This window comes from Algoriphagus algorifonticola (genome assembly GCF_007655305.1).
Lineage (GTDB): Bacteria > Bacteroidota > Bacteroidia > Cytophagales > Cyclobacteriaceae > Algoriphagus > Algoriphagus algorifonticola.
The window spans coordinates 1-46191 of record NZ_VLOG01000019.1 but is presented as its reverse complement, the minus strand read 5'-3'; the positions used below and the strand labels follow the sequence as shown (position 1 = coordinate 46191).

Below are 46191 nucleotides of genomic sequence, written 5' to 3'. Positions count from 1 at the left end.
GCAAAGCGATTGATTTTGAAGCGGTTTGGACTCGTAATAAGAAGTCTACTGCATATTTCGGGTCTAAAATTAGGATTTAGAACCCATTAACATCACTTCACTGACCACCACCTCTGTGATATATCGCTTTACTCCTTCTTTGTCTTTATAATTCCTGCTACTGAGTTTTCCCTCAATGCCGATCTCTGAACCTTTATCAGTATATTTTTCCACGATTTCCACCTGTTTTCCCCAGATGACTAAATTGTGCCAGGTAGTCTCTTCGACCTTTTCTCCCTGTTGATTTCTATAGGTTTCATTGGTTGCCAATCGAACTTTTCCCAGCTTCTTGCCGGACTCCAAAGTCTTTACTTCAATTTTGTCTGCCATTCTTCCGATGAGTTGAACTCTGTTTCTTAGTGCGTTCATAATAGTTATAGTTTTAGTGTGAAATAATTTTTCGCCAGAGGCAAATTGATGAGTCAAAGGTGTAGGGCCGTTGAGAAATTAGTCGGGAGGCAGTCGATAGTATCCGATAGCAGTCGTTTGCTGTCGGATAATTGGGCTTTGGGAGACCAAATTCAAAAAATTCAAAAAAAAGTTTAGTGAATTTTTGTACTTACTTGTAGGATAGGTCTTTTATTACTTGGCTGAACCTAGCTAAGGACTTATTTGATTAATAAGGGAAAGGTTGACAAAGAATAAATTTCAGTTCAATTATTTACTGTATCATTACCAATAAGTTGGTCATAAATGCATTTTTATAAATAATCTGATTATCCGCAATCATACTAGTTGACAAATAGTCTTAATTAGTAGTTCTTGGTAAGAAAGCGGAAATCCATATTAAATAAGTTGAAATTGAAAAAGTCAGTTTTCTTATCTTTACTTATATCAAAATTGATTTGAAATATGAGTTTGAACCTAGCATATTACAGAAAATCAGACTGGAGCAAATTGATAGAGATGATTGATGATCCTGAAAAAATGCATGATACTTGGGAAGAGTCGTACCAAGACTTTTTGAAGGTCGAAAAACAATTGAAGTCCTCCGGTTTTTTGCCCAATCGAATTGTAATTGATTTGGATGAATTAAAAGCATTTTGTGTCCAAAAAGGATTGAAAATTGACGGAAAAGCAAGGTCATTATATGTTAGTTCTTTTCAATAAACTTTAATTCTTTTTTCCCCTGACATAAAATCAAAAATAATTTGGAAGACCTAAATGGGAGATATTAGATTATTGGTAATTTATATTCATGCTTGTTCAACTAGATTCAACCATCACTTGCCCAAATTGTGGATTTCAAAAAAGAGAGCATATGCCTGAAGATGCCTGTGTTTTCTTTTATGAATGTGAGCAATGTAAAACTATACTCAAACCTCTTCCAGGTGACTGTTGCGTTTTTTGCAGCTATGGAACAGGGAAATGTCCACCGATTCAAAAAGGCAATTCTTGTTGTTGATTTAGTCACTACTTAATAAAATTAAATTCTATGCTCACAGCCATACACCCCAAGCTTCCCATGAGGGACAAGACCCTAACTCAAAAATATTATTGTGATCAATTAGGTTTTGAGGTGCTGGGGAAGGCAGACTATGAGGATTACCTCATGTTAAAAAAAGATCATATTGAGATTCATTTTTTTAGGTTTAAGGATTTGGACCCTAAAGAGAACTATGGACAGGTTTATATCCGTGTCACGGGTATCGAAAAATACTATCAAACCTTAATTGAGAAAAGAGTAGCTATTCATCCCAATGGACCGCTCCAACTCAAGCCTTGGGGTCAAAAGGAATTTGCTTTGCTCGATCCGGATAATAACCTCTTGACTTTTGGTGAGTCTATCTGAAAAGCTATTTGAAATTTTACTTCGATCTTTTTAGACTGAGTAGAAGCCCTTATTTTTCCAGAATGAAAGCAATTTTGCTACTATTTCTTCTTCTATCACCACTCGCTCTTCTTGGCCAAACAGGCTATAAAGATGAAATGGGAAGGGATGTAAGCAGAGAGTATTTTGAAAATCAAATTTTGGAAGGGCCCTATTTTGGTATTCCTGATGGAGAAGGAGGAAAAATATTGGTTCATAGGATGCCGTTTGGAAAGGTGGATCCCCAAGCATTTTTTGAGAAAACAGGAAATCTGGATGCGCTGAATCAAGAAAAATCACTGATTGTGATTTTTTATCCAGGCCAAGATGAATGTAATTCCACTGGTTCGGGAGATCGGACCAAATCCTTTGAGAAGGAGCACAAAACTTTAATTAAATGGGCGGAAAAAGCTAATGCAGCTCCACCGATTTATCTTTATTCCAATCCTTCTGGTTTGGAAAGATTTCAGGATGTAGTTACCTGGAAACCTGATCCGGATGGAGTATTTTCCCAAACATTTTTTCGATATCCCTATCCTTGCGGAAGTTTTGTAGTGATACATCCATCGGGAGAGTTTCGAGGAATCTTAGGGGGATACCCTCTCAACCAAATTCAAGTTGCACTTAAAAAACTTCAGCGTGCCAACCGATAAGATCGATCTCACTATCACTCCCCTAAAGAAGGAGGAGTTGCCTAAGCTGGTGAATGTGGCTCGGGAGGCGTTTTTACAGGCTTTCACAGAAGGGAATAAACCTGAGAATGTAAGTGCATACTTAGATGAAGCATTTGCGTATTCCCAAATTGCCAAAGAATTTCAAGAAGCTGCCTCTCATTTTTATGTTGGCAAATTAGAGGATACCATCATAGGCTATACCAAGCTGAATGAAGTACCTGCCCAAACTGATATCCATGATCCAGTGAGTTTGGAAATAGCTCGCCTGTATGTTTTGGAAGAATATCTGGGGAAAGGAGTAGGAAAGAAACTATTGGATTTTGGGATCGATTTCGCCAAGGAAAAAGGTAAAAAATACCTTTGGTTGGGTGTTTGGGAGCATAATGCCAGAGCTATCCGGTTTTATGAAAAAAATGGATTGAGAATTTTTGATTCACATCCCTTTCCTTTTGGAGATGAGATACAGACAGATTATTTGATGCGGATTGATTTCTGAATAGTTTAACGGGTCTTCTTTTCCTCGTAAATTCTTCTGTGCTTTTAGTGATTTATTCTCAAGATGATTGCTAAATCTTAATTTTTTAATATGTTCATATTTTCTCAGTAGAGAATGGAAAACGAAGAGTTAAAAATACCCAAGCTGTATTCATATTTAGGAATTTGCTTAGCCACATTTTTAGGAGGACCTTTAGCAGGAGGAATAGTGATTTATAAGAACCTCCAAGTTTTGGAAAAACGAAGAAAAGGACTAACGATTGTTATATCATTTTTCATCTTTCAGACCCTATTGTTTTGCTCAATAATCTTCATTCCCAAATATTTTGTCAATCAGATTCCTAACTTTCTAATTCCATTTATAACTGCTCTGATTGTCTACCATACTTCAAAAAAACTATTTGGTGAGGAATTAAAGTTTAGAGAAATAAATCATATAAAATCCAAAAATAACCTGAAGGCTGTAGGAATCGGATTGTTGGTTTTACTGATTTCCAGTTCAGTTTTTTTATCATTTGCCATTCCAATGAGACTTTTAAGTGAGCCTGAAGAGTTTGAAGAATTCAAGAGCGAGTTTGCCCTTAATGAAGCTAAAACATCAGATTTTAATGAACATTTCTTTAATCTTTCAGACTCAGAACTGGCCTCTTATTTTCAAAAAGATTATTTGCCAATTTGGTATGAAAACAAAGAATTGATTCAGGAAATAAAAGAATCAGACGTCTATTTGAATTGGGATATGGAAAAGAAGCTAGAACTTTTAGAAGAATACACTGATAAAAGAATTTTAATTGGGGAAGTGTTTTTGAAAGATTATAAAAATAGACATGCTACCTATATAGAAGATATAAATCTAATAATTGGCGATATACAGGACATTCTAAGGGAGCTTGAGGAGCTTTCTTAAAATGTTTTTTATAAAATCTAAGCCTTCAAACTCTTACTGCAATAGAAGTTGATACGCATATTTTTTATTGAGGAACCTGGTACTCAAATCCCAGTTTATTCAATCCAGCCTGAATCTCAGGAGCATTCATAAATAGTTTCCAACCTAATCCAGTACGGTAATTTTCTATCATGGTCACCATTGGACCTTGATCTATGGCCAAATAGCGCTGTGGGAAAAAGTTATGATGAGGACTCATGGCATCGTAAAATCCATAAGGCCCAAGTACTTGGTCTCCGTAATTTTCATATAAATTTCTAATCACTTTCATGGACTCTTCCGGAGTATATACTATGGAAGAAACAGCTGCAGTCGGAGAAATGACTCCTGTGTCATTTCCTGGCCGATGTGCATCGTAAAAGTTGATAGAATAAGAAGCGGTAAGTCCCCAAAGATTTTCTCCATACCCGGAAAATTTATTTGGGTTTGCAATACACCATGCTCGATTAATCAGTGTTTGGTTGGTGTTTTCCTGCCCATAATCTGCATAAGCATCTTTTAGCCCAAAAGGATGTAAGCCCAAATAGGAGTAATGTGCCCAAAATAGCGGTCCTCCCAACTCTTCCGCTCCATTATGGCGAAGCTGAAGCGGGAAGCCGTATCCTCCGGCGGAAGGAGCTTTAATATCTCCTGATCTGGCCCATCCCTGATGGTAAACCTCAGAGTTGATGCTATGTGTAGGAGAGGAGGCTGCTAGGATGTAAGTGATTAATACCTCATTGTAGCCCTCCAAGGCAAAATTCATATCCCATCCAAAATTAGGAGACCAGTGCCAGTATAAAACATTCTGTCCTCCTCTTGTAAACCAGCTCCAATCCATTTCCCTCCAGAGTTGATCTATTCTTTCAGCAATATTTCTTTCTAATTCATTGCCATTTTTATAGTATTCCCGCACAGCCAACAGGCCCTGCATCAAAAAAGCGGATTCTACCAAATCGGCTCCATCATCCTTTGGAGAGAAAGGAACAGTTTTTCCGGTTTTTCCATCCAACCAATGTGGCCAAACTCCGTGGTAACGGTCTGCTTTTTCCAGAAAGTTTAAGATTTTCTCAAATCTCCCTGCAGCCTGAACTCTGCTGATCCAACCTCTTTCAATTGCTCCAAGAATTCCTATTAAACCCATGCCTGTTCCTCCAGTAGTGATCACATGGGAATCATTGGCGGGATAAACGCCATCCATGTGAATTCTTTCAGGTGCCATTCCAGAGTTAGGTTCAGCCCCATCCCAGAAATATTGAAAAGTGTAATATTGAATTGTGTCTAATAGTTCTTCATCACTGAGTTTCGTGACATTCTCATCCGGTGCCTGGTCCACAGGGTCAGTTTTTGGCGAATCGCATGCAAACAACAATAGGAAGGGTATAATATAAATGGTTCTCATAGGAGTTTCTTAGCTGGGAAATAAGTTAAGGAATAGATAGGTAAAAACTTATTCAGACCATATTTTTGATAAAAAATAAATTTATGAGGCTATTACTCTTAGGTTTTGTCATCGGTCTTTCAACTATTTTGAAAGCTTTTTCCCAGGATAAAGAAGATCAATATGTGATTTTGATTTCTCTGGATGGGTTTCGATACGATTATGTTAATCGATTTAAGCCAGAAAACCTAAGTAATTTCATAGCAAATGGAACAGCAGCGCAGGGTCTGATCCCTTCTTTTCCCAGCAAGACATTTCCCAATCATTATACCATTGCTACTGGTTTAAAGCCTGAACATCATGGCTTGGTTGATAATAGCTTTTATGATCCCAAAAAGGATAAGCAATACTCCATTTCCAACCGGGAGGTGGTGACTGACGGCTATTGGTATGGGGGAACTCCGCTCTGGGTTCTAGCTGAGCAAAATGGGCTGACAGCTGCGAGTTACTTTTTTGTAGGAAGTGAGGCGGCTATTCAGGGAGTCAGACCTAGTTATTATTATGATTACGATGGTAAGGTCCCTAACCTGACTAGAATCTCAAAAGTTTTTGAATGGCTACAACTTCCCGAAAATGAAAGACCTCGGCTGATTACGCTTTATTTTTCTGATATGGATGATACGGGGCATGCATTTGGTCCATCTAATGATGCAGCACTGAAGCAGACACTCACACGTTTGGATAGGGAGTTAGGAGCTTTGTTTGAAGGTTTGAAAAGTTTGGATCTTCCCATCAATGTAATTTTGGTATCTGACCATGGAATGGTGGAGGTGCCTAGGGAAAATTTGATTAATTATGAACCCTTGGTGGATGGGGTAGAAGCACGAATTGTAAACTCGGGGGCTTTGTTGCATATGCACCTAAAAAATCCAGATGAAAAGGCTGAGATTAAAGCCTTGATAGAATCCAGAGGTAAGCATATTCATGTCATTGATATAGCCGATCGTGAGTACTATCAGGATTTAAGTCTGCATGAGGATTTGATGGGAGACCTTTTGATTATACCTGATTTGGGATATTATCTAACAGATGATCGCGGGATGTTCCGATATCAAAATCGTGCTGCCATGTCCAAAACTGAAGTCTTCGGAGAGCATGGATTTAGTCCTGATTATCAGGAAATGCAGGGGATATTTTATGCGAATGGTCCTGCTTTCAAAGAAGGACTTGTAATTGAGCCCTTTGAAAACATTCATATTTATCCGATTATCTGTGAAATATTAGGCTTACCTAGTCCTGATTCTATAGATGGTCAGCTAGAAGTTTTAAAGCCAATTCTCAAAGAAAACTGATGGATAGGGCTCTGATATCAAGTAGAAAGGAAGTCGATTTTTTAGTTCGCCGCTTTTATGATCAGGTTCGAAAGCATGAAGTTTTGGGACCGGTTTTCAATCATGTGGTTAAGGATTGGGAGCATCACTTGGTGCATTTGAGTGACTTTTGGGAAATGATCTTACTCCAAACAGGGCCGGGAAGGGGGAAATTTAATCCTACAAAGGTGCATAGAGAGGTAGATGCTCAGGTCAATCATCAAATTGAGCAGGCGCATTTTGGACATTGGCTAGAACTGTGGTTTGCAACCATCAATCGATATTTTGAGGGGGAAGTGGCTGATTATGCTAAAGAGCATGCCCGTCGTATGGGACATATGCTTTTTATGAGAATTTGGGAGGCTAGGAATAATTCCTAATCCTTTGAATATCTGGCCTTTTTTATTAGCTTGATTGGACTATTTCAGGATTTTTTAATGCCTGACTCAATGGGCTGAATCTTGAATATTTTTACCTAATCAATGACTTATGAAACTCAGATTTGCACTCATTCAGCTTTGTTTATTTTTCTTTTTTTCAGTTCCACTTTTAGCTCAGGGAGACTTATTTACCAATCAGGAAACCTTGGAATTGAAGATGAAATTTTCCATCAAGGATATGAAGAAAAACACCAATGATTCTACCTATGTAGATCAAGTGATTTGGTATAAAAATGAAGCAGGTGAATGGGAGGAATTGGAAGTTGAAATGAGGACTAGGGGGAATTTCAGGCTCAATAACTGCTATTATCCACCTATGCGTTTGAAGGTTAAAAAGAAGCAGCGAAAAGGAACTCCATTTGAAAACAATAAAAGTCTAAAACTTGTCATGCCTTGTAATCGGGCGAGCAATGCGGATTCCTATGTGATCAAGGAATTGATATGTTACAAGCTTTTTGATGAAGTTAGCGAGTATACTTTTTCCACCCGAATGGTCAGACTCTATTTCGAAAATGAGGATGATAAAAAAGGCGAACAGGAACTAATAGGCTTCTTGATTGAAGATGATGATGATGTGGCTGATCGTTTTAATGCAAAAATTGTAGATGATAAAAAGATCTTGGGGACTTTATTGGAAGATTCAGCGGCTTTGAGGCATGATTTGTTTCAATTGATGATTGGGAACACCGACTTTTCAGGATTGTATAAGCATAATCAAAAAGTCATGCAATTGGACGAACGCACAGTGGTGCCCTTGGCATATGATTTTGATATGACTGGTCTTGTGAATCCTCCTTATGCACAAGTGAGTAATCTCGTCAATATTGAAAAGGTGACAGATAGATTATATCGTGGATTTTGTAGAGATGAGGCAATCACCCAAACGATTCGAAATGAATTTATTGCCAAAGAACAAAGTATCTACTCTGTAGTTAATCGATATAGTGATTGGTTAAGTACAGGAGAGAAAAAAGAAATTGACAGATTTCTGAGAGATTTTTTTGAAATCCTAAACAATGATCGGTCTTTTGAAAAGTTCGTAGTCAACGCATGTAGAAGCTATTAAACTTTTAGCTTAAAGCTTATCTTTATTGAATAAATAATTCTTTATGATCTGGAAAAAGGAGAAAAGTCCTGAACAGCAGGAAAAGGAGCGTCAAAGAGAAATAGATAAGGAAATTCATAATTCTGCTGAAGAAAAAAAAGATGGGACCAAGACTCACGGAGAGGTATTGCGTGACCAGATTACCGATGCCCTTAAAACCTACGATAAGAATTCCAGTAGTATTTTACTCAGCTCTTTGACCGCTGGAATGGAGATTGGCTTTAGCTATTTACTTCTAGCTACACTTTTTTATTTTCTTGAGGGTAAAATGGCTGAAGATTCCATTTTTAAAATGATCGCCTTGGTCTATCCGATGGGATTTATTTTGGTAGTACTGGGTCAGTCCATCTTATTTACTGAGCAAACAGCCTTGCTTACCCTTCCAGTTTTAAATAAAAAAAGAACCCCGCTGAGTATGCTAAAATTGTGGGGTTTGGTAATCAGCGGTAACCTGGTTGGGGGATATTTTATTGGACTGCTGCTGGTTTGGTTAGGGCCCAGGTTAGAGATATTTGATTTGCATGTAATTGAAACTATTGCCCTCCATGTATTAAAGGCAGAAATCCATGTGATCTTTGTCAGTGCTATGGTTGCAGGTTGGCTAATGGGATTGTTATCCTGGTTATTAGCTTCGGTGAGAGATACTGTCAGTCAGATAGTAATCATTTTCTTGATCACCTCCGTATTGTCTTTTGCAAGTTTGCATCACAGCATTATCGGAAATATTGAAGTATTTACAGGGATGATTAGTTCGGAACAAATCCACCTGATGGATTATCTCTCTTTTCAATCTACAGCTTTGGTCGGGAATGCATTCGGTGGAGCAATTTTCGTAGCCTTGCTTAAATACAGAGCCTTTGTGTTTAATATCGGGAAATAAAAAATCTGATCATTATCAACTATACCTTTGCCATATTTTCTTTGCTTGATCGATTGGATATTTCGAATTCGCTCAGTACTGGCGACCGAAGACCCTGCCACGGCAGACGAAGCATCCGGATTCTGATTCTTTAGGCTTATAAAAAGCCGTATTTTCCTTCTCTACTTGGAGTAAAGCGGATACATATAATAAGTTTATCTGGAAAGAATGGGGCTTTCAAATTACCCTTGCTTTTTGGGACGGAAGACTAAAATGTCAGAAACCGATCCTGAAGAATATTTTAGACAAAAAACTTTATCATTTCAATTGCTTAAACTCCAATCATCTTTCAAGAATTATTTTGGACTTTTTATGAAACCAATAGCCAACTTTCTAATCATAGGGTTTCTCATAACTCTCCTATCATCCTGCAATAATGCTAAAGAATCAACTATCTCTGAAGGGGCGAATTTTGAAGTGGTAGTGGTTGATTCTCTGGAAATAGATTACTTGGGCAATCTTTGGTTGATTAATTATGATGCTAGTAGTGAACAATTTTTAGCCTATGGAAATGGGAATCAAGAATTGGTCATATTGGATAAAAATGGAGTTGTTTTAGAGCAATTTGAGGTGCCTCGGGATGGACCAAATTCAGTTTCCATGATCAATGCGATAGGGATGACTGATGGCCAAATCCGAATCCTTGAATTTGGGAAAGGGCTGGTCAAGCTCGATCAAAGGGGCAAGAAAATCTGGAATCTCCGCTTTCCCTATTTTGCTTTTTACCTGAATGGAATTGCTGGACAGCCATTTTTCGACATGGGAAGGGAGATTGCCTTTATCAGACCTGAAAAAGGAGATTCTCAAGAGATTGATTGGGATGAAGATCTAAAAGGTATTTTTGAATCGGTTTATCATGCGCCCATTTTGGAAATCATGGATACCATCAGCCTTGAAAATCGTGAGACTATGCCTTTTCCACCAGGGTCTTCTTATCAGGATGGAAATTTTTATGGATGGACTTTTCCCGCAGTGTTGAGGAAGGAAAAGGATTGGTTTCTTTTTCTCAGAGGAGAAATGAATTTTTACCATTACCAGGAAAATGCCGGTGAGATAGATTTTGTGAAAGAAGTTTCTCTTCAGGTAAACGATGCAGTTCCTCTAATTGGAGTTCCTTTCGAGAAACAAGATGATTTTTGGGATCTTGTAGAGTTTAATTTTTCAGGAAGAATAAACCAAGTTTTGCATGGTGAAAAATATATGTATGTGATTTATGAAAAAGGGTTGCCGGAAGAGTTTATGCAGACTTTGGATCAAGATCGTGTAAAAAGGCAATTCCAACTCCTGCAAAAGAGACAGCACTATTTAGCAGTTTTTGATCAAAATTTAACTCTTTTAGAAAACGAGATTTCACTTCCAAAGGGGCTGATTTATACCAATATTGTCACTGATGAAAACGAGATTTTGGGGCTGAAAAATCAGGATTATTTTGAAGAGGAAAAGGATCAAGTCGTTTACTATAAATTAAAATTGGAAGGTCTAGGGGATTAATTCAGTAGATGATTGATTGAAATTTAAACCTTTCAATTCAATAAAATCTCGTCTATAAATACCCATCCTTTCGCTCCGGCTCCGGGATGCCAGTTAGGGAGTGAGGAAATTGGATTGAGCTTGACTTTTATTTTTTGAGGGCTTTTGCCTTGAATTTGGTATTGAAGAAGTTCTGATCTGATTTCACCAATTTTTTCAGACTGTTTGGGTTGATCCCGAAGGATACTTTTCCATCTGCCATCTTCCCAACTAAATATTTCCACCTGCGTAGGAGGGAAGATATAGGCACTTTCATGATATAATAAGCTCAAACCCAAACTTTCTACCCGCTGATTTTCAGGGATCTCAAACTCAGCCTCAAAGGCTTGTTCACTGTAGCCCAGCCATTCCCCGGAAGTATGATTGTTTTTTCCCTTGATTTGATCAAAAAGGGTACTGGCTCCCTGAGCTTGATATCTTGGATTTGGAGCATTTAGAAGTTTTGAATCAGAAGGACTCAGGCCTGACTTCATATATACTGAGGATACGGCTGGTGAACTTTTCCATTCAGGAGCAAAGACTTTGGTTAGTATTTTTCCGGATTGATCGACCCAAATAGGTCCCGAATAGATGGGGCTATTGAGGCTGTCAGGCTCAGTCCCGTCTAAAGTGTATCTAATCTCAGCCAATGGAATCGGATGACTGAGCACTAATTCCAAACTGTCTTTAAAAAGTGTTTTTGCTTGTGAAATTTTAGGAGGATTTAATTCATAAATTATCCCTTTCCCGTCAAATCCAAAATCAATTCTTGTGGTTGGAAGGTTTTTTTTCAACTCATTTTTTTGAGAATCCGAAAGCCCCGTTTGCCACAAAAAAAGCTTTTTCAAATGATTCATTTGAGACAGAATTTTGACACTTTCCCGCTGTAGGTTATTTCCTGAAAGCGCTAATTCTTGAAGGGATGATAATTTTTCCAGTTGGGCGATTTGTTGTGTGGATAGGCCGGAAAAATTCAGTGAAAGCTTTTCCAAGTTGTTGAAATCTTCCAAAAAGCTTAAATCCAGATTTTCCAATGGCATTTTGTTGAGACTTAGTTCTACCACTTGTGTTTTTACCTTCTTCAAATCTTTGAGGGAGGAAGGGTTAAAAGCAGCTATCCCAAAATAAGAAACAGCCAAAGCGGGTGATTCAGGGAAAAGTGGCTTGACCGTTCTATAAAAACTGTTGAGTTCCTCTACAGTTTCAGGTGAAGCAGCCTCAAACTGATAGGAGGTTTCTGGCTGAAAACGCAAGCTTGCAAATTGATATAATTTACTTTCCTTTTCCAACTCTTCCATTTTCTGGTCAAATTTCGCCCCATTCGCCACCCATTCCTTTAAAATACTCAATTCTTCTTCAGAGAGTTGAGCCTTGTTTTTAGGAGGCATATGTTCCTTTGCATCTATCGGGAGGCTAATGCGCTGAACCATCATGGAGTTTTCCAAATCTCCGGCCAATGCGAAAGGCCCTGTTTTACCTCCCTTTTGAATTCCTTCTAAATGATCCAGCCTTAATTCGCCTTTAATTTTGCCCTCTCTATGGCAAGACACACATTTAGCCTCTAAAATAGGCTGAACAATATCACTGAACACCTCTGCTTCCGCCAAGGTAGGAACTTGACTTTTTTCTGTGTTTAATGGGGCTAATAAAAAGTCTTCCCCATGCGTAAGATTAGCTCCCCAATGCCCTGTTAAAATAACTCCTAAGGCTAAAATTATGGCAGAAAAGCCTATGGTTTTGGAGCTGATATTTCTGAAAAAATAGATGAAAATAGAAAAAGCGAATACCAGAAATCCAGCCCATTGATGCCAATTTAGAGCCTCTCCCTCGTAGTCTTCTTTTGCCAAAATTAAACCTGCGATTACGGTAATTCCTGCAAAATTAGCTCCTGCAAGAAAGATCAGCTCACCGATATTTTTGACCTCATTGTTGTTGCGAAGACTGGGTACCAAGAAAAATATGATGCCTGCAAGGAGTAGGACTATAGGAAAATGCAAGAGTAGGGGATGGGATCTGCCTACAACTTGAAAGAAGGACGGAAACTCCGTGCTTTCTGGAGCAAGACTGAGTACAATACTGAGCCCTAGCCAAACAAAAAGACAATTTTCAAGCAGGTTACGGAGCGTTGATTTTTCTCTCATAAATTAAGCGATCAGATCTTTCACTACTTTGCCGGATACGTCAGTCAGTCTATATCTTCTGCCTAGATGTTTGTATGTCAACTTCTCATGATCTATGCCCAAAAGGTGTAAAACAGTGGCTTGAAAATCATGGACATGTACTGGGTTTTCAGCGATGTTGTAACCGAAATCATCTGTTTCACCATACACCATTCCGGATTTTACTCCTCCTCCTGCCATCCAAATGGAGAAAGCCCTAGGATGATGATCTCTCCCGTAGTTTTCCACTTGGATTTTGCCTTGACAATAATTGGTTCGGCCAAACTCTCCACCCCATATCACCAAAGTTTCGTCTAATAAACCTCTTTGCTTCAAGTCTGTGATCAAAGCCGCAGAAGCTTGATCCACATCTTTGGCTTGCATAGCCATTTGATTGGGTAAGTTATCGTGTTGATCCCAACCCTGATGGTATAATTGAACAAATCGAACTCCGCTCTCGGAAAGTTTTCTGGCCAAAAGACAATTGGCAGCATATGTTCCTGGAACCAAACAGTCTGGTCCGTATAATTTGATTATCGAGTCGGGTTCTTTAGATACGTCTGTGATTTCAGGAACAGCAGTCTGCATTCTATAGGCCATTTCATATTGCTGAACCTTTGCAGTGATGGCAGGATCATTAAACTCGCGGAAACTCAAATCATTCATTGCAGCAATCTGATCCAGCATTTTTCTGCGCTCATCCCGGCTCATGGATTTAGGGTCTTTCAGATATAAGACCGGGTCTTCGGAATTTGAAAATTGTACACCCTGATGAGTTGCATCTAAAAATCCATTGCTCCAAAGCTTAGAATAAACTCCCTGTCCATTTCCTTTTCCTCTGCTTAGTAGTACACAAAATGCCGGTAAGTTGCTATTCTCACTTCCCAGGCCATAACTTAACCAAGAGCCCATACTAGGACGATTACCAACTTGAGCACCAGTTTGGAAAAATGTCAAGGCAGGATCATGATTGATTGCCTCTGTATGCATAGACTTAACTATGCATATATCATCCACTATGCTGGCTGTATGAGGAAAAATAGACGAAATCCATGCTCTGCTTTCCCCGTATTGTTGAAAATCAAAATAGGATCCCACCAAAGGGAATTTTTCCTGTCCTGCGGTCATTCCCGTCAATCTCTGCCCCATGCGAATGGACTCTGGGAGATCCTGTCCATAGTTTTTTTGCAGAAGAGGCTTGTAATCGAAAGATTCTAATTGGGATGGGGCACCATTTTGAAAAAGATAGATGACCCGCTTTGCTTTAGGTGCAAAGTGAGGAAGAGCTGCCATAAGTGCATCCTCGGACTCGCTTCTGCCGGAAAAAAGATCAGGAACCAACAAAGAACCCAAAGCTGCACTCCCAAGTCCAAGACTTAATCTGGAAAGAAATTTTCTTCTATTGAGATTTAATCCCTGTTCTAAGATTTCTTTTTCCATGTTAGATTTTGGTTATTGTTTCTTCCAGATTGTAGAGGCTCACAATTACCTGCATCAAAGCAGCAGTCTCGGCATTGATATGTTTTTCTTCCAGAGGATATTCTCCTACCTCTAAGCTTTCTTTTATCTGGCTTGGATTGGACTGAAACCTTTCTAGCTGATCATCATAATAACTCAGCAAAAGCCTCGATTCTTTTGAGCTCATTGGCCGGCATAGAATTCTTAGAAATGCCTCTTCTATTGCAGTTTTGGATTCAGTTTCCTGAGTCATTAATCTGGAAGCTAATACTCTAGAAGCTTCGAGAATTAAAGGATCATTAAGCATGACCAAAGCTTGCAACGGAGTATTGGTTCTCCCTCTTCCTACCTCGCATCTATCTCTATTACTTGAATCAAATATGATGGCTTTGGGTGGAGGAACAGTGAGTTTGATGAAATTGTAAAGTCCTCGTCGATAAAGGCTTTTTCCATGATCCTGAACGTAGGTGGCCAAAACTCCACGACCTGAAGATGCAGCTTCCCAGGTGCCTTCTGGCTGATAGGGTTTAACGCTAGGTCCACCCACCTGATTAACCAATAACCCACTACTGGCCAGAACCAGATCTTGAATGTTTTCAGGATCTTTATTCAGGTGTTGATTAGTGATTTTGGCGGATTGCTGATAGGTAGCAGAGCTGACAATCTGTTTCATTAAACGCTTGATATCCCAGCCATTTTCCATGAAATCTACAGCGAGCCAATCCAGTAATTCCGGGTGGGAGGGAAGGTCTCCCTGCATTCCAAAATCTCCCGCTGATTTGACTATTCCAGTTCCGAATATTTCCTGCCAAATAAGATTAACAAAAACTCGGGCTGTCAATGGATTATCTCTATTGGTAGCCCATTGGGCTAAGCCCAGTCTGTTTTGGGGAAGATTAGTAGAGAATTCAAGGATTGAAGCTGGCGTAGAAGGTTTCACCGGACTAGTGGGAGCATCATACACTCCTCTATCCAAAATGTAGGTTGTTCTGGCTTTCTCACCTTCTAACTCACCCATGACAGAAACAGATAATTTGCTTGTGTCCGGATAATTGATGAAGTCTAAAATTCCGCCCAAGTCTTCCCGTTCTATCCAAAGAATGGGAGTTTTAGCGGGCTTTGAAATACTCACATCTCCCTCGTAGCCTTTTTCCGGGCTATTATTGAAAAAGGCGAAAAATTCATAATATTCTTTCTGAGAGAATGGATCATATTTATGATCGTGGCACTGAGCACATTCCATAGTAATGCCCAATATTCCTTTGCTAAAGGTATTGGTCTTATCCAGCACATATTCTACTCTATATTCTTCATCAATGACACCGCCTTCTTCAGTGTATTTATGGTTTCTATTGAAAGCGGTAGCTAAAATCTGCTCCTTGGTTGGGTTGGGCAATAAATCTCCTGCAATCTGCCAGGTGATGAATTGATCATAGGGAAGATTGGAATTTAATGCATGGATCACCCAATCCCTGTATGGCCACTGGGTGCGAATATTGTCATCCTGGTACCCGTAACTATCTGCATATCTGGAAATATCCATCCATAGAATTGCCAGTTTTTCTCCAAAAGACTTTTCTTCCAATAGATTGTCTATCAGGTTTTCATAATTGCTAGACTCGTCCAGGTCAGAAAATTGCTGTAGAATCGCTGGGCTAGGGGGAAGTCCAGTCAAATCCAGACTCACACGCTTGATCAATTCATAGTATTCTGCTTTTGGATTAGGCTTTAAACCCTTTTCCTTCATCTTTTGAAGGATGAATTGATCTATTTCATTCTTGGTCCATTCGGTTTTTGGAGGGAGTTTGCTCTTTTCTGCTCTTACAAAAGCCCAATGAGGTTCGTATTTTGCGCCTTGTTTTATCCATTTTTTAATCAGTGCAATTTCTCTTTCGCTCAGCTGTAGGTTGGATTCAGGAGGAGGCATCATTTCCGAAGGATCTAGGGAACTGATTCTATGATACACTTCCGATTCTTCAGGTTTTCCTGAGACCAAAGCAAATTTCCCGGGATTTTCTTTCAAGGCTTGAAATGCAGAACTTTCCAAGTCTAATCTAAGATCAGCTTCTCTTTTATTAGCGTCAGGACCATGGCAAGTAAAGCACTTATCAGATAATATGGGTCTAATATGGAAATTATAGCTGACTTGGTCTATGGATTCCAGCGAGTCATATTCTGTACTGTTAGGTTCACACGACCAGAAAAATGGAACTATAAGAATTAAAGCATAAATATTTCGCCTCTTGAAAACCATAAAAGGGATTATTTTGGTATTTCAAGTTATGGAAAAATTTTAAAAAAGTATAAGTCGTTTTTGATTAATTTTTATTTACCAAGGTAATAAAAAAGCCACCTGAGAAGGTGGCTCTAATTATTTTTATTTATTAAATATCAGCTCTTTATCACTGAGAAATCAAATGATTCCAAGAATTTGGTAGTAAAGTTTCCTGCCTTGAATTGCTCATTTTCGAGCAAAGCAATGTGGAAAGGAATAGTGGTTTTAATACCATCAATTACAAACTCTTCCAAGGCTCTTTTCATTCTTACGATCACCTCTTCTCTACTTTGACCACTTACGATCAACTTGGCAATCATGGAGTCATAGTTTGGTGGAATGACATAACCTGCATATACATGGGAGTCGACCCGAACTCCACGTCCTCCTGGAATATGAAGATTTTGAATTTTACCCGGACTTGGTCTGAAACCATTAGCAGGATCTTCTGCATTGATTCTACACTCCATTGCAAAGAGTTTAGGGAAGTAATTTCTTCCTGAGATTTTCTCACCTGCAGCTACCTTGATTTGCTCTTTAATCAGATCAAAATCAGTCACCTCTTCTGTAATTGGATGCTCTACCTGAATTCGGGTATTCATCTCCATGAAGTAGAAGTTTCTGTCTTTGTCCACCAAGAACTCTATGGTACCGGCTCCTTCATAACCAATAGCCTCAGCGCCTTTGATAGCGGCTTTACCCATAGCTTCCCGAAGTTCATCTGTGATGAATGGGGAAGGGGTTTCCTCTACCAGCTTCTGATGTCTTCTCTGAATAGAGCAGTCTCGTTCCGATAAGTGACATGCTTTTCCTCTGCTATCACCGACAATTTGAATTTCAATGTGTCTAGGCTCCTCAACAAATTTTTCAAGATATAATCCATCATTGCCAAAGGCAGCTCCGGATTCCATTTTTGCATCATCCCATGCTTTTTTGAAATCTTTGTCTTCTTTAACAATTCTCATTCCTCGGCCACCGCCACCTGCAGTTGCTTTTAGGATAACCGGATAACCCATTTCATTGGCCAGTTTTAAGCCTTGCTCGATGGAGTCCAAAAGACCTTCTGAACCTGGAATAGTCGGTACACCTGCTGCTTTCATGGTTGCTTTAGCAGTAGCTTTATCACCCATCTGGGCGATCATATCCGGAGATGCTCCAATGAATTTAATTCCGTATTCATCACAAATTCTTGAGAATTCGGCATTCTCAGAAAGGAACCCATAACCCGGATGAATAGCGTCTGCATTGGTGATTTCAGCAGCGGCAATTATTCTGGGAATATTGAGATAAGATTCTCTACTTGGAGCCGGACCAATGCAAACTGCTTCATCTGCAAAGCGAACGTGCAGGGAATCCTTGTCCGCTGTTGAATATACAGCTACAGTTTTGATTCCCATTTCCTTGCAAGTTCGAATTACTCTTAAAGCAATTTCACCTCGGTTGGCTATTAATATTTTTTTAAACACAGCGATTTATTTTTAGTGGAAAAATTAACCTGCTGGATCTACCAAGAACAATGGTTGATCGTATTCAACTGGTGTTGCATTGGATACTAAGATCTTTACAATCTTACCGGAAATTTCGGATTCGATTTCGTTGAAAAGTTTCATCGCTTCGATGATACACACGGTCTGTCCAGCCTTGATGGTGTCACCTACATTTACAAATGCGGGAGAATCTGGGTTAGGAGTAAGATAGAAGGTTCCGATCATCGGGGACTTGATTTCTACCAAATTAGAGCTTGCCGCAGTTGGAGCCTCAGAAGCAGCAGGTTGAGGTGCTGGCGCTGGCGCTGGAGCAGGTGCTGCAGCTTGCTGGGGAGCTGGAGCTGATTCCACCACTCTCACTTGAGCAGACTCTGCATATTTCTTGATAGAAAGTTCGAATTCTTCTGTTTTGATTTTTACTTCAGCCAGACCAGAATTCGAGATATAGTCGATTAATTCCTGAATTTCTTTTGCTTTCATAGGTTTCATGTTTTGGATTGCCTCTCGGCAGGGTTGGGTTTAAAACAATAAAGCTGTGTAATTTACTAAAATCACACAGCTTTTGATTTTATTTTACTCGTTCGGAATAAGAACCATCACGAGTGTCTACCTTGATCATGGTGTCCTGATCTACAAAAAGAGGAACCATCACAGTAGCACCTGTTTCAACAGTTGCCGGCTTCAAGGCATTAGTTGCAGTATCACCTTTGATACCCGGCTCGGTATAGGTGATCATCAATTCAACAAATGGAGGTAATTCCACAGAAAGTGGAGTTTCAGTCTCATCATGGATCAAAATATCCACAAGCTGACCATCTTTCAATAAATCAGAACGCTCGATCAGTTTTTCTTCGATCATGATTTGTTCGAAGGTATTGGTATCCATGAAGTTGTAACCCATATCATCCTTGTATAGGAATTGATGCGGTCTTTTTTCAACTCTCGCAGTGGTTACCTTTTCACCTGCGTTGAAAGTCTTATCCAAAGTTTTGGCAGAGGTAAGACTTTTCAATTTTGTTCTGACGAAAGCAGCTCCTTTTCCTGGCTTTACATGCTGAAATTCTACAATGGTCCAAATATCATTGTTCATTTCCAGGCACAATCCATTTTTAAAATCTGCAGTACTTGCCATATATATTTGAGTTTATTTTTTCCTTATTTCGGGTCGTAAGCCCATTTCACATAAATAGATCCCCAGGTAAATCCACCGCCAAAAGCAGCCAAAATCAAATTGTCTCCTTTTTTGAGTTGACTTTCATAGTCCCAAAGACAAAGTGGAATAGTGGCGGCAGTGGTATTACCATAGCGTTCAATATTCATCATTACTTTTTCTGGACCTACTCCCATTCTGTTGGCTGTGGCATCTATTATTCTCTTATTTGCCTGATGGGGAACAAGCCAAGCTACATCGTCTCCAGTTAATCCATTTCGTTCCATCACTTCAGCACTTACATCTGCCATGTTGGTTACAGCAAATTTAAACACTGTTGAGCCTTCTTGGTAGGCGAAATGCTCTCTTGCTTCAACTGTTTGATGAGTGGCTGGCTTACGGCTTCCTCCTGCTTTCATGTGCAGGTAAGGTTCTCCTGATCCATCAGATCTCAAAATCGCATCTCTGATACCATATTCACTGGTGGTAGCTTCAAGTAGTACTGCTCCTGCACCGTCTCCGAAGAGGATACAGGTTGTTCTATCCTGATAATCTACGATGGATGACATTTTATCAGCACCTACTACCACTACTTTTTTGTGGGTTCCCGCCTGAATAAATTGAGCCCCTAATTGAAGTGCATAAAGAAAACCTGAACATGCAGCAGAAATATCAAAGCTGAAGCTCTTTTTTGCTCCTACTTTGTCTGCTATGATGTTGGCTGTTGCCGGAAATGGCATGTCAGGAGTGACAGTCGCACAGATGATCAATTCCACATCCATTGGGTCGGTACCGGTTTTTTCCAACAGTCCTTTGACTGCTGCTGCACCCATTACCGAGGATCCTTGGTTTTCTCCTTTGAGAATTCTTCTTTCCTTGATTCCTGTTCTCGAGGTGATCCATTCATCATTGGTCTCGACCAGTTTTTCAAGTTCTTTGTTAGTCAGACGGTATTCAGGTACATACCCCTGAATCCCGGTGATCATGGCTCTAAGTTGCTCCATTTGATTTTGTTTTTCCAAAGACAATTCAAAAAGTCTTTGATTTTCTTAGGTTGATAGGTTTTGCTAAGGAAGGTCAAAAATATTACAATTGCTTCTTACCACCAAAATTAATCCGTTTATGACAGCTAAGTCATTGGTTAAATGAGTCTTGGAATTAGCTGAAAAACAAAAATCCATCCCGTTTCGGGGATGGATTTCAATTTTATGAGTTAAATATTGGATTAAGCCAATACTTCTTTTTCGATGATCACCTGACCTTTGTAATACAACTTACCGTCCAACCAGAAAGCTCTGTGAGGAAGGTGCATTTCGCCAGTTGTAGGACATTTAGCCATACCAGGAGCCTCTAACTTGTAATGAGTTCTTCTTTTATCTCTTCTGGTTTTCGAAATTTTGCGTTTAGGATGTGCCATTTTATGCGTGGTTTATGATTTCTCGTTCTTTATTTTTTTAATTTTTTCAGCATCTCCCAACGGGGATCTACCGGTGTGTCTTCATTTTCTTCTGAGTTTTCCTCTTCTTCCTCCCAGTCTGACTGATCATCAATATAAATGTATTGTCCATCTATATCGGAATCGTCTTCCTCATCCAATTCATTGCGGTGATCAGGGTGGATTTTCTTGGCTGGAATAGCCAATAAGATAAACTCGTAAATCAACTGAGCTACATTGATTGAAGGAGTATCCCTTGTAATCATGTAGATATTATCGTCAATTTCTTTTTCTTCAGAGCCATATTTGAAAATGATCTCCTCCTGAATTTCAAGCGGATAATCAAATTCTTCGAGACTTCTATCACAAGTCAGTCTAACATGACCTGCAATATCAAACTCCATCTCTATCAAATTTGCTCCTTTGTGCATGATGACCCTTGTGGTCAACTTGCCTTTCTCAACCAGTTCATTATCCTCGAAAGCCGAAAAGAACTGATCGTCAATCAGAAATTCGATTTCGTGCTGTCCTTCTTTGAACTTAATTACCTCAATATCAAAGCTTCGTAAGAATTTCACACTTCCTCCTTCTGATTTAAGACCGCAAAAATAGGTATAATTTTGTTTTATCTAAAATAGTCAGGGAAATAATATTTGGTTAAACTGAAATAATTATTCCTCCTCGACTAATGACTCATGGTATTGGATGATATCGGATGCCAAATAAATGGCTGCCCGCATCGACCCCTCATCTGCCAGATTCTTTCCTGCAATATTATAAGCAGTGCCATGATCCGGCGAAGTACGGATAACAGGTAGTCCTGCTGTGAAGTTCACTCCATTGCTAAATGCTATTGATTTGAAAGGAATTAGCCCCTGATCATGATACATTGCTAGAATCCCGTCAAACTTACTTTGATGTACCATTCCAAAGAAACCATCAGAAGGGTAGGGACCAAAAACCAGTTTGTTTTGGTCTTTCAATTCATTGATAGCAGGTCTGATTACTTTTTCTTCTTCCTCTCCAAGTAATCCGTCTTCTCCGGCGTGAGGATTCAATCCCAAAATTGCAATTTTTGGTTTGGCAATCCCAAAATCCTTCTCCAGACTTTGTAGCATTAAATTCGCTTTTTCTTTAATCTTCTCTCCTGTTACGGCTTGAGCTACTTTTGATAGAGGAATATGTCCAGTGACCAAACCAACTCTCAATTGTTCTGCCACCATAAACATCAAGCTTTTTTTCGCACCAACAGCTTCGGTTAAAAATTCAGTGTGTCCTACAAATTTGAAATCCTCAGAGTTGATGTTGTTTTTATTCAATGGAGCAGTGACCAAAGCCTGAATATTTCCAGCCTTTAAGTCTTCCACTGCCATTTTTAGCGCTTCTAGAGCCATTTTACCAGCTTCCTGAGTTTCTACGCCAGGGATAATCTCCGGACATTCTTCTACAGCATTGATCACATTTACTCGCTTATGCTGAATTTCATCCAGTGACCGAATTTGCACAAAATTGAAATCTTCCATGCTGAGAAGCTTTCTGTAAAAACTCAGAGCTTTTCCATGGCCATAGATCAATGGAGTAAAGTTTTTATAAGTTCTATTGTCCTGAAGAGCCTTCATAGTTACTTCTGCCCCAATGCCATTGATATCCCCTATGCTGATCCCTATTATGGGTTTTGAAATTTTAGCGCTCATAAAAACTTGATTGTTGAAAAGAATGGCCTAATCTTGAACTTAGGCCTTTAGGAATATTGTCTTAATTTTAGGCTGCAATTTATAAAAATTTATCTGAGCTATTCGATGCAGAACGTCAGACCCAAAAAACATCTGGGCCAACATTTTCTAACCGACCTTAGTATTGCCGAGCGAATAGCTCAAGCAGTCCAAGGCCACGGAGATGTAGGCTGCGTATTGGAAATCGGCCCCGGGATGGGAGTGCTGACAGATTTTCTGTTGAAAAACCCCATGGAACTATATCTAATAGATATTGATTCTGAGTCCATAGCCTATCTGCATCAGAAATATCCCCAGCTTGGAGGAAAAATCATAGAAGGGGATTATTTACAGGAGAATTTAGATGCTGTTTTACCGGAGCGTTATGCCATAGCCGGAAACTTCCCTTACAATATTTCTTCTCAGATCTTTTTTAGGGTTTTGGAAGAAAGGCAAAAAGTGACTGAGGTAGTTTGCATGCTTCAGAAAGAAGTCGCGCAGCGAATTGCTTCTCCAAAAGGAAATAAAGATTATGGTATTTTGTCTGTTTTGCTTCAGGCATATTATTCTATAGAATATTTGTTTTCCGTTCCTCCAGGTGTTTTCAATCCCCCTCCGAAAGTAAATTCCGGAGTGATTCGCTTGACAAGAAACCAAACAGAAAAACTGGATTGTAATGAAAAGCTTTTCTTCCAGGTTGTCAAAGGCGGTTTTGGAAATAGGAGAAAGACTTTGCGCAATTCTCTGAAATCATTTCAGCTTGCTGAGGAGTTTAAAAGCCATTCAATTTTGGATAAGCGAGCAGAACAGTTAGATGTGGCTGATTTTGTGTTTTTAACCCAACAAATCGAAGCTTCCCGTGGAAATCATTAAGCAATTTGAACTTTCAAAAGAATACCTAGAAAGCCTTAGGTTGGCGATCGAGTCTGAAGACCTCGTGTTCATCGAGGAGTCTTTGGAAGGGGTAAATGTAGCTGATATTGCAGCCATTCTCGACGAGCTGTCGATGGAGGAGTCGATATATGTGCTCCGTGCTTTAACCAAACAGACAGCTGCTGATATTCTGATCGAGTTGGATGACAATACGCTTTTCAGGGTTTTGAAAGAAATCAATGAAGCTGAGATAGCATCTTACATCGAATTGATGGATTCGGATGACGGAGCGGATATTTTAAACTTACTGGGTGAGCGTGAGCGGGAAGAAGTTATTTCTCATTTTCAGGATAAACTCAAGTCTGAGCAAGTCTTGGATTTGTTGCGCTACGAAGAAGACACTGCCGGGGGTATCATGGCCAAGGAATTTATCCGAGCCAATAAAAACTGGAATGTCATCCAAACCATCAATGAGATTCGCCGCCAGGCAGAGAATGTTGAAAAGATCTTTTCCATTTACGTAGTTAATAATAGGCAACAGCTCTTGGGGAGAGTTTCTCTAAAGCGGATTATCCTAGCTGGTGAGAATACCAAGATAGAGGATATTTATGAGGAGGAGGTGATCTCAGTTCCTACCTATATGGATCAGGAAGAGGTAGCTGCCATCATGCGGAAATATGACTTGGAATCCGTCCCGGTTGTCAATGCCAAAAACAAATTGGTGGGTAGAATCACAGTCGATGATATCCTTGACGTAGTGCAGGAAGAAGCTGATGAGGATATCCAGGCTATGGCAGGTATCTCTGGAGATATTGAAGAGTCTGATTCCATCTTTATGATTACCAAAGCAAGATTGCCTTGGCTATTGATTGGTGTAATGGGGGGATTGATGGGGGCTAAAATCATCGGTTTTTTTGAAGAAGGCTTGAATAAATATTTAGCTTTGGCCTCTTTTATCCCGCTCGTGGCCGCTACTGGAGGAAATGTAGGGATTCAAGCAAGCTCTTTGATCGTTCAATCCCTTGCCAATAAATCCATATTTGATGACACACCATTTCAGCGATTTTTTAAAGGCTTACTAATTGCATTGATCAATGGAGTTGTACTGGGAGGTTTTGTTTTTTTGGTGGTTGTTTTTCTTTATGGCTTTGAGCCAATCTTCGGAGTTACTGTCGGGATTGCCTTATTTTGTGTAGTATTATTAGCCTCATTTATGGGGACAGTTACCCCGCTGGTTCTGAACAGGTTTGGCATCAATCCGGCCATAGCTTCTGGTCCTTTCATCACCACCACCAATGATTTATTAGGCTTGGCTGTTTACTTTGGAGTAGCCATGCTCTTACTCAATTTGTAAGTAAATGAAGATTTTGATTATAGACGAGATGCATTTGAGCATCATCGATTTATTGGAAAATGAAGGTCATCAGGTAGATTATGAGCCTAAAATCTCCAGAGCTGAGATACTGGCAAAAGTAGCAGATTATCATGGGCTTGTAATCCGCTCTAAAACTCCCATGGATAGGGAATTATTGGAAAAGGCCAGTCAATTGCAATTTATAGCCCGAGCTGGAGCCGGTTTGGATCAAATTGATTTGGAGTACTTGGTGGAGCGGGGAATCAAATTATTCCACGCTGCCAAAGGAAACCGGGACGCAGTAGCAGAGCATGCAATAGGAGGCTTATTAGCTTTGTTCAATCATGTCATCAAAGCAGACTTCGAAGTAAGAAAAGGAATCTGGGATAGAGAAGGAAATCGAGGACATGAACTAAAGGGGAAAACGGTAGGGATCATGGGTTATGGCAATATGGGAAGCCAATTTGCCAAAAGACTTAAAGGTTTTGGAGTTCGTGTGATGGCCTATGATAAATATAAATTGGGCTTTGGTTCGGAAGAGGTAGAGGAAGTCATTTGGGAAAAAGTCAAAGCAGAGTCCGACGTGTTAAGTTTGCACATTCCATTGACTTCGGAAACCAGGAATTTTTTCACCTACGAAGAATTAAAAAGCTTCTCCAAACCTTTTTGGCTGATCAATACCGCAAGGGGTGAAGTCATCAGCTTTGAGGTACTTAATAGAGCATTGGATGAAGGGATATTAAGAGGAGCTGTTTTGGATGTTCTGGAAAATGAAAAATTCAAGAAGTTTACCGATAAGCAAAAAGAGGAGTTTGAAAGACTGGCCGCTCGAGATAATGTAATATTTAGTCCACATGTTGCTGGTTGGACTTTTGAATCCTATGAAAAAATCAATAAAGTTCTGGTAAAGAGGATAAAAAAGGCTTTTAATTAGTGAATTGAGTGAAAAAACAGGAGGCTTTTATTTTTGAGGCAATTTTGCTTTCTGATTAGAGTTTTTCTATTTTTGTTTTACAAATTCAGGAAGAAAACAAGGTAACGGTCCCTTTCACGCGACCGTTACTTTGTTTTTTGTACCTACTTAACAAAGTGATATTTTATGTCAAAAGTACAATACTACACAGAAGAGGGTCTTAAGAGATTGAAGGATGAACTTCACGAGTTGAAGACCAAAGGAAGATCTGATATTGCAAAGCAGATCGCAGAGGCACGTGACAAGGGTGATTTATCCGAAAATGCCGAGTACGATGCTGCAAAAGATGCACAGGGCTTATTGGAACTTAAAATCGCCAAATTAGAGGCAGTGGTAGGGAATGCCAGAGTTTTGGATAACTCTCAAATGGACCAATCTAAAGTTGGGATTTTGAGCACGGTAAAAATCAAAAATGTAAAGAATGGGATGACTGTTTCTTACACTTTGGTATCTGAGGAAGAAGCTGATTTGAAAGCGGGGAAAATTTCCTTGGCCTCTCCATTTGGAAAAGGTTTAGTAGGTAAGACTGTGGGAGATATTGCCGAAATCAACGCTCCAGCAGGAAAGCTTCAGTTTGAAGTTCTAGAGATTTCTTATTGATTTAAAATATTAACAGTCAGGAATCCCGGTTTTGCCGGGATTTTTTTATTTTAGACTATTATGGCAAGCATATTTACAAAAATAATCAATCGGGAAATTCCCGGACATATCATCGCTGAGGATGAAAACTACATCGCCTTTTTGGATATCATGCCTTTGGTAAAAGGACATGTATTGGTAGTTCCTAAGCAGGAAGTAGATTATATCTTTAATTTGGAGCCGATGGTTTTATCCGGTTTAATGACTTTTGCTCAAAAGGTGGCGAAAGCTATGGACAAAACAATCAAGTGTACCCGTATTGGAGTAGCAGTAATCGGATTGGAAGTGCCTCATGTCCATGTGCATTTGGTTCCTTTGAAAACCATGGATGATATCAATTTCACCCGACCTAAACTCAAATTGGAGAAGGAAGAATTGGCAGAAATAGCAGAGCAGATAAAAGGAGGGTTTTGAGGGAGTAGCGAGAAGCTTGAGTCGAGAGAATAAAGGAGAGAGGAGGGGCTCGGGTTTTCAAGAATATAAAAAAACCGAAGTTGGTAAAACTTCGGTTTTTTTTGGAATTTGTGTGTATTCGTTCTTACCAATAAGATTATAAATATAACTTAGAATTAGACCAAAGGATCAAAATCACAGAAGCTTCGCCTGCCAGTGGCTGGGTCTCCTGCTTTCGGTCTTCCATTAGGATAAGCAAAGAAGATATGAATACTGGCACGACTGCGGAGAATCAGGTTTTGCGATTACCCTAACCAATTAGCCCAAGGAATTCTGCTAAGAATCAATACCAATCCTATGGCATACATCATGTAAACACTTCTGAACCTAGCTCGGTCGCTTTGCAGTTTTTTAGCTCGGATATAACCAATGCTGATCAATACGATAGCAATGATATTGATTAATGGATGCTCTAAAGCTGTTAATCTGGCAGCTGGGTCAGACATTGCCCCACCTGAAGTTAATAGGCTAAATCCAACTGGGCTGACGAAGTACAAAATCAAACCCACTAACAATTGGGTATGGGCAAGAATAAATGCGACCATTGCGATTTTCCTGTCCTTTTCTGTGAATTCTTTTCCACTGAGAGAACCGATTAGCATCAAAACGATGACGATGATCAAGGCGATTAGAGCCAAATAAGCAAGTCCTGAGTGTAAATGTTGGATTCCTGTATACATATTCGATGATGTTTATAGGGTGAAATTACTCCAAAAGAAATAATACTCGACTAAAATTGTTTGAAATTTACTCCACGTAAAGAAGCAGGCCTTTGAGATACTCAGTTTCCGGATGATAAATATTGATCGGATGATCAGCCGGCTGACTTAAGTGATGTAGCACTTTTACTTTTCTGCCAGTTTCCATAGCTGCAGCTGTAATGGTATTGGCAAATAGAATTTTATCGACTACCTGAGAACAGGAAAATGTAAATAGAATTCCCCCGGATTTAATTTTTTTCAATGCCTCTGCATTCAGTCTTTTATAAGCCTGAACAGCATTATGTCTTGCTTTGATATTTTTGGCAAAAGCTGGAGGATCCAGCACAATGAGATCATAATCGTCACCAATTTCCCGAATGTATTTTACCACATCTGCCACCTTCGACTCATGGGATCCCTGGATTTGAGGATTGAGCGAGATATTCTCTTCTGTCAGTTCAATAGCCTTTGGAGAAATATCTACAGAATGCACCTCGTTTGCTCCTTCTAAGAGCGCTAAAACTGAAAATCCACCAGAATAACAGAAGGTGTTCAGGACTTTTTTTCCTTTGGAATAAGATGCTAAAAGCTTTCTATTTTCTCTTTGATCAATGAAAAAGCCAGTCTTTTGCCCTTTTTCCCAGTCAATTTTATAGGTGGCTCCGTATTCTTTTACTAAATCAGTGGAGGCTTGTCCCCAAACCCATTCATTGCTGCTGATGCCCAGATTTTTTGGGAGGGTTTCTGAACTTTTATCATAAATTCCTTGAATATCCTTGCCGTATACTTCCTGAATTGCTTCGGCAATCTCTCGAATATGTGCATGCATACCTACATGATGTGCTTGGATGACAGCCGTTCCATTATAAAAATCTACAATCAAACCCGGCAGTAGATCCCCCTCTCCATGAATTAGCCTGTAGACATTGGTTTCGGGATTATTGATCAGTCCTAAAGCCTTTCTCAATTCATAAGCTGATTGGATTCTTTTCTTCCAAAAGGAAAGGTCAATTTGCTCTTCCTCGAAACTGATAATCCTGACCATGATTGAGCCGTGGGAAAAATGACCTATTCCCAAAAAAGTATTCCTAGAAGAATAAACAGCCACCAGTTGACCGGATTCAAGATCAGAGTCCATTTGTGCAATGGCACCTGAAAAAACCCAATGATGCTTTCGCATGAGTGAAATTTCTTTTCCTTTTTTTAAAATTATCTTAGGATAGTTCATAGTTCGGTTTTGCTTTGTCAGGGAAGAAATAGCTTCCTGCTATCATGGAAATAATGCTGGCAAATAGTCCATATATATGAGCATCTACAGAAAGCTCAAAGTTGGAAATGACCAAATAAACGATCATGCCAATTACCATAGACATCAAGGCACCCATCTTGGAAGCGTTTTTCCAATAAAGGCCTGCTGTCAAGGGTACAAATAAAGATACTAGCATCAAGATAGAGGCTCCAGCGACTAATTCATAAATATTGGATTCCCAACTTGCCATTCCTGTTGCTATGATGGCTACGAAAACCACATTCAATCTTAGAATCCATAAGAAATGTTTGTCATCCAGTCTGTCTCCAAAATAGGGCTTAATGATATTCTCTGAAATGATGGCAGCAGGCGCCAGAAGCCCACTACTCGTGGTGCTCATAATTGCTGAAATTAAAGCCCCAAAAAAGACAATCTGTACAGGCAAGCCCCCATGCCTTAATATCATGGATGGGAGAAGCATTTGCTTATTTTCTAAATAAAGTTCCGGATAGAGCACCTTAGCGCCCAAAGCGATAAATAAAGGCAACAAGCCAAAAGTCAAGTAAAAGGTCCCCGCCAAATAGGTGGAGCGTACGGCTACTTTTTCTGATTTGGAAGCCATGACTCTTTGATAAATATCCTGAGATGGAATAGAGCCTAAGCCCAAAATGATCCAAGCTCCAAAATAATTGACCCAGGAAGTGAAATCGGGCTCAGGAAAAAACTGAAAACTTTCATCTGGAGCTTGAGATAGGATCTGCTGAACTCCTCCTGCTTCCTGTGCTACCAATATCGCTACCCAAACCAGTCCAATGACGATCATAGTGGTTTGGATGAAATCGGTAATTGATATAGCCCACATGCCTCCCAAAAATGTATAGAATACTACAATTCCCGCGGCAATGAGAATTCCTTCCAAAAGGCTTAAATCAGTTACTGCTCCCAGCACCAAACTCAATGCAACAAGTTGAGCCGCTACATAGCCAAAGTATGCTGGAATCATGAAAACCGAAGCAAAAAACTCAACCCTTTTGCCGAAAATTCTTTTAAATACATCCCCGATAGTAAGAACTCCCATTCTATACATAGGGCGTAAATAAAACATCCCAAATAAAACCAAGCATAGTGCTCCTCCAAAAGGGTCTTCAATAACTCCAATCAAGCCCTCCTCTAGGTATACGGAGGATGCTCCAAAGATAGTTTCTGAGCCAAACCAAGTCGCAAATAGGGCAGAGGCAGAAAGAAAAAGCGGGAGAGATCTTCCCGCTAATACAAAATCATTGGAGTTTTTAACCAGCTTGGAAGACCAAGCCCCGATTCCCACCGTGATAGCGAGATAAGCTATGATGGCAAGAAGCAGCAAGGCAAATTAACTTTTAGCGTACATTTTCTCGCGAAGTGCCTTGATCTCCTCACTTTCCAAATAGTCATCGTAAGGCATTCTGCGATCGATAGTTCCATTTGGTGTGAATTCTATGATTCTATTGACAGATGACTGTACAAAAGCATGATCATAAGATGACATCAAGACCGTTCCGGGAAACTCAATAACCGCATTGTTGAAAGCTGTAATAGATTCCAAATCCAAGTGGTTAGTAGGCTCATCCATTACCAATAGGTTAGGATTTTGCAACATCATCTTAGAGATCATGCATCGAACTTTCTCACCACCGGAAAGAACCGTACATTTTTTCAAAGTTTCTTCCCCAGTGAAAAGCATTCTTCCCAAGAAGGTTCTAACGTATGCTTCTTCCTGATTGCTGGAATATTGTCTCAACCAATCGATCAAGTTAAGATCTGAATTGAAGTACTTGGAGTTATCATTCGGCAAGTAGGCCTTGTTGATCGTAACCCCCCATTTGAAAGAGCCTTTGGTAGCAGGAATCTCTTCCATAATAGTTTGGAAAAATTTATTTACAGCCTGTTTGGTCTTAGAGATAAAGGCAATTTTATCTCCTTTGTCTACCATTAGATTTACATCGGTAAAGTAAGTAACCCCATCCTGCTTTAATTCCAGGTTTTCTGTCATAAAAATCTGGTCCCCGGCTTCTCTTTCCGGTTTGAACATAATGCCCGGATACTTTCTAGAAGATGGCTCGATATCATCCACATTCAACTTCTCCAACATCTTCTTTCTAGCAGTTGCCTGCTTGGACTTTGCCACGTTGGCAGAGAATCTGGCAATGAATTCCTGTAATTCTTTTCGCTTTTCTTCAGCTTTCTTGTTTTGATCAGACCGCTGCTTCAATGCCAATTGGGAAGACCCATACCAGAATGTATAGTTACCAGAGTAAATCTTAATCTTTCCGAAGTCTATGTCTACAATGTGTGTTGATACAGCATCTAAAAAGTGACGGTCGTGAGAAACTACGATAACAAGATTTTTGAAGTTGACCAAGAAATCTTCCAACCACACGATGGTATCAGCATCCAAGTCGTTGGTAGGTTCATCCAAAATCAAGATATCAGGATTCCCGAATAAAGCCTGAGCTAAGAGCACTCTCACCTTTTGATTACCCGCCAGGTTTTTCATTGGCTGATAGTGCAAGTCTTCAGAAATACCCAAGCCTGAAAGTAGAGCAGCGGCATCAGATTCTGCATTCCAACCATCCATTTCAGCAAATTCCGCCTCCAACTCAGAAGCTCTGATTCCGTCCTCCTCAGAAAAATCAGCTTTCATATAGATAGCATCTTTTTCAGACATGATGGAATACAGCTTTTTATGGCCCATCAAAACCGTTTTAAGAACTTCCATTTCATCAAATTCAAAGTGGTTCTGCTTCAAAACAGCCATTCTTTGACCAGGAGTGATGTTGATGGATCCTGAGGTACTATCTATATCTCCGGAGAGTATTTTAAGAAAGGTAGATTTACCCGCACCGTTTGCGCCAATCACACCATAGCAATTGCCGGGAGTAAACTTGAGATTGACATCCTCGAAAAGGGTTCTTTTTCCAAACTTGAGGGAAAGATTATCTACTGAAATCATGTATTAGCTTCTTTTTTTTGAAGGCGCAAAGATAGGAATTATATTATTCCTTTTCCTGTAATACCAGACCATTTACATGATAATCCTATACATCTGACATCTTTTCTCAACAATATTTTAATCAGATGCTTATATTGAAAAATTATAGTCTTCTAACTGAGTAGAATGAGGAAATTTTACCTAACAACAATTCTTTTAATCATTTTTCTGGCGAAGAGCTCTCTCTCTTTTGCTCAGCTTTCTACCGTGGGAAAAGAATTCTGGGTAGGATTCATGGATAATAACCGAGTACCACCTTCAGGAAATTCAAATGGAGCACCTGATTTTGCAGTTTTGATTTTGACAGCCAGCGAAAATTCAACAGGAACTATTGAGTACTTGGGGCAATCGGTAAGTTTTTCCATGACAGCTGGACAACAATACACCCTAAGAGTACCCTCTGAAGATTTAGATTTATTGCATAGGAATTCAGCAACCACAGAAAATAAGGGGATCTATATTTCAAGTACTGGAAAAATTGCTGTTCACGCATATAATGAACGCTTTAGAAGTGCTGATGGAACTGTGGTATTGCCGGTTGGAGCATTGGGAACGGACTATTACATTACTTCTCATTATGAGACTTTGACCGCAGATGTGAATTTCAATGGGAATATCAACGATGAGAGTGCCATGTTGGTCATCGCAACCGAAGACAATACGCAGATAGAAATCACTACTTCTGTCAATACCTTAGGAGGAGGAAACCCGGGAGTGCCCTTTTCAATTAACTTGAATAGGGGGCAGAGTTATCAGCTGAAAGCCAAAGAAGATATGACTGGAACCCGGGTTAGGGTGATAGGAGAAAATGCCAACGAGTGTAAAAAGATTGCAGTTTTTGGAGGAAATAAATGGACCTCAGTAGGGAATTGTGGTGCAGCAAATGATCACTTGTTTCAGCAAGCTTACCCGGTGAATACTTGGGGGACTTCATTTGTTCACGTGGCACTTTCAGGTAGAACTTCCGGCGAATTAGTCAAAGTTTTAGGCTCTGAGGACAATACAGACGTGCGTGTCAATGGAGTTTCTGTTGGGACAGTAAATAGAGGAACTTGGATCCCTATTGAATTTGGTATTAACGAGTCTGGAAAAATTGAAACTTCTAAGCCTTCTTCGGTAACGGTGTTTTCAAAAAGCCAAGCCTGTAATCAGCAGAACTCTCCAAATGCAAATACCGGAGATCCATTTATGATTACGTATAGTCCATCAGAGCAATTTTTAAAGGACTTAACCTTCCAGTCTCTTGCCTTGCCTTCCATAGTTAATCATTATGTTAATATTGTAGTCAAGGCAGGTACCCAAAATTCAACTATTCTGGATGGTCAAAATATAGGGGCATTATTTTCATCTCTTCCCGGGGATTCAGATTTTCAATATGCCCGTGTCAATATTTCGCAAGGAGTGCATAGACTTTCTAATCCTGAAGGTTTTGCAGCCTACGCATACGGTTTTGGGGATTTAGAGTCTTACGGATATGCAGCCGGTGCCGCTTTGGATAATTTGAATTTCAAAACAGAATCCGAATATGAATTTGACGTGCAAGGCGAAAATATTGCCTGTTTAAATCAGGTAGGTGATTGGATTATCAATTCTGAAAATCCTGATTTCACCTATTTTGTATGGAATTTTGGAGATGGAAGTGATATCCAGGAAGGTGCTCAGGTGACTCACACCTTTACCGAGCCAGGAGAATATGAAGTAAGTGTTTTGGCAGCTATCAGCCCTAATTCATGTGATCAACGCGAGGAGGTTACCTTCAGCGTCACTGTTTTGGAAACAGAAGGAGAGTTATTGGGAGCAGAGTCTGTCTGCCCTGATGTCGAGGAATTAATTTATTCATTCAAAGCTATTGAAAATGTTAGTAGGGTTGAATTTGAGGTAGAGGGCGGAGAAATTATCGAAACCACTGATAATTCAGTTCTAATTAATTGGGGGCCGGCCAATGATGCCGCATTTGTCAAAGCAACTCCTTACTCCCTAAATGGATGTCCGGGAGAACCAGTAATAAAATCTGTAATTATCAATCAGCGAATTGAAGCAGAAGACCCAGATGGCATAATGCAGGTTTGTTTTGACCCAAATGTGTATTATACTTATTCAGCTCCAAATGCTTCCTCAGGTAGAGGATATACTTGGACTGTGACGGGGGGAGAGATTGTTTCAGGTCAAGGGAGTTCTGAGATTGAGGTTTCCTGGAATCAGCCCGGCGTTTTAGGGGCTGTTTCTTATAAGGTTTTCAGTTTGGTGGATGAACTTTGTGAAGGAGAATCTTCTGAAATAGAAGTGAAAGTAGAAGATGAGTTTGTAGTCAATGTAGCTCGGCTGCTTCCAATTTCCTGTTCGGGATTGAATTCAGGAGAAATTGGATTGGAAGTAATTGGCGGAGTTGCTCCATACACCTTTGAATGGTCCCATGATTCAGGACTAGCTTCTGCTGATGCTTTAGAATTGGTAGCTGGCCTATATTCAGTGAAAGTCACAGATCAGTTGGGCTGTGAAAGACTTTTAGAAAACCTGGAAATAATTCAGCCTGAACCTTTAGCTATCCAGTCTATCAGTCCCGTTGGGACTTCCTGTTTTGGTAAACCTGATGGAGCTGTAAGCTTTACAATAACTGGAGGTGTAGCTCCTTATGCAATTGATTATCAGGGTTTAAATACCTTCAATGGAAGTGTAACTTTATCAGGTATGCCTCAAGGTGTATATTCTTGGGAATTGTTGGATGCCAATGGATGTAGCATTCCGCTAGATTTTGAAATAACATCACCTATAGCTCTTGAAGTAGATGTAAGGATGGAGAAGCCTGCTTGCCCAGGTGGTAGTAATGGAGAATTATTTGCCTTTCCCGCTGGTGGAGTCGGACCTTATGTGTATACTTGGGAATTCCAATCCACCCTTGGTAATCAATTACTTGCTGTTCCGAAAGGAAATTATGCTGTTTCTGTCACAGATGGCTCAGGATGTGTAAGCTTAGGCGAAGGTATAGTCGAAGAAGCTGAACCTGAAGTTAGACTTCCAACAGGATATTTTCCTCAAAGAGATAAGGATCTCTTCGAAGGTATATCTAACTGTGAGTTGCAATTCCAACTCTGGATATACGATAGATGGGGTCAACTTATCTATACAGGTACTGAGGGATGGGATGGCACGGTTTCTGGAGTGAATGCGCCATCAGGAACTTATTCCTATGTCTTCCAATATTCATTTTTGTTGGAAGATGAATTAAAAGTAGAAAACAAATCCGGAGCTTTTGCTCTTATTAGATAGCTAGATCACCCTAATCTGCTTATGCCTTATATTTAAATGAAACACGCAAAAAGATTCTTTTTAATCTTTTTGGTGTTGAGTTCATTTTTCCTGAGCGAAGGTAGTTTCGCCCAGTTGAGCACCGTCGGTACGGAGTTTTATTTCGGGTTTATGGAAAATAACCTGAAAGAAAACAATGAGGATAAAGCCCTAATATCCATTACGGCTTCGGAAGACGCTATTGGCTATATTCAGTACTTGGGTAAGACTATAAACTTTTCAATAGCCAAGGGAAAAATATTTACTCATGAAATCCCCACCACAGCGACTGAAGACATCATTCATCGATCTTCGGGTGTTATCAGAAATAAAGGTGTTTATATTTTTTCTTCCGGGAAAATAGCTGTCCATGCGTTCAACCTCAGGTCTACCAGTTCAGACGGAAGTGTTATTCTGCCATTTACAGCGATAGGCAAGGATTATATTGTCACTGCTCATTATTATGACATCAGTCTTTCTCCCAATAATTTTGAAAGCACCCTGCTGATTGTTTCGGCAGAGGATAATACAGAAGTTGAAATTAATCCTACCGTACCTACTGTCAATGGATTTGCAGCAGGTTCACCTGTGAAAATCACTCTAAATAAAGGTCAAAGTTATCAATTAAAAGGACAAGGGGACCTGACAGGAACACGAGTGAAGGTGGTCAATTCTGGCTCTGATGATTGTAAAAGAGTTGCCGTATTCGGCGGGAATAAAATGACTCAGGGGGGAACCTGCGGTTCTACATCAGATCACTTATTTCAACAAACCTATCCACTTTTTACCTGGGGAAATGAATTCATTCACATTCCTCTTTTGGAAAGGACAGCCGGAGAATTAGTCAAAGTGGTGGCTTCTCAAAATAATACCACCATCGAGGTCAGTGGCTTAGCACCTGTGACTCTAAATGAAGGTGAATTTTATATCTATGAATTCAAGTCTACTGAAATTGCTACTATCAAATCTGATAAACCCATAGCAGCTACGGCTATTGCAAAAAGTCAGGACTGTGATACTCCAGGCCCCCTTAAATTTGGTGACCCTTTGATGATCACCTACAATCCCAATAATGAAAGGATATCTTCCATCGTTTTTAACTCCCTGCAGTCATATGGATTCCTTAGGCATTTCGTCAATATAATTGTTCCAGCTGAATCAGTGAATGAAACGATTTTGAATGGGAAAAATATTGGAGATCAATTCAAAGCCGTTCCAGGAAATCCAAATTTTCACTATGCTCAGATCAAATTAAGTGGAGGTACAAATTCACTTTCTAATCCTAAAGGATTGATTGCCTATGCATACGGAACGGGCAATTTGAACTCATACGGTTTTTCCGCAGGGGCAAATTTTGAAAGTTCAGAATACGAGGCAGACAGTAAATATGAATTTGAGGTAGTGGGTGAAAGAGTGGCTTGTTTTGGTCAGGAGGCTACTTGGATGATTCAACCTGAAAGTAAGATTTATACTCAGTTTAAATGGGATTTTGGTGATGGTTCTGACCCCGTTTTTGGACAAGAAGCCAAGCATACATTTACGAAAGAAGGGAAATTCACTGTTTCTGTCATAGCTTCCAATGGAGCAGCCAGCTGTGCCTTAGAAAGAACCTATTCTTTTGATGTGGAAGTCCTGAAGGTACTTGCAGAGATCAAAGGAGAAACCAATGTTTGTCCCGGAAGTACTCAAGTTTACGAATTAGGAGAGACTGCCAATTTCGAAAAACTGGAATGGCTTGAGGTGATCGGTGGAGAAATAGTGAGCCAATCAGCTAATTCTCTGTCTGTGAAATGGAGTGAAACATCCGATGCCGGTCAAATCAAAGCGGTGGCTTTTGCACCAAATGGATGCAGAGGAGAAGAAATAATTCTGGATATAGAACTTGGAAGTACAGGGCTTGATGTAATTCCACTCGGCCCTGAAAGTATTTGTGGAATACAAGAGCAGTCTCTGGTTTATGAAATTCCCGCAGATTTTGAATTTACTGGGTCAATCTTGTGGGAAGTGATAGGAGGAAAGGTTACTGGTGAGGCAGATCAAAAGCAAGTTTCAATTCTATGGGATGATGATGCAGAGGAGCGCAAGGTGTTTTTTACGCTTACCAATACGGAGGATGCATGTGGAGGTATTTCTAAGAAATTGATTGTTGAAAAACTGGATAAAATACTTTTTGAGAATGCCCAAATTAACGGAAGTCAGGAAGTTTGTCTGGGTTCAGAAATTACCTACACCTTTTCATCGACAACTCCATTTGGAAATTTGGATTGGGTAGATGTAAGAGGAGGTTCGATTTTGGAAAACGGCAATGATTTTGTGAAAATTCGATGGATTGAGGAAACTGAAAATATGGGGCTTTCAGTGATTCCATACAATGAATCTGATTGCCCTGGTGAGTTGATATCTCTGGAAATCCGAATAAGGGAATCAGAAGTTTTACTGAAGCCGAAAGGAATTGAAACGCTTTGCGGACCCGATTTTCCTGATCAAGTCTATGAAGTTCCAAATCCTCAGACAGGAGTTCAATATTCTTGGGCTATTCAAGGAGGAGAAATCATCGGTGAAAATTCCGGTAAATCAGTTACCGTAAGATGGAAGAATTCCAGCGAGGGGAAAGTCATTTCTTATTCGGAGCAAACCCAGGATCCAAGCATTTGTCCTAGAAGCTCAGAGGTTCTAAAGATTAAGTCAGGAGAGCCAATTTTGCTTCAAGAACAGATAGAGACATTGGCTTCTTGTCCAGGTGAAACCAATGGTGCTTTGGAGATCAAAGTGAAAGGGGGGACAGGTAATTATGAATTTGAATGGGAAGGATATCCTACTGTAAAAGGGAATAAGCTTGAAAATATTGCTGCAGGTGAATACCAAGTAACTGTTAAAGATGAATCAGGTTGTGGGATAGCCGAATTTATCTTGACCTTATCAGAGCCCAAAGGATTGGAGTTAACCCGAGAATTGGAATACATGAGAACCGCTTGCTCAGATTCGGGTGATGGTGGTTTTATCGCTTATTTGACAGGAGGCAAGGCACCTTATAAGGTGGAAGGTTTTGATTCTTCTTGGGATGGAGAAAAACTTACCGTGAAAGGATTGTCAAAAGGTCCATTTACCCTTTTCGTTCTGGATGCAACCAATTGTAGCTTAGCAGTAGATGGGGTAATTGGAGGTACTGAGGAGTTAAAGGTCAGCTTCGTAGAAGAAAGTGAAAGTTGTCCCGGAGGAAGTTTTGGAAGGTTGGCTGTAAAAGTTGAAGGTGGTGTAGGACCTTATCAATATGCTTGGGATTTGGGCTCTGGAATCGCAGAGGTCCGCTCTACTTCTAGTACCTCAAATTTTGGATCTAACTTTATCAGTGATATGCCTTCCGGAGAGTATGCCGTTACGGTGACAGATATTAATGGCTGTCAGGTAATGGCCTATGGAAGGATTTCAGAAACTAGTCCGCAGGTTCGAATGCCTACAGGATACCTGCCTTCTGATGGATTGTATTATCCTGTTTCCAATTGCTCTCTGGACCATACCCTCAAAGTTTTTGATAGATGGGGAGGGATGGTCTACGTCGGAACTGAAGGTTGGGATGGTATGATTAAAGGAAATGAAGCTCCAGTTGGAACATATACATTTGTCTTGAGTTACACATTCAGCAAAGAAGGTGAAATAGAGACAGAAGAAAAGTCTGGAATTTTCACCTTAATCAGGTAAATTTCTGATTCAGGAGATTTTAGCAGATGAATTCAGTGTGGAAAAGGGCGATTTGGATATTCTTGCCAATTTTTTTGGTATGCTTTTCCGCTTTTTCCCAAATCAGTACCCTTGGTAGAGATTTTTACATTGGTTTCATGGATAATAACCGCAGGAACTCTCAGCCTGATAAAGTCGTGGTTATCATAACAGCCAATGAAAAAGCCTCAGGAATCATTCAAACCCCCAAACAGGTAATTTCATTTTCTCTAGAAGCCGGTCAGCAACTGATCCGAGAATTTGATGGAGAAGAGGAAGGAGTAATTCATAGAGAAAGTGGACAGGTAGAGTATAGACCCTTTAGAATCACCTCTTCAGGCGATTTAGCTGTCCATGCGATCAATGGGAGACAATACAGTACAGATGGAACTGTAGTGCTTCCTTACAGCTCATTAAGCACCGAATACCTGGTCATGGCTCATTATGATGTTTTCGGACCAGGTCAAAATCCAGGAAGTAATCAAAATTTTGAAAGTACTTTACTGGTTGTTGCCACCGAAAATGATACGGAAATTGAGATCATTCCTGCTGCAAGAACAGTCAATACCATTCCTGCTGGAGCACCCATTCGGATTGTGTTGAATGAGGGAGAAAGTTATCAAGTCAAGGCAGAAGGAGATTTGACAGGTTCCAGAATAAAGGTTTTAAATGCCAATCAAACTAATTGCAAACTCATAGCAGTTTATGGAGGTAATAAGACCAGCTCTGCCGGAGATTGCGGAACCAGTGGAGACCACATTTTCCAGCAGGCATATCCTATTCAAACTTGGGGTAAAGAATATATTCATATTCCTTTAGCAGGAAGAACATCCGGTGAAATAGTGAAGGTATTAGCATCACAGGATGGGACGATCGTTCGAATAAACGGAGAGGTAAAGGCAACTTTAAATGCCAGACAAAGCGCCAAGTTTGAGTTTGGTAAGAATGACATCGCCAGAATAGATGCAAACAAACCCATCTCTGCTGCTGTGATTGCAAAAAGTGCGGCTTGCAATGAATTTGGCGTTGCACCTTTAGGAGATCCTTCTTTATTTATTTTGAGTCCAAACTCACAAATGCTCAAGAATATAATTTTTTCTACAGGCAAGCTCATCGGTGGGTTTAATCAAAATATCGAGCATTACTTAACTCTATTGGTAAATTCAGGTACTCAGGGTCAGACTACCCTAAATGGCCAAAACGTTGGCGGTAATTTTTTACAAGTTTCCGGCACGAACTTGAGCTATATTAGAATCAAAGTTCCATTTGGAGTTAATTCTGTTTCAAACCCAGAAGGTTTGATAGGATATGTGTATGGGTCTGGCTCCATTGAGTCCTATGGATTTGCTATTGGCGCAAGTTTAGAAAATGTCCAGTTTGAAACTGAAACGAGCTATGAATTTGAAGTAGAAGGAGAGAAGGTAGCCTGTCTGAATCAAGAAGGGCTTTGGAAGATTATTCCTGATGATCCCAAATTCATTAATTTCTCTTGGGATTTTGGTGATGGGAGTACAAATAAAAGCGGTCAGGAAGTCTCTCATATTTTTACGGAAAAAGGGACTTATGAGGTAGTTGTAACTGCTTCTACAGGAACAGGAGCTTGTGATAGTGAAACAGAATTCAAATTTGAAATAGAAGTTACTTTCGTTGAAACAGAATTGAAAGGGCCTGCCTCTCTTTGTCCCGGTTCTGAAGGAATTCGATATTATCTTGAAAATTCTCTCAATATAGATCAAGTGATTTGGGAAGTTGAAGGAGGGGAGATCACTCAAAGTAATGAGGAATTTGCTTTAGTGAATTGGAATGTAGTTGAAGGTACAGGACTTATTCGTATTACACCTGTTGCAGAGAATGGTTGTTTGGGTGAGGTTTTGGAGATCGAGGTAGAAATCCAGGATAATATTGAGCCAGAAATACCTTCCGGGCAGGCAGGACTATGCGGAAGTACCATCGAGCCACTTACCTACACTGTACCTTATCCAGTGGATGGAAAAGACTATTTCTGGCAGGTTAGCGGAGGTCAAATTCTATCCGGTCAATCGACTGAAGAGATCGTAGTTTTGTGGGATGAAAATGCCTCTGAAAGAAGTGTTTTTTATGAAGAAAGCTTGTCATCTGATCCCTCTTGTTTCGGCGTCTCAAAAATTTTAAACATCGGATCTTTTGATGCACTTTCTGTAACTGAAGGAAATAAAATTTCTCCATCATGTCCTGGAGAAAGTGATGGGGAAATTTTACTATCCATAGAAGGAGGTTCTGGAGATTTTATATTTGAATGGGAGGGATTTCCGGAAAATCAGGAGGATTTTTTAAAAAACATACCTGCTGGGGACTATCAGGTAAAAGTGATCGATCAAGCCGGCTGCGGAGAAATTCAGTTGAATATATCCCTGGAGGATCCTAAACCCATTTTGATTAATAGAATAGCAGTGACTGATGTAAGTTGTGCTGCTGAGTCCAATGGAGGAGCTGTCTTGGAAATTTCTGGTGGTGAACCGCCTTATCAAGTAATTGGATTTGAATCTGAATGGGATGGTGCCCGTCTTTCATTTTCAGGATTGAGCAAAGGTACTTTCCAGCTTTTACTAGAAGACTCCAAATCTTGTACTTTACCATTCGAATTGGTGATTAATGGTCCTGATCTCCTTGATTTGGAATTTGAGGAATTGGCACCGGGTTGTCCAGGAGGGCTGGATGGTGCATTGGAAGTTAAAGTTTCTGGAGGAACTCCACCTTATACTTATCAGTGGGAAAATGGCGAAGCATTGGCGCTATTGGAAAATCTTCCTTCAGGTGAATTTTCGGTGACGGTTACAGATTCCCAAGGCTGCCAAATTTCAGGTTTGGGTAAGGTGTCGGAATCGAGGCCTCAGGTTCGAATGCCTACCGGATTTTCACCCAAAGATGGCCCTTATCAACCTATATCCAATTGTAGCATCAGTTATAAACTGATGATTTTCAACCGATGGGGGCAATTGATTTTTTCTGGAACAGAGGGATGGGATGGGAATCACAATGCCAATCCAATGCCACCCGGAGCCTATTCCTACTATATATCCTATCAGTATAGCTTGGAAAATGGTTTGAATACTGATGAGAAACGAGGAACATTTACCTTAATCAATTAAAGATTTGATCAAAAATTCGGGAGATCTTATCCTTTGGATTAGATTTGTTCTTTAGGAATTTTTAATCAAGAATGAAAAAAATATTAATTACCGGTGGGGCAGGATATATTGGCTCACACACTGCCGTAGTTATGGCAGAAGCGGGTCTAATCCCAATTATATTAGATGACTTATCAAATTCCAGTGAGTCAGTTATCGACAGACTGGAAGAAATCATGGGTTACAAACCAATTTTTTACAAAGGAGATTGTAATGACTCATCAATTTTAAATAAAATAGGAAAAGAACATCAACTTGCCGGAGTAATTCATTTTGCGGCTTTTAAAGCGGTGGGAGAGAGTACCCAAGAGCCATTGAAATATTATCAGAACAACTTAGGCTCTTTAATGGTCTTGTTGGATTTTATGAAAAGGGAAGGAATTCAGGATTTGGTTTTCTCTTCATCTTGTACAGTCTATGGGCAACCGGATGTTTTGCCTGTTACAGAATCCACACCTCGAAAAGATGCTGAAAGTCCCTATGGTAACACCAAGAAAGTATGTGAGGATATTTTGGTTGACTATGTGAAAAGTAAAGCAGAAGTTAGAGTGATTTCACTCCGCTATTTCAATCCAGTTGGCGCGCATCCAAGTGCTAAAATCGGAGAGTTGCCCAATGGAATTCCAAATAACTTGGTGCCATTTGTTACCCAAACAGCAGCGGGATTAAGAGAAAAATTGACTGTCTTTGGAAATGATTATGACACCTCAGATGGTTCTTGTGTAAGGGATTTTATTCATGTGATGGATTTAGCAGATGCGCATGTGAAAGCGCTTAATTATTTAGGCGGACAGAGTGCTAATTTTTACGATGTATTCAATGTAGGTACCGGACATGGTAACTCTGTATTGGAAGTTGTAGAAACTTTTGAAAATGTAAATCAGCTAAAATTGAATTATGAAATAGGACCCAAGCGTCCCGGTGATGTGGTTCAGATCTGGGCAGACACAAAAAAAATCAATAAGATATTGGGCTGGTTTCCAAAATACTCCTTAGAAGATTCCCTTCGGGATAGTTGGAATTGGCAGAAAACTTTGAAATAAGATAAAATCAGCTTTTTGAAGCTGATTTTTTTTTTGATTATACATACCTGTAAATAATCATTTGATATAAGGATTCAATCTTCCTGTATCAATTACTGCATTTTACACTCATAAAATTGCAACTTTTTGAAAACCAGGTCAATCCAATTCCTGTTGACCCTACGTAATTCTTTTATTCGATTTTAACATTCAAACCCAAAAAATCATGAAAAATTTATTTCAAAATGTTTACTTCAGCATGTTTGTTATGCTGTTTTTTGTTGCCTGCCAGGGCATGGAAGATGCTCAAATCCCTATGGCAGACGATTCAAGTGCAGAGTTTTCTGGTGATGAAAATGCCAGGAAGGGTCAAACAATGGAATTTGGTTCCTTTTTGATTGGAACTGAGGAAGTTCCTGCTGTAGAGTCTTCTGGAGCAGGGGCAGCCTTTTTCTCAATGAGTCCTGATGGTAAAAGCCTTAATTTTCAAGTTAGAGTAGCTAACACTTCTGGAATTATCTTCGCCCATTTACATAATGCGGCAGAAGGTGCAAATGGTCCGGTGGTAGTAACCTTGATTCCCGCTCAAGATCCATCAGGACTGGAAAACGGAGTGGTAGCAGAGGGAATGATCAACATGGAAGATCTTTCAGGTCCTTTGGAAGGAAAGATGGTTTCGGACTTAGTCCGGGAAATCAACATGGGTAGAATTTATGTGAACATACATACCTCTTCTTTTCCTTCAGGGGAGCTAAGAGGACAAGTTAGCATGGTTCAACCGAACAATAATGATAATTTCACTATCAAGCTATCTGGTCTGAATGAAGTTCCAGCTGTAGAAACGGATGCGACTGGGGTAGCTATTTTCAGATTCAATAAAAAGAATTCCTCTGTGGAATTTCAGGTGAATGTTGACAATATTTCAGACATCCGATTCTCGCATATTCACCTCGCTGAACCAGGAGCAAATGGCCCGGTGGTAGTAACTTTAGATGGTGAAAGAAGAGATGGACCTGTAGAGGGAGTATATGTTAAAGGAACCTTAACCAGCGCAAGCCTAGGAGGTAAATTAATGGGCGGAGACCTGATGATCTTGAGAGAAGCGATGAGAACAAGCTATGCTTATGTTAATGTACATTCAGATCTAGTTCCAAGCGGAGAGTTGAGAGGTAACTTCTAAGAATTCATTCTTTAAATGACATATAAAAGCCCTTCAGAAAATTTCTTTGAAGGGCTTTTTTTTAGAGGTTGAGGTAAGAAAATACCTCTATTACTTTTTAGTATCCAGCAGCTTGACCGTCTTTTCTAGATTCTGAAGCTCCGAAATAAACTTTTTGAATAGGGTCAAATCGAATTGCCTGATAGCCTCCATAAGGCCCCACGCTGAACTCTACCCTATGTCCTATTTCTTCTAGGGTTCGGATCACTTCGTAAGAAAATCCGCTTTCTAGGTTGAGCGAACCACCAGAGGTCATACGAGAGCCAGTAGGTTGGGAAGAGCCAACGTGACGCATTCTAGGAGCATCTCCTGCCTCTTGGATATTCATTCCAAAATCGATGATATTGACAACAATTTGGGCATGTCCTTGCGGCTGGACCGCACCACCCATTAAGCCAAAACTCATAAATGGCTTTCCGTCTTTAGTGATAAATGCAGGTATAATAGTGTGAAATGGCCTTTTGCCTCTAGCTAAGGAGTTCCAGTGGTTTGGGTCCTGAACGTTAAACATTTGCCCCCTGTTTTGTAAGACAAATCCTAGGCCATCAGGCACCATGCCAGACCCAAATTCATCATAAATGCTTTGGATAAAGGATACCATATTTCCTTCCGAATCAGCAACAGTCAGATAGGTGGTGTTTCCTTTTTCAATATCTCCGGCTGGATATTCATCTGCAGCTTGGTGGAAATCTATTAATTTTCGTCTTTCAGCAGCGTATTCCTTTGAAATCAGGTAATCCACAGGAATTTGATTGAAAGCAGGGTCCGCATAATATTTTGCCCGGTCTTCATATGCTAGCTTCTTTGCTTCCGTCAATACATGGAGATATTCAGCACTTCCAAAGCCCATGGACTTGATATCAAACCCTTCCAGAATATTCAGCATTTGTAAGGCAGCGATTCCTTGCCCATTAGGAGGAAGCTCCCAAACATCGTAACCTCTGTAATTGGTGCTTACAGGTTCCACCCACTCGGAAGTATGATTTTTTAGGTCTTCATAGCTTAGGTAGCCTCCATGTTCTTTCATAAACCGATCTATGGTCTTCGCTATCTCTCCTTCATAAAAGGCCTTTTTCCCTCCTTTGGCAATTATATCATAAGTTCTTGCAAGATCAGGGTTTTTGAAAACATCCCCTTTTTTAGGAGTTGACACACCATTTGGCATATAGGTTTTCTTGAAACCCGGAAGGTCTTGCATTCGAGGCCAGTTATTATTCATTTGCCAGGCAATGACCTCTGAAATAGGGAAGCCCTTGTTTCCGTAATCAATTGCTGGTTGTAGGATTTCTTGCATGGAAAGCTTTCCAAAGCGCTTGTGCATTTCAAACCATCCGTCCACTGTACCGGGAACAGAAATAGGAAGAGGCCCTAAGAAAGGAACATAGTTTAATCCTTTTTCTTTGAATACCTCCATAGTCAAGCTGGCTGGAGCTCTTCCGCTTCCATTGAAGCCAAACAGTTTTTGAGTTTTGGCATCCCAGATGATAGCAAAAACATCTCCTCCAATTCCACAGGCATGAGGTTCTACCAAACCCAACATGGCATTGGCTGCAATAGCTGCGTCCATGGCTGTTCCTCCTTTTTTCAAAATATCCAAAGCAGCTTGTGTCGCCAAAGGCTGGCTGGTAGCAGCCATTCCATTTTGAGCAACGATTTCAGATCGAGTAGCAAAGTTCTTTCCTATAACCCGATCTTGTCCTTTCGTTCCCAAACTGATCAGCAAACAGCTAATCATCAAAGCAATATATTTCATCTGTCAATATTTTGATTTTTAGAGGTCAGATGGAATCCCTGCCTGCGGCAGGCAGGTCGCACATTTTCCCCGATACATCGGGGCATCCCATTGTGTGTCGTTCTCATCGTGCTCGATTTCATATGAGTTGTCAAATTTGATTCGATATTAAGTTGGATGCTTTATTTGGGCAAGCCAAACTTGGTTGAATGGTGAATTTCTCAGATTTGGGCTTGCTATACTTTGGAGAAATAAATAGATATGCCTTAGATGAAATAGAAGAAGGAATACAATAGAAATATTTAGAAATACGCCTCCCGCGAAATATTTATTCCCGACATAATTTTTGAGTTGCAATATGGAAGATATTTTTTAAGATAATTTTAAGATATGCCTGCGGCAAGATACGGGTCAATTCCCCCTTTGGAAATGTAAA

The 46191-nt window shown here is 40.0% G+C and carries 38 protein-coding genes; 21 read left to right on the top strand and 17 right to left on the bottom strand.

Annotated features, from left to right (window positions below):
* Positions 1-69: 69 nt before the first annotated feature.
* Complete coding sequence (locus FL972_RS03870) at positions 70-408, bottom strand: single-stranded DNA-binding protein (protein ID WP_144603786.1); 339 nt, start codon at positions 406-408, stop codon at positions 70-72.
* 483 nt (positions 409-891) lie between these two features.
* Here FL972_RS03870 and FL972_RS03865 point away from each other — a divergent pair, with 483 nt between their 5' ends.
* The 6 genes from FL972_RS03865 to FL972_RS03840 all read left to right on the top strand — a co-directional run bounded on the left by FL972_RS03865 (position 892) and on the right by FL972_RS03840 (position 3925).
* Positions 892-1149, top strand: coding sequence for a hypothetical protein (locus FL972_RS03865; RefSeq protein ID WP_144603785.1), 258 nt, complete (start codon positions 892-894; stop codon positions 1147-1149).
* An 88-nt stretch (positions 1150-1237) separates the two neighbouring features.
* On the top strand, positions 1238-1444 hold the full coding sequence (locus FL972_RS19555) for a GDCCVxC domain-containing (seleno)protein (RefSeq protein ID WP_144603784.1): 207 nt from the start codon (positions 1238-1240) through the stop codon (positions 1442-1444).
* Between the two features lie 30 nt (positions 1445-1474).
* Positions 1475-1831 (top strand): bleomycin resistance protein, encoded by a 357-nt coding sequence (locus FL972_RS03855; RefSeq protein ID WP_144603783.1) that lies wholly within the window; start codon positions 1475-1477, stop codon positions 1829-1831.
* 62 nt (positions 1832-1893) lie between these two features.
* The gene (locus FL972_RS03850; protein ID WP_144603782.1) at positions 1894-2502 is read left to right on the top strand and encodes a hypothetical protein; all 609 of its coding nucleotides are present in this window, start codon (positions 1894-1896) and stop codon (positions 2500-2502) included.
* Positions 2489-3019 (top strand): GNAT family N-acetyltransferase, encoded by a 531-nt coding sequence (locus FL972_RS03845; RefSeq protein WP_186299987.1) that lies wholly within the window; start codon positions 2489-2491, stop codon positions 3017-3019. Before FL972_RS03850 ends, FL972_RS03845 begins: the two co-directional genes overlap by 14 nt.
* Before the next feature lie 114 nt (positions 3020-3133).
* Positions 3134-3925 carry a hypothetical protein gene (locus FL972_RS03840; RefSeq protein ID WP_144603780.1) on the top strand — a complete coding sequence of 264 codons (792 nt, stop codon included), beginning with the start codon at positions 3134-3136 and terminating at the stop codon, positions 3923-3925.
* A gap of 64 nt (positions 3926-3989) precedes the next feature.
* On the opposite strand, the gene FL972_RS03835 is transcribed toward FL972_RS03840, so the two are convergent.
* The gene (locus tag FL972_RS03835) at positions 3990-5345 is read right to left on the bottom strand and encodes a glucoamylase family protein (protein WP_144603779.1); all 1356 of its coding nucleotides are present in this window, start codon (positions 5343-5345) and stop codon (positions 3990-3992) included.
* Between the two features lie 83 nt (positions 5346-5428).
* On the opposite strand from FL972_RS03835, the gene FL972_RS03830 reads away from it, so the two are divergent.
* The 5 genes from FL972_RS03830 to FL972_RS03810 all read left to right on the top strand — a co-directional run bounded on the left by FL972_RS03830 (position 5429) and on the right by FL972_RS03810 (position 10649).
* Positions 5429-6676, top strand: a complete 1248-nt coding sequence (locus FL972_RS03830) for an alkaline phosphatase family protein (protein ID WP_144603778.1) — start codon at positions 5429-5431, stop codon at positions 6674-6676.
* Positions 6676-7074, top strand: coding sequence for a group III truncated hemoglobin (locus FL972_RS03825; RefSeq protein ID WP_144603777.1), 399 nt, complete (start codon positions 6676-6678; stop codon positions 7072-7074). Before FL972_RS03830 ends, FL972_RS03825 begins: the two co-directional genes overlap by 1 nt.
* A gap of 109 nt (positions 7075-7183) precedes the next feature.
* The gene (locus FL972_RS03820; RefSeq protein WP_144603776.1) at positions 7184-8200 is read left to right on the top strand and encodes a hypothetical protein; all 1017 of its coding nucleotides are present in this window, start codon (positions 7184-7186) and stop codon (positions 8198-8200) included.
* A gap of 43 nt (positions 8201-8243) precedes the next feature.
* Positions 8244-9119: a formate/nitrite transporter family protein gene (locus FL972_RS03815; RefSeq protein ID WP_144603775.1), complete on the top strand. Its 876-nt coding sequence runs from the start codon at positions 8244-8246 to the stop codon at positions 9117-9119.
* Between the two features lie 351 nt (positions 9120-9470).
* Positions 9471-10649 (top strand): hypothetical protein, encoded by a 1179-nt coding sequence (locus FL972_RS03810; protein ID WP_144603774.1) that lies wholly within the window; start codon positions 9471-9473, stop codon positions 10647-10649.
* A 32-nt stretch (positions 10650-10681) separates the two neighbouring features.
* Here FL972_RS03810 and FL972_RS03805 read toward each other — a convergent pair whose 3' ends face one another.
* The 10 genes from FL972_RS03805 to pdxA all read right to left on the bottom strand — a co-directional run bounded on the left by FL972_RS03805 (position 10682) and on the right by pdxA (position 22325).
* Positions 10682-12808 carry a c-type cytochrome domain-containing protein gene (locus FL972_RS03805; RefSeq protein ID WP_144603773.1) on the bottom strand — a complete coding sequence of 709 codons (2127 nt, stop codon included), beginning with the start codon at positions 12806-12808 and terminating at the stop codon, positions 10682-10684.
* A gap of 3 nt (positions 12809-12811) precedes the next feature.
* Positions 12812-14266, bottom strand: coding sequence for a DUF1501 domain-containing protein (locus tag FL972_RS03800; protein WP_144603772.1), 1455 nt, complete (start codon positions 14264-14266; stop codon positions 12812-12814).
* Between the two features lies 1 nt (position 14267).
* The gene (locus FL972_RS03795) at positions 14268-16538 is read right to left on the bottom strand and encodes a PSD1 and planctomycete cytochrome C domain-containing protein (RefSeq protein WP_144603771.1); all 2271 of its coding nucleotides are present in this window, start codon (positions 16536-16538) and stop codon (positions 14268-14270) included.
* Positions 16539-16675: 137 nt separating this feature from the next.
* Positions 16676-18025, bottom strand: a complete 1350-nt coding sequence (accC, locus tag FL972_RS03790; protein ID WP_091655235.1) for an acetyl-CoA carboxylase biotin carboxylase subunit — start codon at positions 18023-18025, stop codon at positions 16676-16678.
* Positions 18026-18049: 24 nt separating this feature from the next.
* Positions 18050-18526: an acetyl-CoA carboxylase biotin carboxyl carrier protein gene (gene accB, locus FL972_RS03785; protein ID WP_144603770.1), complete on the bottom strand. Its 477-nt coding sequence runs from the start codon at positions 18524-18526 to the stop codon at positions 18050-18052.
* A gap of 88 nt (positions 18527-18614) precedes the next feature.
* Positions 18615-19178 (bottom strand): elongation factor P, encoded by a 564-nt coding sequence (gene efp, locus FL972_RS03780; RefSeq protein ID WP_091655236.1) that lies wholly within the window; start codon positions 19176-19178, stop codon positions 18615-18617.
* Positions 19179-19201: 23 nt separating this feature from the next.
* Positions 19202-20200, bottom strand: a complete 999-nt coding sequence (locus FL972_RS03775) for a beta-ketoacyl-ACP synthase III (protein ID WP_091655265.1) — start codon at positions 20198-20200, stop codon at positions 19202-19204.
* Between the two features lie 221 nt (positions 20201-20421).
* Positions 20422-20613: a 50S ribosomal protein L32 gene (gene rpmF, locus FL972_RS03770; protein ID WP_091655237.1), complete on the bottom strand. Its 192-nt coding sequence runs from the start codon at positions 20611-20613 to the stop codon at positions 20422-20424.
* Between the two features lie 29 nt (positions 20614-20642).
* Positions 20643-21209 carry a YceD family protein gene (locus FL972_RS03765; protein WP_144603767.1) on the bottom strand — a complete coding sequence of 189 codons (567 nt, stop codon included), beginning with the start codon at positions 21207-21209 and terminating at the stop codon, positions 20643-20645.
* 93 nt (positions 21210-21302) lie between these two features.
* On the bottom strand, positions 21303-22325 hold the full coding sequence (gene pdxA / locus FL972_RS03760; RefSeq protein WP_144603765.1) for a 4-hydroxythreonine-4-phosphate dehydrogenase PdxA: 1023 nt from the start codon (positions 22323-22325) through the stop codon (positions 21303-21305).
* A 105-nt stretch (positions 22326-22430) separates the two neighbouring features.
* Here pdxA and rsmA point away from each other — a divergent pair, with 105 nt between their 5' ends.
* The 5 genes from rsmA (at position 22431) to FL972_RS03735 (ending at position 26596) form a co-directional block, all read left to right on the top strand.
* Positions 22431-23216 (top strand): 16S rRNA (adenine(1518)-N(6)/adenine(1519)-N(6))-dimethyltransferase RsmA, encoded by a 786-nt coding sequence (rsmA, locus tag FL972_RS03755; RefSeq protein ID WP_144603763.1) that lies wholly within the window; start codon positions 22431-22433, stop codon positions 23214-23216.
* Complete coding sequence (gene mgtE / locus FL972_RS03750) at positions 23203-24570, top strand: magnesium transporter (protein ID WP_144603760.1); 1368 nt, start codon at positions 23203-23205, stop codon at positions 24568-24570. The genes rsmA and mgtE overlap by 14 nt, the downstream gene beginning before the upstream one ends.
* Positions 24571-24574: 4 nt before the next feature.
* A complete protein-coding gene (locus FL972_RS03745; RefSeq protein WP_144603758.1) occupies positions 24575-25504 on the top strand; it encodes a 2-hydroxyacid dehydrogenase in 930 nt (309 codons plus the stop codon).
* Between the two features lie 165 nt (positions 25505-25669).
* The gene (gene greA, locus FL972_RS03740; RefSeq protein WP_091655243.1) at positions 25670-26143 is read left to right on the top strand and encodes a transcription elongation factor GreA; all 474 of its coding nucleotides are present in this window, start codon (positions 25670-25672) and stop codon (positions 26141-26143) included.
* Between the two features lie 60 nt (positions 26144-26203).
* Positions 26204-26596, top strand: a complete 393-nt coding sequence (locus FL972_RS03735; protein ID WP_144603756.1) for an HIT family protein — start codon at positions 26204-26206, stop codon at positions 26594-26596.
* A gap of 284 nt (positions 26597-26880) precedes the next feature.
* On the opposite strand, the gene FL972_RS03730 is transcribed toward FL972_RS03735, so the two are convergent.
* The 4 genes from FL972_RS03730 to FL972_RS03715 all read right to left on the bottom strand — a co-directional run bounded on the left by FL972_RS03730 (position 26881) and on the right by FL972_RS03715 (position 31574).
* A complete protein-coding gene (locus tag FL972_RS03730; protein ID WP_144603753.1) occupies positions 26881-27315 on the bottom strand; it encodes a hypothetical protein in 435 nt (144 codons plus the stop codon).
* A gap of 67 nt (positions 27316-27382) precedes the next feature.
* Complete coding sequence (locus FL972_RS03725) at positions 27383-28564, bottom strand: class I SAM-dependent rRNA methyltransferase (RefSeq protein WP_144603751.1); 1182 nt, start codon at positions 28562-28564, stop codon at positions 27383-27385.
* Entirely contained in the window at positions 28551-29948 is a 1398-nt protein-coding gene (locus tag FL972_RS03720) for a sodium:solute symporter family protein (RefSeq protein ID WP_144603749.1), read from the bottom strand. Before FL972_RS03720 ends, FL972_RS03725 begins: the two co-directional genes overlap by 14 nt.
* 6 nt (positions 29949-29954) lie before the next feature.
* Positions 29955-31574 (bottom strand): ABC-F family ATP-binding cassette domain-containing protein, encoded by a 1620-nt coding sequence (locus FL972_RS03715; protein WP_144603746.1) that lies wholly within the window; start codon positions 31572-31574, stop codon positions 29955-29957.
* A gap of 165 nt (positions 31575-31739) precedes the next feature.
* Between FL972_RS03715 and FL972_RS03710 the strand changes: the two genes are divergently transcribed.
* From FL972_RS03710 to FL972_RS03690, 5 genes are all read left to right on the top strand, one after another.
* Positions 31740-34880 carry a PKD domain-containing protein gene (locus FL972_RS03710; protein ID WP_144603744.1) on the top strand — a complete coding sequence of 1047 codons (3141 nt, stop codon included), beginning with the start codon at positions 31740-31742 and terminating at the stop codon, positions 34878-34880.
* A gap of 75 nt (positions 34881-34955) precedes the next feature.
* Positions 34956-38597, top strand: a complete 3642-nt coding sequence (locus FL972_RS03705; RefSeq protein ID WP_186299985.1) for a PKD domain-containing protein — start codon at positions 34956-34958, stop codon at positions 38595-38597.
* A 137-nt stretch (positions 38598-38734) separates the two neighbouring features.
* Positions 38735-41743 (top strand): PKD domain-containing protein, encoded by a 3009-nt coding sequence (locus FL972_RS03700; RefSeq protein WP_186299983.1) that lies wholly within the window; start codon positions 38735-38737, stop codon positions 41741-41743.
* Between the two features lie 71 nt (positions 41744-41814).
* Positions 41815-42825 carry a UDP-glucose 4-epimerase GalE gene (gene galE / locus FL972_RS03695; RefSeq protein ID WP_144603738.1) on the top strand — a complete coding sequence of 337 codons (1011 nt, stop codon included), beginning with the start codon at positions 41815-41817 and terminating at the stop codon, positions 42823-42825.
* 205 nt (positions 42826-43030) lie between these two features.
* On the top strand, positions 43031-43984 hold the full coding sequence (locus FL972_RS03690; protein WP_144603736.1) for a CHRD domain-containing protein: 954 nt from the start codon (positions 43031-43033) through the stop codon (positions 43982-43984).
* Between the two features lie 97 nt (positions 43985-44081).
* Here FL972_RS03690 and ggt read toward each other — a convergent pair whose 3' ends face one another.
* Positions 44082-45776 (bottom strand): gamma-glutamyltransferase, encoded by a 1695-nt coding sequence (gene ggt, locus FL972_RS03685; protein WP_144603734.1) that lies wholly within the window; start codon positions 45774-45776, stop codon positions 44082-44084.
* Between the last annotated feature and the right edge of the window lie 415 nt (positions 45777-46191).

Bases quoted from the DNA above. Each gene is read 5' to 3' on its own strand.
- FL972_RS03690 (WP_144603736.1), top strand. From the start codon at position 43,031: ATGAAAAATTTATTTCAAAATGTTTACTTCAGCATGTTTGTTATGCTG.
- FL972_RS03830 (WP_144603778.1), top strand. From the start codon at position 5,429: ATGAGGCTATTACTCTTAGGTTTTGTCATCGGTCTTTCAACTATTTTG.
- FL972_RS03795 (WP_144603771.1), bottom strand. From the start codon at position 16,538: ATGGTTTTCAAGAGGCGAAATATTTATGCTTTAATTCTTATAGTTCCA.
- FL972_RS03805 (WP_144603773.1), bottom strand. From the start codon at position 12,808: ATGAGAGAAAAATCAACGCTCCGTAACCTGCTTGAAAATTGTCTTTTT.
- FL972_RS03800 (WP_144603772.1), bottom strand. From the start codon at position 14,266: ATGGAAAAAGAAATCTTAGAACAGGGATTAAATCTCAATAGAAGAAAA.
- FL972_RS03840 (WP_144603780.1), top strand. From the start codon at position 3,134: ATGGAAAACGAAGAGTTAAAAATACCCAAGCTGTATTCATATTTAGGA.
- efp (WP_091655236.1), bottom strand. From the start codon at position 19,178: ATGGCAAGTACTGCAGATTTTAAAAATGGATTGTGCCTGGAAATGAAC.
- FL972_RS03820 (WP_144603776.1), top strand. From the start codon at position 7,184: ATGAAACTCAGATTTGCACTCATTCAGCTTTGTTTATTTTTCTTTTTT.
- accB (WP_144603770.1), bottom strand. From the start codon at position 18,526: ATGAAAGCAAAAGAAATTCAGGAATTAATCGACTATATCTCGAATTCT.
- FL972_RS03745 (WP_144603758.1), top strand. From the start codon at position 24,575: ATGAAGATTTTGATTATAGACGAGATGCATTTGAGCATCATCGATTTA.
- galE (WP_144603738.1), top strand. From the start codon at position 41,815: ATGAAAAAAATATTAATTACCGGTGGGGCAGGATATATTGGCTCACAC.
- rsmA (WP_144603763.1), top strand. From the start codon at position 22,431: ATGCAGAACGTCAGACCCAAAAAACATCTGGGCCAACATTTTCTAACC.
- FL972_RS03855 (WP_144603783.1), top strand. From the start codon at position 1,475: ATGCTCACAGCCATACACCCCAAGCTTCCCATGAGGGACAAGACCCTA.
- FL972_RS03870 (WP_144603786.1), bottom strand. From the start codon at position 408: ATGAACGCACTAAGAAACAGAGTTCAACTCATCGGAAGAATGGCAGAC.
- FL972_RS03850 (WP_144603782.1), top strand. From the start codon at position 1,894: ATGAAAGCAATTTTGCTACTATTTCTTCTTCTATCACCACTCGCTCTT.
- FL972_RS03865 (WP_144603785.1), top strand. From the start codon at position 892: ATGAGTTTGAACCTAGCATATTACAGAAAATCAGACTGGAGCAAATTG.
- FL972_RS03715 (WP_144603746.1), bottom strand. From the start codon at position 31,574: ATGATTTCAGTAGATAATCTTTCCCTCAAGTTTGGAAAAAGAACCCTT.
- rpmF (WP_091655237.1), bottom strand. From the start codon at position 20,613: ATGGCACATCCTAAACGCAAAATTTCGAAAACCAGAAGAGATAAAAGA.
- FL972_RS03725 (WP_144603751.1), bottom strand. From the start codon at position 28,564: ATGAACTATCCTAAGATAATTTTAAAAAAAGGAAAAGAAATTTCACTC.
- FL972_RS19555 (WP_144603784.1), top strand. From the start codon at position 1,238: ATGCTTGTTCAACTAGATTCAACCATCACTTGCCCAAATTGTGGATTT.
- FL972_RS03730 (WP_144603753.1), bottom strand. From the start codon at position 27,315: ATGTATACAGGAATCCAACATTTACACTCAGGACTTGCTTATTTGGCT.
- pdxA (WP_144603765.1), bottom strand. From the start codon at position 22,325: ATGAGCGCTAAAATTTCAAAACCCATAATAGGGATCAGCATAGGGGAT.
- FL972_RS03810 (WP_144603774.1), top strand. From the start codon at position 9,471: ATGAAACCAATAGCCAACTTTCTAATCATAGGGTTTCTCATAACTCTC.
- FL972_RS03825 (WP_144603777.1), top strand. From the start codon at position 6,676: ATGGATAGGGCTCTGATATCAAGTAGAAAGGAAGTCGATTTTTTAGTT.
- FL972_RS03815 (WP_144603775.1), top strand. From the start codon at position 8,244: ATGATCTGGAAAAAGGAGAAAAGTCCTGAACAGCAGGAAAAGGAGCGT.
- FL972_RS03735 (WP_144603756.1), top strand. From the start codon at position 26,204: ATGGCAAGCATATTTACAAAAATAATCAATCGGGAAATTCCCGGACAT.
- FL972_RS03710 (WP_144603744.1), top strand. From the start codon at position 31,740: ATGAGGAAATTTTACCTAACAACAATTCTTTTAATCATTTTTCTGGCG.
- FL972_RS03835 (WP_144603779.1), bottom strand. From the start codon at position 5,345: ATGAGAACCATTTATATTATACCCTTCCTATTGTTGTTTGCATGCGAT.
- FL972_RS03700 (WP_186299983.1), top strand. From the start codon at position 38,735: ATGGATAATAACCGCAGGAACTCTCAGCCTGATAAAGTCGTGGTTATC.
- greA (WP_091655243.1), top strand. From the start codon at position 25,670: ATGTCAAAAGTACAATACTACACAGAAGAGGGTCTTAAGAGATTGAAG.
- FL972_RS03775 (WP_091655265.1), bottom strand. From the start codon at position 20,200: ATGGAGCAACTTAGAGCCATGATCACCGGGATTCAGGGGTATGTACCT.
- ggt (WP_144603734.1), bottom strand. From the start codon at position 45,776: ATGAAATATATTGCTTTGATGATTAGCTGTTTGCTGATCAGTTTGGGA.